Genomic DNA, 44,173 nt, shown 5'->3' with positions numbered 1-44,173 from the left:
TGGGGAATGGGGAATGGGGAATGGGGAATGGGGAATGGGGAATGGGGAATGGGGAATGGGGAATGGGGAATGGGGAATGGGGAATGGGGAATGGGGAATGGGAAAGAATAATAATTTGCTCCCCCTGCTTCCCCTGCTTTCCCTGCTCCCCCACTCAGCACTCAGCACTCCCTACTCCCCACCCCTCCTCATACTTTGCATGACGACAACTAAGATGCCGATAAATCCGAGAATTGGCAGTGCGATCGCCCAAGTTGGTAATTGTTGAGATTGACCCTCTACTAAATCACCATTGACATTTCGCAGGTTTCGTGTATTTTGTGTAGACCCGCCTCCTGCCACAGTCACTTCAAATTTGAACTCAAAGGGTTTGAATCTTGCCCCAGAGACAGGTTTTCCATTTAGTTGCAACTCATAAAGCCCTGGTTTGGGAAAGACAACTTCTGCACCTGGGATGCCTTTATAACGTTCGGCTGACACAGGTTGTAACTGTGGTTCTAACAGCGGTGGCTCTCCGGCTGCATAAGGTTCGGCATAAACAGCCAACTGACAATTACACTGTGACAGAGGAATTACCTTTCCACCTCTGCGGGTAAGTGCAAACCAGGCTTGGCTTGGTTCTCCAGCACGAGGATTATCATTTGGTTCAATGTGGAGAGTACCGCCTACATCTGAGCCTACTTCTACCTTGTGAGCAAAAGCAGGGTAAAGATTAGTTATTGATATAACTAAGCAACTCAAGAATAATAAATACTTTATCGTTCCTTGATTTTTCCAGAAAATACCTTTTTGAGGGTAACGCTTCTGTTTTTGACTCGTTGAAACGGAACCAGAAAATAAAGATGATTTACCGCGATTTGGTTGGGGGAACATAAAACTTTTCTACGGCTAACTTTGACCAGAAAAAGCGCGATGCCTACGGCAAGGGCTTCGCCCTACGCACTAGCAAAACACTGAGAGTAATCATTACCATCAGTACTGCCGCTAATTTATTTCCCCAAGTTGATTGCAAGGAACCCAGATAATGGGAACCAATCAACACAGTATGAATGGCACTCAAGAGCAAGGCTGGCACACCCAATAGATGAATCTGTCGCCAACGCTTGCCCAAAGATTTTTGCAACGATTCCCAACTTGTAAAAGCGGCGGGGGACATTAATACCAATGCTACAGCACCCGCAGCCATCCCCCACTGAAATTCTGGTGGCAGAAACGAAAAGGCGGCAAAATTCCATTGCAATGAGTGTTCTATCATGTGGAAGGTGTGAACCACAGAAAGCACAAAAGATCCCACTCCCAAGCCGCGGCGATAACGCAGTGGTGAAGCCCACAAGCCACTAATCGGACGCGCAATTAACGCCAAAATTAAGCAGATTAAGGCGGCGTGTCCGGTGTAATCTACCATTGTGTCACCAGTCCGCAGCAAGGTGATAACGCCAATGGTGAGTGTTACCCAACCACCTAATCGAAACAACTGACTGCGCTTGTCTTTACTTACCAAAGATGTGGAAACGCCTACACCTAGCATCGTGGGCAGGGTTCCCAAGCCAAAAGCCAGCATAGTAGCTGTACTCATCCATAAATTGCCAGTTTCAGCGGCTTTAATTTGGGCAACATACAGGAAACCACAGGGCATTAAACCCCAAGTCATCCCCAAAAGCATTGGCGTCCACCATTTGGCTTTTAAGGAAAGTTTAACCATTCCGCTGCTGAGGCGATCGTGTAAACTACCTTGCAATAGGGGATGCAACACGGGAATGCGCGGTAGTAAATCGGGTTTTACTTGTCCTAAGCCAAACCAAATCAACATCACACCAGTCAGAATTGCCATCCAGCGCCGGAAGTCGCTGCCAATACCCGCTAGCTGTCCACCTTGCAGCAATACCGAACCTAGCGCCCCAATGCCAGCACCGACTAGAGCATAGCTCAACATCCGCCCCAGGTTTAGCAGGATATGAAATTTTAATTGCTGTTGCCAAGTGTCGGGCTTTTCTAAGGTTAATGTCTGTCCCAAAGAGACTGTTTTTGGACTTTTCGGCTGATGAGACAGAGAAAATGCCACTGTTAGAGGGCCACACATCCCAAAGCAATGTCCAAAACTCCCCAGGAACCCCAGGACTGCAATCAGCAACAAATCTACCATAAAAAAAGTTCCGAGTTCTGAGTCATGAGTCCTGAGTGTAAGAATAAAGATTTTGAAGAAGTAATTAAGAAATTCTTTTCTTCTTTGCTCAGTACTCAGCACTCCTCTAGTGGGGCACTTTACGTGAGGTTGCGATCGCTGTCAAAAGACAAAGCGTCAAACTTGATATTTTCTCTCGGAAATGTAATTTATCTAAACTTTTGCTGACAATTGCCTAAATTCTCTTATCAAGCGCTAAGTAGGTAAGCAAAATAAAATCAAACTATGTTGACAAAAATAAATGAGGCTAAAACCCGTTTATCTCCTGATTTTTGCATTCTGCTTTCTGCCTCATCCCAACAACAAATATTTATGCCCACCTACTGATTAAGCCGTAAAAAAATAATACAAAATAATCTTTTTTGAGATATTTTATGTTTTTCTTTCCTAAGGATTACTACTAGCGATCGCTACATTAATAATGTTGTACCGAAAGCCAATAAACAAGTTGCAAAAATTTATCCAAAAACAAAGTTACCTACATATGGGGGTTTTCCTGGCAACTCTTTTGAGCATTCTATTGTTAAGTTTGGTAGCACTTTCGCAGCAACCAGTTACCCTCAATTTGTTAATGACTGCCCCTGATGCCGAACCTTGGAGGCAGGGTTTAATTAGAGACTTCGAGGCTGAAAACCCTGGTATTCGCATTAACTTAGTTGAAGGGCCGAATGCCACAAATTTGCTCGAAGACCTATATACCTCATCTTTTATTTTGGGTGAATCCCCTTATGACCTGATTAATATGGATGTGATCTGGACATCCAAGTTTGCTGCTGCGGGATGGTTGCTACCTTTAGGCGATCGCATTTCTAAAGAGGAGTTGGCAGAATTTTCACCCCAGGATGTAGAAGGGGGACGTTATCAAAACCAGCTGTACCGCATTCCAGTGCGTTCCGACGTGGGAATGCTCTACTACCGAGAAGATTTAATTAAACAAGCGGGATTGCAACCGCCAGAAACATTTGATGATTTGATCCGAATTTCCCAAGTCTTGCAGAAGAAAAACCAGGTGAAGTGGGGCTATGTTTGGCAGGGTCGCCAATATGAAGGACTTGTGGCGATGTTTGCAGAAATCCTCGATGGCTTTGGTGGCTTCTGGGTCAAACCCGACACCCTCGAAGTTGGACTAGATCGACCAGAAACATTACAAGCCATTGAGTTTCTACGTAGTACCATCAGCGAAGGCGTTTCTCCTCCTGGAGTCACAACCTATCAAGAAGAAGACACCCGCCGTTTGTTTCAAAATGGTCAAGTAGCGTTTTTGCGTAGTTGGCCTTATGCTTGGCCTCTAGCCCAGGCAGAAAATTCGCCAATTCGGGGCAAAATTGCGATTAAACCGATGGTTCATGCTCCTGGTAAGACGGGAGCGGCTTGTCTGGGGGGCTGGGGCTTAGGGATTGCGAAATCTTCTCAACATCCTGAAGAAGCTTGGAAAGCAATAAAGTATTTTACTAGTCGGGAAGCACAGCGCCGATTCATTTTCAGTGCAGGTTATGTACCAAGTCGCCGGGAACTGTTTACAGATCCAGGGATTGTTGCTAAATACCCCCACTATCCGCAGTTATTGCAGGTCGTGGACAATGCAGTTTTACGTCCGCCGATCGCCCAATATGCTCAAACATCAGATATTTTACAGCGTTATCTCAGCGCCGCCTTATCCGGCCGAATGAATTCTGAACGAGCAATGCAAGCTGCTGCTGCGGAAACGCGGCGATTGTTGGGGGCAGGGGGAAAGCAATTAAAAATTAAAAATTAAAAATTAAATAATTTGTGCTTTCTACCTCCTCTTTGCCAATGCCCAATGCCCAATGCCCAATGACAAATGACAAATGACAAATGACAAATGACAAATGACAAATGACAAATGACAAATGACAAATGACAAATGACAAATGACAAATGACAAATTTACATACACTTAGAAATCGAGAACAACAGACAGCCTGGATTTTACTAACACCAGCATTGCTGCTGTTGTTGTTTGTATTTGCCTACCCGATTTTACGAGCATTTTGGTTAAGCGTATTTACTAGAAATTTGGGAACAGAGTTACAACCTGTATTCTCTGGTTTGGAGAATTATGTGCGGATGGCGGGGGATGGTCGTTTCTGGCAGAGTTTGTGGGCGACAACCGTGTTCACAACAGCATCAGTAATCTCAGAACTACTGCTAGGGCTGGGGATTGCTCTAGTTCTCAATCAGGCGTTTGTTGGGCGGGGCATAGTGCGTACAACCGCCATTATCCCTTGGGCTTTGCCTACTGCTTTGATTGGTCTAGCGTGGTCTTGGATTTTTAACGACCAGTTTGGGGTTGTGAACGATATTCTGCTGCGCTTGGGGCTGATTCAGACTGGAATTAATTGGTTAGGAGAGCCAACGCTGGCGATGATCGCACTGGTTTTTGCTGATATTTGGAAAACTACGCCGTTTATCAGTATCCTGTTGCTAGCTGGATTGCAGTCGATATCAAAAGACCTCTATGAAGCTTACTCGGTTGATGGGGCAACTGCTTGGCAAAGTTTCCGTAATATTACCCTGCCATTACTGCTGCCGCAAATATTGATTGCAGTGCTATTTAGGTTTGCTCAAGCTTTCGGGATTTTTGACTTGGTTGCTGTGATGACTGGGGGTGGCCCTGGTGGCGCTACGGAAGTGGTGTCATTGTACATTTACTCCACGGTGATGCGCTACTTAGATTTTGGTTATGGAGCAGCCCTGGTAGTAGTGACATTTTTAATATTAATTGCGGCGGTAGCGATCGCTAGTTTCTTGCTTAACAGATACCGTGCCAAAACATCAGGAGCCATTTAACGTATGAGTGTAACTCCCCAAGCAGTTCCAACGACTCCAAAACGAACAGAGGGAACCAAGTTTTCTCTGAAAAAAATCTTGCTGTTTATCATAGTTGTATTAATAGTGCTATTTAGCCTAGCGCCAGCTCTATGGCAATTGCTGACCTCATTTAAAGTGAATGAGGATATTGCCGCCGTCCCGACTGTCTATTTTCCTACACGATTCACTTTCAATCACTACATTGAGTTATTTACTCGTCGGCCATTTTGGCGCTACATCTTCAATAGTGCCTTTGTGTCGATTACTTCTACCGCTGTAGCTTTAGCGATCGGCGCACCTGCGGCTTATGCTCTCGCACGGTTACGCCCTTGGGGTGAAAAAGTTATCCTCGCCAGCATTTTAATTGTTACCTTATTTCCTGGAATTCTCTTGTTCTTAGGATTGTTAGAAATTATCCAAGCGCTTAAATTGGGCAATAATTATCTGGCGCTGATTATACCCTATACTGCGATCAATTTGCCGCTAACAATTTTAGTACTTAAAAGCTTTTTTGAACAATTACCAAAAGACTTGGAAGATTCTGCTAGGGTAGATGGTTACAACACCTTTCAACTACTATGGCAAATCGTATTGCCTATGACCCTTCCCGCCTTGGTAACTACTGGAATCCTTACCTTTATTTTTGCTTGGAACGAGTTTATTTTTGCTCTCACGTTTATGACGCGTGAAGAGTTGAAGACAATTCCCGTGGCTGCGGCTCAGTTGGGTGGTGCGACAATATATGAAATTCCCTATGGCCCGATCGCTGCTGCAACTGTCATCGGGACATTACCCCTGATTTTACTAGTTCTGTTTTTCCAGCGCCGGATTGTCCAAGGTCTTACCGCTGGTGCTGTCAAGGGATAAGAGGAAGCAGAGGGGAAAATAATAATTTCTGACAAATGACCAATGACCAATGACAAATGAAAAATGGCTAAACTCGAACTTAAAAACTTGAATAAAACCTACAGTCCCAAAGTCGTCCCTGTCAAAGACGTTAGTTTAACTGTAGATAACCATGAATTTCTCACTTTACTTGGCCCTTCCGGCTGTGGTAAATCCACCGTTCTACGCATGATTGCGGGTCTTGAAGAACCGACTCGCGGTCAAATCGAGATTGGGGAGGTGGATGTCACCTATAAACGAGCAGCCGATCGCAATATTGCAATGGTATTCCAAAGCTATGCACTCTATCCCCACATGACGGTGTACGAAAACCTCGCTTCTGGACTCAAGCTGAAAAAAGTACCACCGACAGAAATTAAACAGCGAGTGGCAGAAGTGGCAGAAGTTTTAGGATTAGCAGAGTTAATGAACCGCAAACCTGGCCAAATGTCTGGAGGTCAACGGCAACGGGTTGCTGTTGGTCGTGCTTTGGTGCGTAATGCCGATGTCTACCTGCTGGATGAACCTTTAAGTAACCTGGATGCACTATTGCGGGAAAGAGTCCGAGCCGATATCAAGCAAATTTTTGCCGCCCAAAAAGTGCCAGTGGTTTACGTCACCCACGACCAAACCGAAGCGATGACGCTTTCTACGAAGGTTGCATTGCTCAACGATGGCTATGTCCAGCAACTTGACCCGCCTGACCGCATCTATAACCATCCAGCTAATCTATTTGTGGCTGGATTTGTTGGTAGTCCACAAATGAATTTGCTAACTTTACCTTGTAAGGGACAATATGCGCTGCTGGGTAAATTTCAGGTTCATCTCCCAGATATACCAACTGTACCACCGCAGATTGTTCTGGGAATCCGACCAGAAAATGTCCGCATTGCTCAACCAGGCGATACCCAGACTATTCAAGGGCGAGTATTTTTAGTGGAAAATTTGGGTATGCACTATTTGGTTAGTGTCAAGGTTGAGGGTTCACAAACTGGAGCGATTACAGTACGTGCTTTGTTGCCAACAGACCAAAATTGGAGTGACGAGGATATTACATTAGCATTGCCCCCTGAAGATATTCACTGGTTTGATGTGCAATCTGGCCATGCTCTTGTTAAGAGGCAAATGTTAGGTTAACGCAAGCAAGAGACGCGATGAATCGCCGTCTCTACAATAATCAGATTTATCGCGTCTTTGCGATCTCGAATTTTCATCAAAAAACCTTAACCGAAGCAATCCTGGAAAGTGATGCTTGGGGATTTGCGCTACTCTAAGTCAGGAAGCCAAGGATAAATCAGGATGAGAAAATGGATTTGGCTGATGCTGTTGGTGCTGATGACAGTTGCCGTGTTGGGTAGCAGAGGTAGCACGTTTTTTGAACAGCGTCCCTCACCGACAATTGTTGAGCGGATTCCAGTGAAAACACCCGAACTACAGCCATCAAGGGAAGTTGATATTACTCCCCCAGTGTCTACTGAGAAGCTGTTAAACCATATCCAAAAGTTGAATTTTCAGCGCTACACCACAAAAGAGCGATCGCTAACTCGCACTTATATTACAACTGAACTGAAAAAATTCGGCTGGAAACCTAAATTAGAAAAGTTCTCTGACGGTGTGAATATTTTTGCCGAACGACCAGGAACGAATAAAGCCGCGAAAGCAATTCTCGTAGCAGCGCATTACGACACTGTTGCCTCCTCCCCTGGTGCTGATGATAATGCCAGTGGTGTAGCTGTAGTGCTGGAAGTCGCCCGGTTACTCGGTTCTCGTCCTACGCCACGGACGTTACAGCTAGCTTTTTTTGACCAAGAGGAAGCAGGACTTTTGGGTAGTCAGGCTTTTGTGAGTAAGACAGCACGCTTGCAAAATTTAGGCGGAGCGATCGTTATGGATATGGTAGGTTACGCTTGTTACACTGCTGGCTGTCAGAAATACCCTGCCGGATTGCCTGTTACGCCACCGAGTGACAAAGGCGATTTTTTGGCAGTAGTCGGTGATACAGAACACTTGTCTTTACTTAATGCCTTTCAAAACTCACAGAACGTCCCCTCAACCGCCCTGAATAAACAGGAATCAATCCCAGCAGTTCTAACACTACCAATTCCTTTTAAAGGTTTACTGACACCAGATACCCTACGCAGCGACCATGCACCGTTTTGGTATCAGGGTGTGGGTGCTGTGCTGGTGACAGATACCGCAAATTTACGCACTCCACACTATCATAAACCTAGCGATGTGCCAGCAACTATCGAGCGATCGTTCTTCACAGGAGCAGCACAAATTGTAGTTAATGCGACTAGTGCCTTGTTAGAAAAAGACCAGGTTTTGGAAACTAAACCACCAAGCTAACTGATGAATTATGAATTATCTTGACTAGCTTTTGGTTCCGGGAAAGTCAACGTCCAATTATTTTTATCATTAACCTGAGAATATAAACCTTGGAGAATGAGCCGCAGAGTTTTTCGAGTTCTAATCGGCTTTTTTACCAGATAAGTTCCTGGTTCAGCAAAGATATCATCAAAGTTTTGTTTATAACCAAATTGTTTTGAACAGTAACTACCAGCACCTTGGACTGTTAACACAAAAAATGGAGCTTGTTTGTATTCATCAGGAATCATAAAGATTCCATATACATGGTGACGACCACGCCACGGCTGAACACTAACCTTAGTAGCATGTACTTGGAATTTTGTAGTTTTTGATGCGATAAAAGCCTCGAAATTGCAATCAGAATCATTCACAGGCCACCACAGTGTAATAATACTCAAAGAGAGCAGAAAAATTAAAATATATGGGAGTCTGCGACGCATAAAGCCAAGAAAAATTGTTGATGCGGCTGGGAGAATTTGATAAGTAACGATCGTGCAGCTATAGCAATCAGACTATTTACCTGCAACACCTCTGCAAAACGTTTTAAAGAGCGAAGACAAAACATTAAGCAGTTGGTTAAATTTCCCTGTCAAATAAAATTGCAGATTGTAGATGTGTAGTTTACCGCCGCAGGCATCGCTTCCCCTGTTCTAGTAGCTCCGTTACAGTATTAAACCTAGCTGAGAAACAATCGAGCTTTTGTGGCTGTTAACACTGATTTATGCTCAAATTTTTAACTGTGATGAATTCTACAATTTGTTACTTTTGTTATGCTTGTAATATGGCTTTGTTTGCATTAGCAGGTACTTTGAGGAGATTAGAGCATAGGCGTACCCGCACATCTCTACGAGACGCTGCGCGTAGCTTGCTTCCACGTTCGCGTAGCGTGCCGTAGGCAAGTGGTACGACAAGCTACTTTTCTGCGAGAGGCTGCGCTCAGTACAAGCCAGTGGCCATCGTAGACATCGCCATCAAATTAAGAAAAAATTTACTTTTATTTCTAATCAATTATTAGGGTAGTCAAATACACAAATATCCGTTATATTCCCGTAAGTAACAGTTTGTATAAAAGTTTATGGGAAAAATTTGGAGAAGTCTTAAGACAGTTGCGGGTTTATTTAGCGCCATCGCACTCACACAGTTCGGGGCAAATACTTCGGTCATTGCAGCTGACACAGTTGTTATGCGTTTCGGTTTATTTACAGAATCCATTTCTCTTACTGAGTTGCAAAAGGCTGTAAAAACAGGAAAATTGCCTGGGAGTTTACAGTCTTTATCTGAAGAACAACGCCGCTTCTTCTTGGGGGCGCTGGGCATGAATATACCGATGAATGTTGTCACACTTGATAGGCTAATTAATACCCAGATTGGTACAACTATTCTCAATGACTTTGCTACAGCTTTAGCCCGAAAGGACAAAGCTGGGGTACAAGCATTGAGAGCAGGATTGGTATTAGGTTCTACTGCACCGCAAGGTCTTTCTATACTGAGTTTTATTGCTGCTTATCCCAGTAAACGCTTAGAAATTGATTTGCCAAAGGCTTTCGTTGTTGCAGGGAATTTAAATACCGCTTTTTGGCGTACCCAGCAATTCATGTTAGCGATCGCTCCCCAACTCGACCCCATAACAGCACATCCGCGAACACCGCAGATTGCTTTCCCTTTTGATCCCAGCCAACCAGGAAGCGCCCAAGTAAAAATACTTAACTTAAGTCTGAACGATCAAAAGCGCGATCGCCAAATCCCAGTTGATATTTACTGGTCAACTGCTGCAACTCCCGACAAACCCGTAATTGTCTTTTCTCACGGCTTCGGATCTGTCCGCACTGACTTGCGTTACCTAGCAGAACATTTAGCATCCCACGGTTATGTCGTAGCAGCTTTAGAACATCCCGGTAGTAATCAGGTAAATGCTAACTTAGCATTACAAGGCAAAACCAGAGTCATGAAGCCTCAAGAGTTTTTGTATCGTCCTCAAGATATTAGTTTTGTCCTCGACGAATTAGAAAAACTCAACCAAACGACTAATCATCCCCTGCAAGGGAAACTTGCAGCTACAAACGCGATGGTTGTTGGCTATTCTTTTGGTGGTGGTACAGCTTTAGCACTTGCTGGAGCCGAGTTACAACTAGAACATCTCAAACAACGCTGTAAAAAGAACCTGACTATCTTAAGTTTGGGAGAAAATATGCAGTGCATCGCTCAAGAACTACCAGAAAATAGTTATCAACTACGAGATCCCAGAATCAAACAGGCGATCGCTCTCAATCCGACAACTTCTTTGATTTTTGGCGAAACTGGATTAACTAAGATACAAGTTCCTACTATCGTGTTAGCAGGTTCCGCTGATAAAACCACCCCAGCTTTAACTGAACAAATTGTCGGATTTGAAAAAATCCCATCCCCAAAATCGCTAGTTGGTATAATTGGGGGTACTCATCTCAGTGTAAAAGACCCCAGCACCACATTAGATCAGATGGGACAACCAAATACACCGATTAGTGGCGGTGAAGTTGTCGGCGAACAAGCAGCAGATGTTCGCAAGTACGTTAAAGCTCTAACCTTGGCCTTTGCTGCACAGATGACTCCAGAAGCTAAAAACTATGCTATCTTCCTGACACCAGACTATGCTCAGTTTGCTTCAACTGCCGCATTTCCATTTCGTCTAATTACGCAGATTCCTCCTGAAGCTATGGCAGTGGTGAAAGAATTTGTTGAGAAATAAGAGACTCCCAATTAAACAAATATAGGACTTACGTATCATACATATTAACTATACTAATTTTGGGCTTTGGAGCCATGTCTAACACCCATAACAGTAAATATGCGACAAAATCGGGGTTGCAATTAGCACCTGAAATATAAATTTGACTTAATGCATATTATGGTTAATTGGTATAGTACTGTAAGTCCTAAAATATTTAATTTTGTGAGTAGCTTACTTAAGAATAGGGATATGAACGGTAGAAATCGCCGCTCATTCTGGCTCCCCCTTTGATTTTTATTTTTAGAAATATGCTGTGATTAATATACAGCTTATACAATTGGCCTTATACCAATTCTGTGTAAACTTTTTAATTACTACAAGTGTATTGCCTTGATAGTAGCCCTAAAGTTGCTGTTAAATCTACACCAAATTTTTACAGTAAAAATAACTATTTACACATAAAATTTATAATGTATTCATAAAAATAACAGAATCTTAAAAGTGTAAAAAACTAGGAGTAGATGCCGAATAATGATGATACATACGTATCCTATAGAAATCGTAAATTCTTTTTGAAAAACTCTGTCAATTAATTGTAGGGTGTGTTAGCAACATGTAGCACGCCCTACATGTGTTTCAAAATTCAAATATTAGTTCTGAAGCTAACATATTACAAACTAATTTCAAAACAAATGAAAACAAGTTATTTGATGGGAAATATGTTTGTGTATGTATTGAGGTAAATTACTTTAAGTTCACAAAACCAAATGGGAGATCGTTGTTATCTTCTGCAAGCCACAGATTAACCAAAAATCAACAACAAAGGGCTTGTTTTATTTACTTAAATAATTAGTTTTACAATACACATGTAGGTGAAACTAATTTGGGATTCAGAATTAAACAATTATTCCATTCCACTCAAGCTTATGCAACTCTATACAACTCGTGAAATTGAACAACTCCAGCAACACGAAGACCTTTCTGCCTTAATTGAAATTATGGAGTGGGTGAAAAATTTTTTAGGAAGGTCTCATCCTAACTTAGGTAGACCCGGCGCAGTTTGCCCCTTTGTACCTTACTCTCTCAAATCAAATAGTATTCGTCTAGCAGTTATTCACACAAACGATTTGTATCCAGAACAATTAGAAGAGATTGTTGGACGCTATCGAGATATATTTTTGCAAATAGATGTTAAAGAGCAGGAATTAGCAATTAATAAAGCTTTTTTACTTATTTTTCCTGACATCCATATAGAAGATGCTTCTAAAGTAATAGATAGTGTCCAACAAAAACTTAAACCTTTGTTTGTTGAGTCAGGACTGATGATAGGAGAATTTCATAAACGTAATGAAAGTCCTGGTCTGCACAACCCAAACTTTCGTCCACTTCGTAGCCCTATCCCCTTGTTGGCTATCCGGTTCATGGTTGAAGCTGACCTCCCTTTTCTTCAGAATCCTGCCGATCCACACTTACGTATTCGGTATTTGGAAGCTTATTTAAAGAATTTTGAGCATAAATTTACAGATGAAACAAAGTTTAAAAATGCTCATCAAGCATTAGCTTTAGCAAAAGAACAAATTAAACAAGAAAATTTGGTGAGTTCTTATATATAACAAATGTTTGAATTGAGGGCTGGTGATTGAGCATAGGTATGGAATATTAACAGTCTTTGCAAGTCGCTGCACCTTGAAATAAGTGGGATAAAAATGACGAATTTACTGCTACTTGCAATCGCTTAGTGCAGATAGCATCAAATCGTCATCAGAATGTAAATTATTCTACTACAGTAGAAGCGATCGCTAATTATCAATTAGTCAATATCAATACTTCAACAACTTCAATCTGATTTGTAATAATTGCACACGCATTTTTGTGAATATATTTAGAATTGCCATATTATTTGTGATATAAAAAAGCAAAGAATTTGGTAAATAAAATGGCGAAAGAAATAGAGCGTAAATATTTAGTGAGAGGAGATAGCTGGAGAGGATTAGCTGAAGGTAGTGTATATCGTCAAGGATACATTGCTACAGAAGAAAAAGCAACTGTACGTATACGTATAGTTGGTCACAAAAGTTATTTGACCATTAAAGGCCCCAATATTAAATATTCAAGATTAGAGTTTGAATATCCTATTCCTGTTCAAGATGCTCAAGAAATACTTGAGACATTATGTCAACGTCCCTTTATAGAAAAAACCAGATATAAAATAGAGTCTGGTGGTTTTATTTGGGAAATAGATGAGTTTGATGGTGTTAATAAAGGACTGATATTAGCAGAAGTTGAACTCACTGATGAAAATCAGCAAATTGAATTACCAAACTGGATTGGACAAGAAGTTTCAGATGACTCTAGATATTTCAACAGCAATTTAGTAAAATACCCTTTTTCACAATGGTAATAGCCTGATTCTGACTCCTTCCTTCTTCAACAGATATTGATTTTAACTGCTTCTTGACAACAGGATGCTTATTTCGTTGCGTAATTGATTCCTTGGGAGTCTCATTAGGAAATACCGTATCTACGGACGTGTAATTACTTGGTTAGCAAATCAAGAAAGTATAAAAATTCTAGTATATTTTCGCCTATCAATTCAGCATTAGCCCCAATAGGATGTAGCGGAATACATATCACTCGCCAGATTAACAGGTGCGTTCTTAGCTAAATGACCATTAAGAAACCTTTGCTAATCAAGCAACCGGAAGTTGGAAAGCTCATCCGTGAACTTCGTGGCACAACTAGTCTTACCCAAGAACAGTTTGCAGCATCTTTAGGTATAACTTATTCGACGGTAAACCTTTGGGAGAAAGGACATGCCAAGTCTTCATTTCTACCTATGCAAAAGATTGAGGGGATGTTAAAGGAGATGGACGATCTGGGGCAGAAAGTCTCGGTGAAGTATTTGTCGAATTAGAAAGCAGCCAGAGAGGCAAATTAATTGAAGTTACTTTCCCCCAATTAACAGGTTATCGCTACGACATAACCACAAACAACTCAATTCTAATTTTACCGATGTTTGCAGACATGCATATTTTGCGGATTACTCAACCTTTGAGTTTGAGTTTACCGTAACCGATATTTTATGCACTTTTGAAGACGAGTTTAGGTTAAAAACGCGCAAAAACTCCAAAAAATTTTTTCTTAATTGAGCGCCAATATTTTTCAGTCAACTTTATCTGGACTGTACAATGTTTGATTATTCTACCCCCGCTTTAGCTACATATCTTAATATTTCTTCGCCAAGAGCAGCTTGCACTAACGGCAACAAAGTTGCGGTCATAAATACTGAAGGTGTATGGGAAGTAGAAAGTAATGGGAAGAAAAAACTAATCCCAAACTCTAATTACGATGCTCGTGACATTGTAGCAATTGACGGCAAAACTTATGTCTTAGCTGTTCCAACAGGACTAGTAAAAATAAAAACTGACGGAACTAGACAAAAAATAGTTAGCAATACAGCTAATTCAAAGACACGGGTAAAATTTTTGCAAGATTGGATTATTTACCAGTCTGCAAATACTCTATCAATTTATGACAAAAACCTCAACTTTAAAGCCAAACAGAGTTATGGCGTAACTGAGGTAATGGATTTTGAGTATAAAAACGGGTATCTCTACACTAGTGGCTACCAGCAACAAAAGAGGTTAGGTATTCCCGTCCAGGTAGCTTTTCTTTACCGAATGGTTTTCGACGGAGCAAAAATATTTGCTTTGGCAAATTTAGCAGGAAATAACCAAGGTAAGCTTTGGGGCTACAATTCTGCCGATCTTGCTCACGACATGGCAGACACAAGACTTAACCGATTACATGTTGTTGAAGACAAGCTTTATGTCCTTGGTTCAGTTTATGGGGGTAACTCAATCTACAGGTGGAATGGCAAAGACTTATTAACAAAGACTTTGATCGCCACAGACACCTATACCAATGCCGCACAAACCCGTGACGAAACAAAGGTTTATATAGGAACTGTTAATCTGACTAATTTTACTGTCGAGCGTGGACAGCTAAGTATTCCAAGAAGACCTACAACTGCGGGGATGGGAGACGGCGCTAGCAATTTCCCTAAAACTATTTACTCAGATGGCAGTAAAATTTTTGTGGGTTCCTCTGCTGCTTATGCGATCGCCAATAGGGATAATCAAACCTTCATGGGTAAACCCATCTCTCCTTACCGTGGAGATGCATCTCTTTTAGTTGTCTCCAAAAACCTAATGACTCGCCACGCTTGGGTAACACCGGGAAATGGTGAAGTATTGCTATTTACTGATAAGTTTGCAGTAATCAAAACAGATAATAAAATCAATGACTTGGCTACAAATGTAGGAACTGCCCAACAATTACCAACAAATACTTATTTCGTTAAGTTTTAATTGAGCAACTAGATTGTAGAGAATCTCGTTTATCAATTCTTTTTTGCAGAAAACTGGCAGCCAATACAGTTTAGATAAACCCAAAACCCGGATGTAGAGGCGCGATTTATCGCGTCTGGAAAGACCAATTATCTACACCAATAACCCTTAACCCAGGCTTCTTGAACTATAAACAAGATTAATTATTAGTTTTGTTCGCGTATATTTTACGCGAACAAGTTACTTTTTTATCCAAAGTATAATACGTACTTTACATAACTATAATATGCATAGCAAGCTTGTTAAGCTAAAAGTTTTGCCCTGTCTCATCTAACTCTTATTCGATGCAGGATATATTATTTTAACCATTGAGGACAAGTATAGTTCTTGTCCTTTATTTTTTTGAGAAAGCTTTCGCCACAGACTGCATTTTATTCAAGGTAATATCAATAAATTTTAATACCCTCTTGTTTTTTTGCACAATCTATGCAAACCTCATAAATATATAATACGGTAATTTGATGTACTTATCGTATTTTACCAAAAAATTAGGTGGGTTAGCCAATAAACTCAAAATTTAGTGTCAAGTAAACTTTTTAGGAGATGTAATCGTGAGTACATATCAATCTGAGTCAGGCAATAGTTCGACTTCGCAAATGAATTTAGAGACTGATGTTCTAGTCATAAACGGTGGTGCATCAGCAACTTGGAATGCTGCTGCTCAAGGGGTAAGAGTGATACTCGTAGATAAAGGTTACTGCGGTACGAGTGCAGCAACAGCACTTTCTGGTACGGTTGCCTCGTAGATGACGAAGGGCGTCCTAATCGTCGCGCTATAAGAAGCTTATGATTATATGCGCTTGATGCGGAAAAAGATTACCAGAGCAGGCGTGAAAATACTTGACCATAGTCCAGCCTTAGAACTGCTGGTAGACACAGAAGGTTTAATAGCAGGTTGATTCCTGACCCTGAATTTGCATTTAATTTTGAGTAGAGAAATTGGTGATGATGATGCTCATGCGATCGCCTTCTTTTAACGAAGCATTGACCTTACAGGAAGCGATCCCATCGACAATATCTGTAATTAAAAGTTACTTAACGATGCACAAGTTAGAGATTTTATTAACAAGCAGTATTAAGGGCGAATACTACCTGTATTTTAAAGATAGCGAAAGAATGAAGAATGACAAATTTGTTACTTCGTCTTTCCTAAATTAGGAGTTACTAAACTTAAAATTGAACATTCGTGGAGGTCAAATCATGTTTTCTGGAAAAATTGAAAAAGAATTATTTGATGGAGAAATTTGGTCAATTTGGCAAACAACTAAATTACCAGATCATCTACAGTTATTAGTGGATCAAGAACTAGGAAAACGCGATATCTGGGAATTGCAGTCTCAAAAGCCTGACAATCAGCCTATTTATCCAAAGCTCTATGATGACTCTAGTCATTCAACAAATATTTAACAAAATAGGCAGTTCTTGCGTAGGGCAGGATAGCGTAGCGGTAGCGAGTCCGCGAGCGTCGGCTAGAGGAATACTACCCTACTCAAGAACTACTGTAGTAAATTACGGGCTGAAAGTAAGGGTTTAAGTCCCCTATCAAAGTCTTCTCTTAATTCCCACTCTTAACCAAACTGGCTATGCAGTAAGACTATTATTATTAGTTCCTTTGGGCGATAGGATGGCACTCCGTTGCTTAATTTTCACTATGCTAAATTGAGTTCTGTGCGACTGGTAGAGGGATAAACGGGTTTAATCCCACCAAATTTTGAATTTGCTGAGAGACTATAAAGTAAAGTGGTGGGTCTAAATTATCTAATGATTGCATTCTGAATTTTGACTTCTCTATTTAATTAATGCAAAATCGAATTCATGCTGTAAATCCCTCCCTAATTTATTTTACTTAGCAAGAGAAGGAATCAATATTAATGGCACATCTATTTGAACCATTCAAAATTCGTGAAGTTACCTTTCGCAACCGCATCGCCGTTTCACCGATGTGTCAATATTCCAGTACAAATGGATATGCTAATGATTGGCACGTTATTCATCTAGCTTCTCGCGCAGTTGGCGGTGCAGGTATAGTGTTCACAGAGGCGGCAGCTGTAGAGCCGCGTGGACGCATTAGCCCGCAAGATTTGGGAATTTGGTCAGATTCACACATCGAAACTTTAGCCAAGACTGTGGCATTAATTCATAACTTTGGTGCTGTTGCAGGTATTCAACTAGCTCATGCAGGTAGAAAAGCCAGCACTGCCAAACCGAGTAAAGGAGGGAAAACACTAGATGAATCTCAGGAAGGTTGGCGTCCCTTAGTTTCGAGTAGTGCGATCGCTTTTAGCAAAGATAGCCCAGTTCCAGAAGCCCTAAATCTTGAGGGAATTCAAGAAATTATTAACGCCTTTGCTCAAGCTGCCAAACGTTCTCTCCAAGCTGGTTTCAAGGTAGTAGAAATCCATGCTGCCCACGGTTATCTACTGCACCAATTTCTTTCACCTCTTTCTAACCACCGTCAAGATGATTATGGTGGCAGCTTTGAAAATCGGACTCGTCTGCTTAGAGAAATAGTTCAAGCAGTCCGAGAGGTTTGGCCTCAGACACATCCACTTTGGGTACGCATCTCCGCCACCGATTGGGTAGACAATGGCTGGGACATTGAGCAAAGTATTGCTTTAAGCGACAAACTCAAGTCTTTAGGAGTTGATCTCATCGACAATTCATCAGGCGGTATCATACCGGGCGTTCATATCCCAATTAAACCTGGTTATCAGACTCAGTTTGCCGAACGCATCCGCCGCGAAGCTAATATTCATACAGGAGCCGTGGGCTTAATTACATCCCCTGAACAAGCTGACGAGATTATTCGTACAGAAGTCGCTGATATAGTCCTGTTAGGACGCGAACTACTCCGCAATCCTTACTGGCCACATCTGGCAGCCAAACAACTTGGACACGATAAACTCTGGCCTGTTCAATACGATCGCGCTTGGCTGTAAGAGGATGTTTTAAAAGTAGGGGGCTATTGTAAGAAAACTCACCAGGCTTTTCTAATAGTTAGAGAAAGGACACCTGCGCCGCCTTCCGTAGCCTCTCAGAACAGCAAATATTTTCCGTCTCCCAGGCGTTCGGAGTCGAGTTCATCGGCTTCTAATTTATACACTGCTTGGATGGCAGTTTCCAAGACATATTTCAGGGTGGTTTCATACAAAGAAAGAAAAAACCTTTTTTCTCCACCCTCTACAAACCATTATTATTTTTCTCTGGTTGTATGAAACCACCCTGCCTCTCACGGATGGGAGAGGGGCTGGGAGTGAGGGCAAAACTTTGTCACCAAGCGGGTTTAGCGTTAAGTTGACACCTATGCACAACAGTGATGTCTTACCAAGTCACGCGATCGCTCCATTTTTCTAAAGTTCTAGCATTCACTCCTGGAACTCGTTCTAAGTCTTGTAAAGATGTAAATTTTTGCTGTTGACGACTAATAATTATTCGCTGTGCTAACTTCTTACCCACGCCTGGGAGAGTTACTAATTCTTCTAAACTAGCGGTATTGATATTTACTTTTTGAGTTGCTTGTAACTCAGTTGATGAAGAAGTTTTTATTTGAGGACACCGTGTTTGTTCTAATTTGATTTTTTCTTGAATTGCTGGTGGTAAACCGGGTTTGAATTTGGTATAAAGACGATCAAATTCTCGCACATAATGGGCAGCAACTATCGGATTTTCAATCACTACAAGCGTCTCGTCGTTACCATTATTGGCAGCATCTGACCAATTATGAGAACCTGTAATTACTGTTTGACTATCAATAACACCAAATTTGTGATGCAATAAATCGCCTTTGGGTAACACAGGTACGCCTACAGTAGTAATTGGATTTGACCAAGGATGATTGTCAATTTCATATTTACATTTGTTACTAAGAGCAAAACCCATCATATCTAAGGCTTCGCTATAAGGACGGTAGGCGAATTGTGGTTCAATTAAAGCGCGAATTTGCACACTTTGTTGATGGCGTTTTTCTAAAATATTGGCGAGAGGCTGTTCGGAAAAGACAAATAACGCCATATCAATAGACTTGGTTGCTGAATCTAAAGTTTTACCAATTAAACCGTTACTAGTGTTATTCCAAGGTTGAGTTGGAGAAGTAGGCGAAAATTGCACAGTAATTTTGGTATTACCCAAAGTTATTTGTTTAGGTAAACGTGTCGGTTTTTGCAAACCAAATCGACTATCTGGCTGACCTCCCGGCCCGTCTCCCCACATAATATTAAACTCTTCTGTAAATAAAGCAGCTAATTCTGGGCTGTCAATCTGCAAGAAATTATTGGCATTACCTAAACTGCTGGAATTTGTAAAATCACCTGAAGTATCACTTAATGTAAAATTAGCTGAAGTGATAATTACGAGGCGATTGTCCACAATCACAAATTTATGATGCATCAAGCTGCTACCCGCTGAACCATCTGCTCGATCGTCTAGCCAGGGAATTTTGGCATTCTGCAAAATTATCAAAGCATCTCTTTGATTGATTTCGGTTGGACTAAGCTGATTATCTTGATTAATATCGATAAATTTGCGAAATTCGTTGTAGCGTTCTTGTTCTCTTTTATCTAACTTACCTACTTCAGTAGATGTTAAGTTACTCCAAGGTCGGCTATAGATATTTTCTAAAATTATCCTGACTTTTACCCCAGCTTTTTGTCTATCAACCAATGCTTGGGCAACTTTGGGTAAACGTAATTCTTGCACCGCTATATCTACTGTGGATTTAGCATTTGTAATCGCATCCACAATCTGTTTTTCTAAATCATCCCCCAGGCGAGTTTGCTGACGGTAAGCTTCTTGGTATTCTGAAGACTCAGAATGGTTAAAGTAAGCCTGAATTAACGGGTCTTGTGGTAAGGGTGCTGGACGCTGATTGTAGGACTGGACTCGTTGACAACCAGCGAGGGAGAATATCAGTAAAAAGATATATAAAAAATATCTTTGTCTAGAGATAAGTTGCACTGTAATCTGTTAAAAGTGGATTGGGAGTGGATATATTTATCATTCCCAAAATTTTGTGGTCTGAATTAAGTAGAGAAATAAGTTTCCAAGTAAGGGGAAAAATCCACTATTAGATGTAAAATTACAGATATTTTTTTCAGGATTTGTCCACTCAAACTGTATATACTGAAAAATCCGCAGTCTATCACCAACGTGTGTTCTCACCATTATCGGTTATATGCAAATTTATCTAGATTACAGCGCCACTACTCCGACTCGAAAAGAAGCGATCGCAGTTATGCAAACAATCCTCACTCAACAGTGGGGCAATCCTTCCAGTTTACATGAGTGGGGACAACGGGCGGCAACGGTTGTAGAACAAGCCAGAGTCCAAGTAGCTGGTTTAATTAACGCCGCCAGTCCTGAATCGATCGTTTTTACCTCTGGTGGCACTGAGGCAGATAATCTAGCAATTATGGGTGTAGCTCGGTTGTATGCTGTTCCTCAACATCTAATTATTTCCAGCGTCGAGCATTCGGCAATTTCTGAAACAGCAAGGTTGCTAGAAATGTGGGGTTGGGAAGTTACGCGCTTGTCTGTAGATATTAAAGGTAGAGTCAATCCCCTAGATTTAAAGGCGGCGTTGCGACATAACACAGTTTTAGTTTCTATAATTTACGGACAAAGTGAAGTTGGAACTGTGCAACCGATCGCAGAACTGGGTAAGATAGTGCGACCGCATGCTGCTTTGTTCCATACAGATGCAGTGCAAGCTGCGGGACGCTTACCCATAGATGTGCAACAACTTCCTGTAGACTTACTTAGCCTTTCTAGTCATAAAATATATGGGCCGCAAGGTGCAGGGGCGCTGTATGTGCGTCCTGGGGTAGATTTGATGTCTTTGCTGAGTGGTGGTGGACAAGAAATGGGGCTGCGTTCTGGTACGCAAGCAGTACCGATAATTGCCGGATTTGGTGTAGCAGCAGAATTAGCAGCCGAAGAATTAGCTACAGAAACACCACGATTAATTGAGTTACGCGATCGCGCCTTTGCCCAATTAGCTGAGATTCCTGGTTTAATCCCTACAGGGGATACTTGCGATCGTTTACCTCACCATATCAGTATGTGCTTAGAAAACGCCGATGGGAAAAAACTTAGCGGTAAAGCCTTGGTACGACAGTTAAATCTTGCTGGCATCGGCATCAGTGCTGGTGCTGCCTGTCACAGTGGTAAACTTAGCCCTAGCCCGATATTGTTAGCGATGGGCTATTCCGAAAAAGCCGCTTTGGGCGGAATTCGCATCACATTGGGGCGTGAGACGACTGAAGCTGATATAGATTGGACAGTGATGGTGTTGAAGCAAGTTTTGCAAAGGCTAACACCGGATTTATCTTTAGTTAAGCGTTGATAGCTCATACTAAAATTTAGATACAGCATTTGTCGGAGTGTTTTCTATGTCCCTGCAAGAGCTTAAAGAGCAAGCCCGTCAACTGCCAGCAAGCGATCGCCTTGAACTCGTCCGTGCGATTATTGAATCCTTGCAAGATGTTCCAAGCCAACCACCTGAGCGATCGCACATCATCAAGCAGATGAAAGGTTTATTGAAGACTGACAAGCCAGCGCCGACTGATGAACAAGTGGAGTTCATACTAGAACAGCATCGGGTGGAGAAATATCTTTAGTGAGAGTTTTGATTGATACCAACATCATTCTAGATTATTTGCTAGACCGAGAGCCATTTTTGCAAGATGCGGAAGCCCTATTTAATTTGATCGATTCTGGACAAGTAGTTGGATACGTGACTGCAACAACACTCACTGATATTTTCTACATCGCCCGCAGACAAACTCAAAGTATTGAACTCGCTAGACAGGCAGTTTCAACCATACTGGCAGTTTTGGTTATTTGCTCTGTAAATCGGGCTATTTTAGAAGCAGCTTTTGCGTCTGGTTTAGCTGATTTTGAGGATGCGGTACAAATTTATTGTGCAGTTGCTCAGAGGTTAGACGCGATCGTTACTCGCGATTCGCAGGGGTTTTCCAATTCAGCTATACCCGTTTTATCAGTGCGTCAGCTATTAGAGCAGCTTGGATCAGTTGAGGAGACGCAGGATTGATCGTTTCAGCATAACGAAGAAGTGCGATCGGCGATTGCTCTTGCCTCAATCTACGTTGTCTTCTCTCTACATATCCTGACCTACTTTGCTAAGGCTTGGAAATACCAGAATACCATCTCTTCCACCAAGGAGTATTTGCCCAATGAAATTCGCGCTCAATTTTGACTAAAAGTTCTGCAATTTTTGAAGCTTCCCACTGCTTTAATTCATCGATTTTTCCTGGCTGAGATAATTCTTCACTTAAATATTCTGACATAACCTTGTCAATCCATTCGTTGCTAACTTTATTATTTATTATCACAAGAAAATCTACTATTTCGTTTGGTAGATTTTTCTGCCTTAATTCATCTATTGCTCCTGGCTGAGAAAGTCTTTTTTCAAGTGCATTAAGAATTTTTTTCTCTTTTTGCTTGAAATCTACATTTTTCAATTCTCTTTCATACCAAAAAGCAAAAAGTACTATTAACAGTAGACTGCCAGTGTATATATAAAAATTGCTTGTCCACAAGTATAACCAATCTTTTTGGTATAGAGCTTTATAGTTCAAGAGATTATCATACGATAGTTTTCGTTCCGATATACCTTTTGCTAGTATACTAGGTACTACCTGCACTTCATCTGATTTATTGCCTATAATTGTGTATGTAATTTTGAATACAGGTTGAGGAATATCTAAGTCACTTTTTTCAGATATCTTCTCTATTTTAGAACGATTAATGTTTTTTATTCTATAACCAAATCTTTGTCCTTTCGGATTGTCTGGAGGCTTGATGCTAGTCTTATTTTCTACAGCATCTTTAATACTTCCTCCAATTTCATCAGCTATTATTATTAAAGGTTTAATCAGATTTGGTTTGGGACTTATATCAATATATAAATCTACATTCTCATAATCTTGATCGGATAAGTTATAGAGTAAAAACTGAACTTGACTAACTTCTTGTACTGGATTTTTATTATCATTATTAAAAATAACTTTTATTTTATCCTTTGGAATATTTCTTTCTGAACCTATAATATTTGTTTCGTTAACCGCATAGTCCAAATATCTAGTTTTATTTTGTTCTTGAGTAACTAAAATAGTAGCTATAGAACTTAATAAAGCACCAATTAAAGCAGGAAAAACCCAGTTAGCTAAGTTTTCTAATACTCTTTGCATATTCTGCCCATAAAATCTTCTTGAGTAGATAATTAGATACATTCAGATGGTTCTTTAATACCATCAGTAAATGTAGCTAATGATACCTTGGTAAAAGCAAAGATAACTTAGCAATAATAATTTAGTCAAGTGATATTTTAGCTGGTGTAATGACATTGTGTTCTAGGGGTTTGCCGATTGTTGGCGCAGCGTCTACGAACAGGAAAAGGCAGCACTCTATGTCACTGCTGCCGAAAGCATCACCCCAGTTTTTTACAAATAGGTAAAATTTTGAGCGTGTCTCCGATGCGATCGCAATTCTCATGCAAGTTCCTGGTAAGAGCGATATTTATGCAGTTTGCGATCACTTTCGGCAAGAAATAACTGGCCATAGGCGATCGTCTTTACCATATTGATCCTTGCGTCACCATCATATTCCTCGGCAGGACTGCTAGGATTTCCATAGATTCGGTTTAACAATGAGCTACTCAAGCAAGTTTCAGAGTTGCATTTATCAAATTTCGTGCTAACCAGACCAGAAATATTAGCTAATTTCAGGACAATAACACCATGAACACTGCTAAACTCACCACTGATGGCACTCACCAAATCGTTATTTTACCCGAAGACTTTCAACTTACTGGGACTGAAGTTTATATCAAAAAAATTGGTAACGCCATTGTTCTGATTGCCAAAGATAACCCTTGGGAATCCCTCATTGATAGTCTAGACAATTTTTCTGATGACTTCATGACTACCAGAGATCAGTTACTCCTCGACACCAGAGAGAGCTTTTAAATGCGATACCTGCTTGATATGGACATCTGCATTTACCTAATAAAGCAAAAACCGCAAAAAGTACTGGATAAATTTCAAACCCTTAGCATTTCTGATGTTGGTATCTCCTCTATCACAATTGCCGAACTAGAATATGGAGTTGCCAAAAGCCAACAGCAAGAGAAAAACCGCATCGCCCTGCTACAATTTCTGCTACCTCTATAAATTGTCGAATTCAATCAAGCATCTGCAACGATTTACGGCAGCATCAGAAGCGATCTCGAAAGTAGAGGACTTATTATTGGTGCAATGGATATGCTCATTGCTTCTCATGCGCTGAGTTTAGGAGTTACCCTAGTTACCAATAATGTGCGAGAGTTTTCTCGTATTCCTACGCTCCTATTAGAAAACTGGGTTGAGTAATTGTCAATATGCTAGATGTGATGATATTGCGTTACTGGCATCCTGTAATATCAATCCAAATAACTTTAAGATCGGTATCATGAGTATTATCGTCTTCGGCAGCATAAATATAGATTTGGTAGCAACAACACCCAGGTTGCCAGTTGCAGGAGAAACGTTGCTAGGAGAAGAATTTTTTAAAGTTTCGGGAGGGAAAGGAGCCAATCAAGCCGTAGCATTAGCAAAATTGGGCATTCCTACCCAGATAGTAGGGCGTGTAGGTGCAGACGATTTTGGTAAGGAACTTGTTAACAATTTGCAAACATCTGGTGTGCAGACTGATAACATTTTTGTGGATAAAACTGTTAGTTCTGGAGTCGCGATTATCACCGTGAGTCAGACTGGTGAAAATCAAATCGTCGTTATTCCTGGTGCAAATGGGCGCGTCAATCAAGAAGATGTAGAGCGATTATCCCACTTTTTACCAGAAGCTACAGCACTACTTTTACAACTAGAAATTCCTATTCCTGCCGTGGTTGCTGCTGCTAAAGCCGCAAAAGGTGCAAATATAAAAGTAATTTTTGACCCCGCACCCGCACAATCTAATTTACCAGATGAATTGTATCCATTGGTGGACATTATTACACCGAATGAAGTTGAAGCAGCGCAATTGGTTGGTTTTCCTGTGAATGGAGAGGAACAAGCAGCCAAAGCAGCTGCGGTTTTGTTGGAAAGGGGTGTGAAATGTGCGATCGTCAAACTTGGTGCTAAGGGTGTTTTTTGTGCCACTGCTGAAGAAAAGTTTTTTGTACCCGCGTTTTCAGTTCATGCAGTTGACACAGTAGCCGCAGGCGATGCTTTTAATGGTGGTTTAGCGGCGGCACTTTTTGAAAGACTTTCCTTACATCAAGCAGTTATTTGGGGTGCAGCAGCAGGTGCTTTGACAGCGACAAAACCAGGCGCACAAACTTCGCTACCGGATAGGTTTACATTTGATGCATTTCTTCAGGAAAGGGGAATGGATAGTAGTTTTCAAGGGTAGGTATTTAAAAAAGTATAGAATAAACAGGTAAAATGCTTATCTCATAGGGATTGGCAGAAATATCAGTGAAAAGCTTCTGGACGATGTAGGGTGTATAGCAGGAGAAATGCAGGTGGGAAAAGTGAGGAATTAAGTATGGCACTATATCTAGACTCTGCGATCGCATCGGAAGCTGAAGTTGTTAAGCTTTGGGGATGGGTAAAAGGTATTACAACAAATCCCACGTTGTTATCTCAAAGCGATACTCCACCAGAAACCACGCTTAAAAAGTTGGTTGCCTTGACAAATGGCCCGTTATACTATCAACTTGTGGCATCTGATAAAGCTGGGATGCTAGCTGAAGGTAGAAAAGCTTTCCAGATTATTGGTTCACAAACAATTTTGAAGATTCCTGCAACACCGTTAGGGTTTGAAGTGGTGGCGAGTCTATCGCCAGAAATTACCTGTTCGGTGACAGCAATTTATAGTCCAGCTCAGGCAGCAGTAGCACGAGAAGCAGGAGCTAAAATTGCCATAGCTTATGTAAATCGAGCTACCCGATTGTTAGGTGATGGTATTGCCTTGGTGCGGGATATGGCTAGCGTACTCAAAGGCAGTGATACGGAAATCTTAGCAGCTAGTATCAAATCTCCTGAAGAAGCAGCCGCATCGTTGCAAGCTGGGGCGGATCATTTAACTTTACCACTGGCAATGTTGCAGGCGATCGCAACTCATGAATTCTCACAAAAGACTGTTGAAGAATTCGCTAAAGGAGGCATTGGTTTAAGTAATTCGTAATTCGTAATTGCTATTTGTTCAATAAGTGAATTTAGCTAAACTATAAAAATCAAATTTACTCAACATCTCCAAAAATGTGAATACCGCAGGTACTTGCAGAGCATTAGATAAAGTTGCAGTTGCAATTACTCTTTCGAGGGGTGCAGGTAAACTGTATACTTGCACCTTTGGGGGAATGGGTACAGCTGCTAAACGAGGCATAATAGCTGCTCTTAATCCTTGATTCACCATGCTAACGACTGTGGAATCTTCTTGAATGTCGCTAGCAGTATGGATTGGAATTGCGAAAGTCTTCAGGTGGTTGTGAAGAATACGTCCGCAAGGTGTACAAGGAAGCAAAACAGGCGGATAGGCTGCTATATCTTCCCAAGTAATTTGCGAACTGCTAACTTTGCTATCTGGTGGTAGTAAAGCTACATACTCATCCCGAAAAATTTCCCAGGTTTCAAATTCTTCACCAGTTGGTAGGCAGGTAATACCAATATCGGCACGTCCATCATGCAAACACTGCTCTACATCCGTGAAAGCAGCACACTCTATGATTGTGACAGCAATTTCTGGGAATTGATTGTGAAATTGTGCGATCGCTTTTGGTAATAGATGAGTAGCGACGCTCCGAAAAGCCGCAATTCGCACATGGCCGCCGTGTAAACCTTTATGCAAGTTTGCTTCGTGTTGCATCATCTGTAGATGCTGCATTGCTTGACGCGCATGATACAAAATGCGCTCTCCAGCAGGTGTCAGCACAGCACCGTGACGACCTCTAGCAAATAAGGGCACACCTAATTCTTCTTCTAGGGTGGCGATCGCATGACTAATTGCAGGTTGGGAAAGCTGCAATTCTAAGGCTGCTTCACTAAAGTTACCACGATCTGCGACTGCAACTATGGCTCGGAGTTGGGAGAGTTTCATAGGCAATTGATGAGAACAAGGGTATACACATCCTGACTTTATTGTGGCAAAAAGGTTGTATTAGTGATTTTTCATATCTATAAATCCCATTTATAGAACCTATACAAGCCATGATTTGATTCCTAACTGAGATGTTGTTACTGTTTTATTTACTGAGCAACTTTCAGGAATAATTTTATGAACAATAACATTAGGTGTTTACAAAAAGAAGATATAGAAATAAATTGTAGTCCGTCATTCCAGAAAAAAAACAACTCAAACTTCTGGAAATCTCTGCATCTGATTTGGGAAAATTTTGTCAAAAAACTCCTAGCAGATCCGAATGAATTACAAGTTTGGCAAAAGGTCGATCGCCACGGTAATATCTATTGGCAAGCTTACGACCCTGTAACCGGAAAATCTTTTTCATCAGGTTCGGAAACTGATGTGTCTATGTGGATTGAACAACTTTATCGGTATTAAAAACATGACACAACTTACTTTAGTAATTGGCAACAAAAATTATTCATCTTGGTCGCTTCGTCCTTGGTTAGCGATGATGGAATTTGGTTTAGAATTCAATGAGATTCGGATTTCTCTCTACAACAACCCAGATTTTTCATCGAAAATTCGGCAATACTCGTCATCAGGAAAAGTACCTGTGTTATTGCACGATAAACAAACAGTGTGGGATTCTCTCGCTATTTGTGAATATCTAGCGGAAACATTTCCGAATCTGCACTGGTGGCCAGAGAATAAAGCTGCAAGAGCATTAGCTCGTTCTATCAGTGCAGAAATGCACTCAGGATTTCAAAACTTGCGTCAGAATATGCCGATGAACTGCCGTACTAAATATCCTGGTAAAGGTTTAGAAACCGGCGTACAACAAGACATCGACCGCATTACTACTATTTGGCAAGAATCACGTCAAAAGTTTGGGACTACTGGCAATTTTTTATTTGGCAATTTTACGATTGCGGATGCGTTTTTTGCTCCAGTTGTCCTGCGTTTTATAGCCTATGATGTGCAGTTAGATACTGTTTCTAGAAATTATGTTGATTCAGTTTTAGAACTTCCAGCAATGCAAGAGTGGATAAATGCAGCAAAGAATGAGACAGAAGTTATTCCCCAATATGAGTTTTAGGAAAATATTAGATAGCGAGAATAAGAAGGGTAGGAATATTTTAATTCGATATGCAAATAAAAAAGATATTCCTGCCATTATGGAATTGATTCATTTGAAAGCTGAATTTGATGGTTGTCCTGAATCTGTAGAAGCAACTCCTCAAAAGCTAGAAACTGATTTATTTGGAGAAACACCTCTTGCTTTTGTTCTTTTGGCTGAGGTTAATGGCGATACTATTGGGTTGGCAACCTATCACTTTATCTATTCAACTTTTTTAGCAAAACCTGGAATTTGGCTTGATGATTTATATATCAAAGCTGAATATCGAAGCCACCGAGTTGGCCAGGCACTCATGCTACGCTTGCGCCAGATTGCCAAAGAAAAAGGTTGTGGCAGAATCGATTGGACTGTAGCTGTGTCTAACGAGCGTGGAATCAATTTTTATGAAAAAATAGGTGCAAAGATCATTAATAAAGTAAAATTATGCCGCTTAGACGGTCAAATGTTATAGTAGCGTGGGTATTACAATACTCACGCTTACAAATAAGATTGATGAATAAGATTGAGTCAGTTTTGGCACTTCTGAACCTAAAAATATTAATTGCATCATCTCTATTACTCATTTTCCTTTCTGGTTGTACAGATTGTGAGGCGAAAAAAACTTCAAATCCCAATCATATAAAGCAGTTATTAACAACTAAAAAATGTCCCAAGTGTGACTTAGGTGGTGCAGATTTAATAAATGCTGATTTAGCTGGAGCAGATTTAAGAGAAGCTGAACTGACAGATGCTAAATTAGATGGTGCAAATTTACAAGGATCTGATCTACGCCAAGCAGAGATGCGATGGACTGATAAATCTGAAGATGATCGTGGAGAATCTGGATTCTCAGAAATGGGTGATATTGATTTTAGTTGTAATGCAGACTATAAAGTTTCGTTAGAAAAAGTGAACTTACAATCAGCTAATTTTTCTGATACTAATCTCTCTGGCTTATTTATTTCTGATAGTAATCTCCGTGCTGCGAATTTAAGTGGTGCTAACTTCAAAGGTACGTATTTTAGCAAAGTAGATTTATCACAAACAAATCTAAATCACGCTAATTTATCTTACGCCAGCTTCGGCAATGCTAACCTTCACTCGGCAAACTTACAAAATGCTGATTTAAGCCACAGCGAATCAATCGTCAATGTAGACTTAAGAAATGTAGATATGAGTGGTGCTAGATTAAATGTCGCAAAATTAGATGGAAATGATTTAAGAGGTGCAAACCTCCGTGATGTTGATTTTACTCAAAGTAGCGTAGATAGAACAGACTTTCGTCATACTAAAAATCTGACAACCGAGCAAATTAAATTGGCACAAAATTGGGAAGAAGCGGTATATGACGAAGAATTTCGTGCCAAATTAGGACTACCTGCTTGCAAAACTAGGTTAGGAGAGTATTTAAGGCGACCTTTTACTTTTAGTAAAATTAAGAAAGGATGTTTTCAAAGATAATCAGGTTATTTTTTGTTCTCTCGCTTCTCGTTCCCAGTCAGAGACTGGGAATGGCTTATTAGAGGCTCTGCCTCCAGCCAGATATTGAGTCAGAGACTCAATGAATGCATTCCCAGTCTCAGACTGGGAACGAGGAAAGTCTTATTAAGGCTAGGTTTTTAAGACTTGTGTATACACCGTAGCCGTGTTGGAGAGGGGAGCCAAAACCCTCATTTTTCGTTGCTCCTCCCTTTCCCCGTGGGAGAGGGAGGTTGGGAGGGAGAGGTTCATCGAACTCACGTTAAGCTAGAATAAATCCATTTTAATATTAGTAATGCCTAATATTCAAGAACACGTAAACACTCTCTTTACAAAATTTATTCCTGGTTATAGATTTTTCCGTTTACAAGAACTCACAATTGATAAAAATAATTCAATTCAAACAGAAATTAATAGTCAATCAATTAAAGTTCTCAGTTGGAATATTGCTAAACAAAACTATAATAAGACTTGGTTAGAAGATTTTTCAACAATAATTGCCACTTATCAGCCAAACCTCATATTTTTACAAGAGTTTTCTCTAAAGTTAGAGGCAAATGAATGGGGAAAATGGTTGAAAATGAATTGGAGTTTTGCTCCTAACTTCGTAGATATTCATCACCAAACTTATTCAGGAATATTTACAGCCTCGACAATCAGCCCAATTACCAAAAAAGTTATAGCTACTAAACATTATGAACCGATTGTTAAAACTCCTAAAATTTCTTTAATAACTGAGTATCTGCTACCTGAGCAAAGCATAACTCTCCTGACAATTAATACTCATCTGATCAATTTTGTAGATATAAATAAATTTAAAATCCAACTAAATGAATTAGAGCAAGCCTTATCTATACATCGGGGGCCACTAATATTTTCAGGAGATTTCAATACTTGGAGTCGAAAAAGAGCAGTTATTCTCAATCAAGTAACCACTCAATTAGGATTAACGCCTGTAATTTTCGCACCTGATGAGAAAGAGAAAATTAAACGCTTTTTGTTATCACCTCCTTTAGACCATATCTTTTATCGAGATATCAGTGTGAAAAAAGCCAGTGCTAAAGTGCTAGACCAAATTTGTTCATCAGATCATAAGCCATTGCTGGCAGAATTTACTTATACCAATACTCAAAAAAATTAAGATGCTTGTAGATGCTGGTGTTCTAGCTATTTTTAGTACAGCTACAGTTGTTGTTCATTGCGTGGGAGTTATACATGCAGCTCATGCAGTGATGAATGTGCGTTCTTCTCAAGGGGCAATTGCCTGGAGCATTTCTCTAATTACCTTTCCCTGGCTAACGATTCCGTTGTATTGGATTTTAGGAAGAACTAAATTTCATGGATATGCTGAAACACTGCGCTCAGTCTATGCACAACACTATAAACTTTTTTATTCTACCTATAGCGAACTGATTAAATTTCAGGTTGCACCACCAGATAATCTAGCCCCGTTGCAACCATTAGCGGAGGCTTTTACAGACATTTCTTTCACATCAGGGAATGCTGCCGAATTACTGATTAATGGTCAGCAAACCTATGAAGCGATGTTGAAAAAGATTGCATCGGCGACAAATTATATTTTGTTTCAATTCTATACTGTTAACGATGACGAATCAGGTAATGAGTTTAAAGAAGCGTTGATTGCTAAAGCCAAGCAAGGAATAAGCATCTATTTTCTGTACGATGAAATTGGTTCTAAGAAACTATCTCGCCCTTATATCCAATCTCTACAACAGCATGGAATTGCAGTGAGTGCATTTAACACCACTAAAGGTCAAGGTAATCGGTTCCAATTTAATTTTCGCAATCATCGAAAAATTTTGGTGGTGGATGGAGAAATCGCATTTGTCGGCGGACTAAATATTGGTGATGAATATTTGGGAAAAAATCCTCGCTTGAGTCCTTGGCGCGATACTCATATTATGCTTGAAGGGCCAAGTGTACAAAGCCTACAAAGCTCTTTTGTGCGAGATTGGTATTGGGCAGCTCGAAAACTTATCGAAGTTAACTGGCAGGTAAAAATTAATCGGGATAATCAAACTGTATTGATACTTCCTACAGGCCCCGCAGATCATCTGCCAGCTTGTAAACTTTTTTTCGTCGAATTAATTAATCAAGCTCAAACTCACCTCTGGATTGCTAGTCCATACTTTGTGCCGGATGAGGCAACATTGTCAGCCTTAAAACTGGCAGCAATGCGAGGTGTCGATGTGCGAATTCTCTTACCAAATCGACCCGATCATTTATTTGTTTATTTATGTTCCTTCTCTTACTACACCGAAATGGAAAAAATCGGTATCAAGTTGTATCGTTACAAAAATGGGTTTATGCACCAAAAAATTATAGTTATTGATGAGAATCTAGCAGGGGTAGGAACTGTTAACTTAGATAATCGCTCTTTTTCCCTAAATTTTGAAGTTATGGGTTTTGTTACCGAGTGTGGATTTGTCCAAAGTGTGAAAAAGATGTTAGAGGATGATTTAGCTGTCTGTGTTGCTGTCGATCTTAATGAGTACGATAAAAAACCTTTTTGGTTCAAGTTAGCTGTGAGAGTATCTCGATTGCTGACTCCTTTACTTTAAGCACTAATAATTGCTCCTACCTCTAATATCATTTCCGCTTGATTACTTATAGTGCAATACGCTTGGCTTTGTGAAAAATTGTAGGTTGGGTTAAGCAAAGCGCAACCCAACAAATCCCTGGAAATGTTGGGTTTCACTTCGTTCAACCCAACCTACAATTATCCTGTATTGTACTTTAATCACTAATATATGGATGAATAGAATAATCTATCAGGCAAAGTTAGAGTAATTTACTCAGTGGTGTCGCTAAACCGTCAATGCTGACAAGATTTTTCTTCTGTTGATATTCTCGAACTCCCTCTTCGCCTTTTTTAGTAGCCCAGTTTACTAGAGTCTGGCGCTGACCTTGATATTCATAGAGTGGTACGCCAAAACCACAGGAAGTCTGGATTTTTTCAATGTCAGCGACGATAATTTGACGAGTTCCAGGTATCGGCAAAAATAGAGAATACAAGGAGTCCCACTCTGGAGAACTCGGTAAAATCGTGGTTCCTTGACCGTAAAGACGCAAGATACACGCAGGTTCTTGAAAGGCACAAAACATGAAGGTTATCCGCCCATTTTCTTGCAAATGGGCTGATGTTTCGTTACCACTACCTGTAAGGTCTACATAACCTACTCGGTTGGGAGACAAGATACGAAAGCAGTCTTGACCTTTAGGAGACAGGTTAACATGACCTGTAGGACTCAAAGGTGCAGAGCCAACAAAGAAAAGGTGTTGGGCAGCAATAAAGTCTTGTAGTTCTTCAGTAATACAGTCAAACAATTTAGACATAGACTGTCTGATTTATATTCGCAAATTGATCGTGTTCTCAGCCTATGTCTTAGCTAAAAATCTAGCAAGGTATAATTACCGATGTTTGGTTTATCGCAAGGGAGTGGGGAGTTGGGCAAAACTATTACTGTCTCATGTATCGACTAGCCATTTGGATGGCATCAGCGATATCGACATCACCATCACCATCAGCATCCAAGAAGGAATTTAGGACAGGATTTCCGCCAGCTTGGGGATTTTGAGCATTGGCTCCTGATTGCAAAAACTTTAGCACCAAAGGTACTGCCAAAGGCAGCAATTGTTGAACAATACCAGCATCTAACCCAGTGCGTTGGGCAGCAACTTCAGCTACTTGCTGTTGTATCTCAGGAGAAAACAACGAATTGACGGCTTGGGGGTTGGGAGAAGTACCAGCATATTGACTGACTAAATTTTGTGTGGCTTCATTACCATCTGTAGCTTGTTTGTCTTGTAAAGCAGAACGGACTTGACCACCCACAATTGACAAAACTGATTGGATGGTAGAAGGATCTGCGCCTGTGCGATCGCTCAACTGCTGTACAGTATTAACAATGCTTCCTATTTGACCTAAGCTGCCCTGTTGATTGGGATTAGCAACGGCACCAAGAATTTGATCGAACAGTCCCATAAGTTTGTTTCTCTCTTTGTTCTCAAAAACTTGCCAAAACTGGCTGGAAGTTTTTTGTGTACACGGACTTTTGTAAGTCTACTAAAAGATTAGAACACGTGAGCTTATAATTAACGAATAAAATTTTAACAGCTACTAGCTCAAGGATGAGAAATCAATCGAGGGATTACAAATTTTGCGCTTCGATTTGACTCACATTGGCAAGTAATTTTACCCTGATGTTTTTCTACCACAATCTTAGATGCGTAGGCGTAGACCACCGCAGGCATGGTTCGACTTCGCTCACCAGCCGCGCTAGCCTTGAACCCTTAATGCCTCGTGGTTTGGTTGTCAAAAATACTTCAATGTTCCCACTCAAAAAAATAAATCGCTGTCTGTTGAAGAATGTTCGTCTATCTTGCAGACAGCGATCGCAAAACGCTCAACTTATTTGCTCTACGCTAATGCCGCTACTTTCTCTAGTAAGCCTTGAAACAACCTCAAGCCGTCACTACCCCCTAGCATTGCGTCTGATGCCCTTTCTGGGTGCGGCATCATTCCCAACACATTGCCCCGGCGATCGCAAATCCCGGCGATGTTGTTCAGTGAACCGTTGGGATTCTCCCCTTCATAGCGAAATATGACTTGCCCGTTATCTTCAATTTCTGCGAGAGTGGCTGCATCAGCGTAGAATCGCCCCTCTCCGTGGGCAATAGGCAAAGCGATAACTTCACCAGTTGTATAAGCTTGCGTCCATAGATTAGTACGTTCAACTTTCAAGGGAACGCGATCGCAAATAAAATGCAAATCCCGGTTTCTGGTTAACACCCCTGGCAAAAGTCCAGCTTCAGTTAATACCTGAAAGCCGTTGCAAATACCGAGGACAAACTTACCCTTTTGAGCGTGTTCTACAACCTGCTGCATCACGGGTGAAAAACGCGCGATCGCACCACAACGCAGATAATCCCCGTAACTAAAGCCACCAGGAATAATCACGACATCCAAATCAGCAATATCTGTTTCTTGATGCCAAACCATGCGCGTTGGTTGCCCCAGTAAATCTCTGGTTACATAAGCAACATCGCGATCGCAATTAGAACCGGGAAAAACAACAACACCGAATTTCATGATTAGTTAAGGGAGTGGGGGGGGCAGGGGAGCAGGGGAGCAGGGGAGCAGAGGAGCATGGGGGCAGGGGAGAAGTTGCCAGTAAGTTTTTCCTCTCTGCCCCTCTGCCTCTTCTCCATGCTTAGTCTCTAAAATACCCCAGTTTGAGTTTCGACCTCAATTAATTCAAAGCGGTAATTTTCAATTACGGGATTTGATAGCATTTGGTCACAAATGGTATCAAGGTCTTTACGCGCTTTCTTTTCATCAGTTGAGGTGATGGTGAGTTCAATGTACTTGCCGATCCGCACCTGGTCAACGTTATCGTATCCCAGTTGCTTAAGACCGGATTGTACTGCCACACCAGCGGGGTCTAAAACTGAAGGACGAAGGGTCACGAAAATTTTGGCTAGATACTTGGTTTGCACGGGCTTTTGCTGAATGCTGCAATCGCTATACTATAACTTTCTGTTCCAACTGAGTGAAAATAAGATTACGAAGCGGTTAAAGTTAATCGATCTATTAGCTCATCTAACAGCTTCAAACTACAGTGGCATACTTAAATAATTATCTATGAGAGCTATACGCACCCGCAGTCAAGAGCGTATTTTCAACCTACTGAAAACTATCAAAAAAGGCATTTCCGCCCAAGATATTTACGTAGAACTACGTAATACAAATCAGAGTATGGGTTTAGCAACAGTTTACCGTTCTCTAGAAGCCTTAAAACTAGAAGGCATGGTACAAGTTCGGAATTTGGCTAACGGTGAAGCCCTCTATAGCCTAGCACAACAAGATAAACACCACCTTACTTGCTTGCAATGTGGTGTCTCAATTCCGATTAATCAATGCCCAGTTCATGACTTAGAAAACCAGCTAGAATCAAGCCATAAGTTTAAAGTTTTTTATCACACCCTAGAGTTTTTTGGGTTGTGCAGTCAATGCCAAGTAAATCAACCTACTGAGATTAGTCAATAGTCATATAAATTTTATATGGTGTTGCACTTTATTCTCCTACAAACTAAAGCCCGTGGCTACAGAATATAGAAGCAAATCGGCTTTTTGCAGGGTAGCCTACTTAGACGGCTAATGATATGAATTTTCATAAATAAATGGTGTGAGCAGGAAATTTTCTTTACTCTTCAAGCTTAACTACAGGAGTAATGCAGTGTTGAGGATTAGCGTTGAAGAAGCAGCTATGAATTTAAAATCTCTTTTGGAACGAGTAGCTAGGGGAGAAGAAGTAATTTTGCTAGAGCAAGATAAAGCTGTCGCTCGTTTAGTTCCTCCGCTACCAAAAGAAGAACAATTAGCAAGTATGAAGCAATTTCGTGATTCCCTTGCGATTAAGGGTGAATCATTGAGTGCAACTGTCATAAATGCACGTACAGAAGAACGTCGTTGATTTATTTAGATACAAGCGTCATTGCTCCTTTGTATTGGAGAGAAGCTTTAAGCGATGCAGTTGAACAATTACTACTCAATGAAGCTTAAGATTGCTTTATTCTAGGACTTACGCAAAAGCTCTCTGAAACTTCTATTCCTTTGTGTCCTTTGCGTCCTTTGCGGTTCGTTGTTTCATGATTTTGCGTAAGTCCTGTATTCAAAGAAAACTCAACCAACTAAATACATCTGCAACTGTTAATTGCCAATTTTCCAAAACACTCAAAACGGGTAAAATATCTTGCTGTTCTTTTAATTCTGGTAATTTATTCGGTTCAAAAATCATGATTGACTCATCAGCAGAATCGAGCAACCATCCTAATTTTGCTCCATTTTGAATAGAAAAAGTAATTTTGCTGATAACTCGGTTAGGTGATTGTTCCGGTGAAAGAATTTCGATTATCCAATCTGGAGGAATCTCAAATTTATTTGTAATTTTTCCATTAGGAAGCAATGGAATTCTTTGCCATTCAAACACAGCAATATCTGGTACTATCGAACGACCTTCAAATGTACAGCGTAATTCAGGAAAGGCATAAGCTAATTTTTGTAGTTTTGCAACTTTATTTATGGCAGAAGCTAATTCAATTTGTAAAGTACTGTGTTCTCCTTGTGGCATAGGTTTTTGGTGTATTTGTCCGTTAAAATACTCGCTTGCTGGCTTTGTCTCTGGTAGTTTTAAGAACTCTTCTACACTTATTGCTGTGGTTGGCTGAATAGATAATGTCATAATTTACAACTTATCAAAACTTGATTATTTCATCATGAGAAGAATCAGACAAGTAGTGCATAGGCGTAGCACATCATAGACATCAAATTTTTTTCACTAGCCATTGTAATTTTATCAAATAGGTCAGATTAAATATTAGGCGATCGCATAAAAATTATCGCATTGTATAAGAAAATCGATTAACGCGAATAACTTCTTCTTCCATAGCACCTAATGCTTTGAGAGTTGCTTTTTTAGATTCGGTTAAACCTGTAACACCTGTAATGTTCATCTCTTCGTAAGGTCTTTTTGATCTAATGGTTCTTATACAATTACCTGTGCTAGTCTCCCAAAGCATTATTGTGCCATCACAACTACAACTAGCAAGCATTTTACTATCCAGACTAAAAGCAACTGAACGAATCCAAAGAGAATGACCTTGTAAAATTTTTAGGCATTTACCACTGTTTATATCCCAAAGTATTACAGTTTGGTCGTCTGCACCACTCGCTAGAGTTTTACCATCTGGACTAAAAGCAACTGCGGATACTGATTTGGTGTGACCTTGCAAAGTTTTCCGGCATTCACCCGTGAAGGTACACCATAACCCAACGCTTTCATTAAGAGTACCACTAGCTAAAAGTTTACCATCCGAACTGAAAGCAATTGAGCGTGTCCAAGGGCCTCTTCCAATTTCTAATGTTTTAAGACATTGGCTTGTATAGATATTCCATAGCTTTATCTCTCCGCCATAATTACTAATAGCTAATGTTTCAGCATTGGGACTGAATGCAACTGAGCGTATTGAATGATTGTCTTCAAAAATTTTCCAGCATTCTCCCAGTTTTACATCCCATAATCTTACACTTCCATCACCACTAACACTGGCAAGTCTCTGACCATTTGGGGAGAAAACGATTGATTGTACCCAATCACTGTGTCCCCGCAAAACGTTCAAGCATTCTCCTGTGCGGAAATTCCATAATCTGACTGTTGTATCAGCACTACCGCTAGCAAGTATTTCACCATCTCTATCAAGAGCAACTGATTGCACCCAATTGGTGTGACCTTGTAGAATTTTTACAGATTTACCAGTACCAACATTCCATAATTTGACTGTTGTTTCATCATCTGCACTAACAATCATTTCACCATTTACACTAAAAACGACAGAGTTTACCCAAATGCTGTGTCCTTGTAAAACTTTTTGGCATTCACCTGTAGCAACACTCCAAAATCTCACTGTCTTGTCGTAGCTACCGCTAACAAGAGTATCTCCATCTGGACTAAAAGCAATTGAACGTACTGAATTGAAGTGTCCCTTTAATGTTTTTAAACATTCACCTGTTTTTACATCCCAAAATCTGATATTTTGGTCGCCGCTACTAGCAATTGTTTTACTATCAGGGCTAAAAGCAACTACCAATGATGAGATATTATGTACTAATGATGAGATATTATCCCCTTGCAAGGTTAACTTACATTGACCTGTGTTTACGTTCCATAATCTTACAGTCTCATCATAACCACCACTTGCAAGCATCTTACCGTCTGGACTAAAAGTAACTGATTTTACAGAATTTATATGTCCTTCTAAAGTTTTTAAGCATTGGCTAGTTTGAAGATCCCATAATTTTATCGTGTAATCAGAACTACTACTAGCAAGCATCTCACCATCTGGACTAAATACAATTGAGTTTACTGAATTAGTATGGCCATGCAAAATCTCCAAGCATTTACCAGTTTGAATATCCCATAATCTCACTGTATTATCAGAACTGCCGCTAGCAAGAATCTTACCTTTAGGACAGAAAGCAACTGAATTTACAGAATTATTGTGTCCTTGTAAAATTGTTGAGCATTTACCAGTGCGGGTATCCCATAGCCTGATAGTCCTATCGTGACTACTGCTAGCAACTTTATTACTATCGTGACTAAAGTCAACCGAAAGTATTGCGTTAGTATGTCCATTACAATTCAAAATTTCTTCGCCAGTAGCAACTTTCCATACACGAACAATGCCTTCACCATCACCGGTAGCTACAAATTGACTATCAAAACTATACGCAACTGAGAAAATTGCACCAAATAGTTTAGTAAAAATGCTGTCAACCAAATTTGCTTGTGCAAGATTAACATGATGCAAGCTAGCCTCAGTAAAATCAGCACCTTTAAGCACAGCACCGCTTAAATCTCTTCCATCCAAAGCAAATTTATCAACTTTTACTAAAACTGTCGCTGCATTCCCCCCGACATAACCCACTTCATCTTCACTTTTTCCTCGCGTCCCCTCGATAATCTTGATAACTGACTCCTTAGCCTCAATATCAACCATCCCCATCAACAAATCCATCACCGCTTTCGTTAAAGGTGCTTTACCAAAAGTCACCCTCAATTTTTCTAACGATTCACTTATAAATCCCTTTAATGCTGGAGTTGGCAAAATCTCCCCAGCCGTATTTACCTGACGACTGAAATAAGCAGACCAATTATAATCAACGGGTGCAACATCATGATTTATATGAAATCGTACCCGTGCTAAATCCGTAAAATCATCTGCCAATGCTCCTAATTCTGCTGCAAATTTATACGCTACAAAAAACTCTAACAAAGACCGATGTGCTGGAGTATAATCACCATCAGCGTTGCGGATGAGCATGGTTTGCCCCATCATGTCGTAATGCCAGTGGTCTAAATCCTTCTCTTCTTGCACCACCGAACCAAATAACCGCCGAATTCTGTCAGGGAAAAGCCGATAATTGAGGCTCATTTCATCTGTAGACAGCATTTCCCAAGAAAGTTCGCACAAAAAGTATAGCTTTTCTGCCAAAGAAGTAAAAGTGCGATCGCTCTTAATATCCCGTTCCATTTTCCGCCGCACTGCATACAAGTAAACCCGCGACATATCCACAGGTTTACCCGCTTCAATATCTGGCAAAGCTTCCAAAATTAACTCTGTCATCACCGGACGACGGGCTAAATCCAATAATTGCGGATTTCCCATCACTTGTTCAACTGTTGCAACTTCCGTTTGGTGCGACAACACCAGTCGAATTTGCTCGTCGTTAAATTTCTCCAGTTCCAGCACTTCAAACTGCGGTGTTTCTCCTGTCAGTTGCTTAGTAGAAGCTTGCAACTCAGCATTGAGTAGAGCGCGTCCTTCCTTGGCGTCGGGAAAATGTTCGGTGCGACAAGTCAAGACAACTTTGGCACCGGGAACTACAACTTTTGCCAGTTCCCAAAAGTTATTAATCATCTGCTGACGGTCAACTTTTGCTGCCATTTCGTCAAAACCATCGAAAATTAGCAGCAATTTACCCATGCGGTTCAGTTGGTCAAATACTTCGCTAGTTAAACGAATATTATGTTGTGTAAAAAAGAACCCTGCTAAAACGTTCTCGACATTTATTGCTTTGGCAAAATCTCGCAATGTAATTACCAAAGGCAAACGAGGACGCTCAATACCACGTTTTTGGGCATCTCGGTAACGTTGCAATGCCACCCAAGCATAATGGAAGGAAAACCAAGTTTTCCCCGTACCAAATTCTCCTAGTATAGAAATATGCTCTTTAGCGGGATCGTCCAACCACATATCAATATAACCATCAATCCAACCATCGCGATCGCTATAGTGACTGATGCCGATACGCTGTTTAGTATCGGGGTCAATTTCCTCTTTTGTGCAAGCTAAGGGAACGTATTTTGTATCTATTTGCCGCCGGATAATTTCCGCTTCTAGCCAATCGAGATAATCGCTAAAATCAGCATCTTGGTCAATGAGTTCGTCAAAAGTATAACAACCTAAATGGCGATTTTCCTCCTTTTCCACCTCATTCCGCGCCGCTCGTGCAATCCGTCTGGCTGTTACTAACCAACCTTCATCAGTTCTCTGCTGCTCCACAGAAGAACGCAAAACAGCTACATCTTTGAGTCCAACTTCCCCCTCAATTCCTCTGATTAGGATGCGGTCATATCGGTTACGCCGGGTTGGCACATGAATAATCCACTCAAAATATGAATCACCCCAAACTTCATATTTTTCAAAGCGGTAGCCCAAGGTTTCAAACCAGCCGCGCATTTGTTGAGCTAAAGCTATAGCTCGACATTTATTTTCAATAGATGTTTCGGCCTCTAGCAGTGCAGGGGAATTTTGTGCAGCCAACCGCGCTATTTCTGTCCGAATACCTTCTAAAGTCGGCAACCTGTCAAGTATTTCTTGGATATTTACAATACGTTTTTGCAAAGAGCCAATTTGTTGACTCATTAGTGTATCTGCTGGGTTGCGAGTGCGTTTAGCAACTTCGGCAAAAACAATATAAAACGCGGCAATTTCCCGTCTAATGTCAATTCCCAAACTTTTAATGTCATCACCCAGCGAGTATGCATTAAGCCAAGCATCAACCTCAGAAAGCAAAATTGAGGGGTTGTTATGGTCAAATGCTTTACGGAAAGCCTGTTTTATTGCTTCTTGGCGAAAAAGTTCTAAAAAAGACTTAGGTTTTCCAACACCATACTCTACCAGTGTGTATGCATAAACGCCACTAAAATCTGCTGGTGGATGCTCTGGATCGAGGTGAAACTGCTGAAGTAATTTAATTACAGTCTCATTGCGCTGAATTTTTTCCTTAATTAAAGGATTTGCGATCGCAATAATAGCGTTGATAACCTGTTCTGGGTTAATTATCATTAGTCATTGGGCATTGGGCATTGGGCATTGGGCATTGGGCATTGGAAAAAGACAAAGAGACAAGTTTCTTCCTTGTCTCTTTGTCCCCACTCTCTATTTCTACTTCTAACTAGGGCGGTTATTTTCTAATCCTGGGATTTGCTTGGAAAACAACTCGTTAGAGTCAATCTGACCATTTGAGATAACGGAACGCATACCCTCGAAAGCAGCAGGAATAGTACGCGGATCTATAAATAATACCTTGCTGCTATCGCTTCTACCAATTGTCGCGCCCATATCCAAATAGCCCAAGGCAAACAGTACTTCCACTGCTTTATTGGCATTGGAGTTAGTGTGGAGCTTTTGGGCAATAATTTCTGCTGATTCTGCGATCGCTTGGGCTTTTAAAACCTGCTGCTGACGTTCCGCTTGAGCTTTCAGAACGAGCGACTTTTGTTCAGCTTCTGCTTGCAGAATTGTCGATTTTTGACGAGCTTCCGCATCTAATATTTGCGCCTCAGCTTTACCTCTAGCACTATTAACAGCAGCTTCGCGTTCGCCCTCAGAAGTTAAAATTGCTGCCCGTTTGCGTCGTTCTGCCGACATTTGCAATTCCATCGATTCTCGCACTGCCTGAGACGGAATAATATCTCGCAGTTCTACTCGTGTCACTTTCACACCCCAAGGATCGGTAGCAACATCCAAATCCTGTAATAAAAGCTCACTGATGTGGGAACGAGCAGTAAAGGTTTGATCCAACTCTAATTGTCCCATTTCGGCGCGAATTTGAGTCAGCACCATATTTACCATTGCGGACTGGAGATTTTCTACCCTGTACCAGGCTTTTTCCATATCCACGATGCGCCAGTAAAACACCGCATCTACTTCAATGCCAACGTTGTCACGGGTGATGCACTGTTGAGGAGGAATATCTAAGACTTTTTCTTTGATAGTTTCTCGGTAAACAACTTTATCTAGGAAAGGAACGACAAAATTTAGTCCTGGTTCCAGTTTTTTGTTATAACTACCCAATCTTTCAACCAAAGCTTGATTGCCCTGATTGATGACTTTCACCGAACCTGCCACAGCAGAACCACCAAGAGCTAAAAATACTAGTAAAAAAAACTGTTCCATTGTGAATCTCCTAATTTTTAAGTATTAAATGTCACCCAAAAGAGTAAGGAAAAAGTTAGCAAAAGAAGACAAGCAACTACTGCCCCTGCCTCTTGCCTCACTTCTCTACGAGAGGCTGCGCCAACGACTACGCTCAGTGACCACCTGCCCCCTGCCTCCTTCCTAAGAATTCAACAGATTTTCCGGTACAACAATCAAAGTAGTACCTTCCCTCCTAACCACATAAACTCTTTGATGCGGTGGTATAGTAAATTTGTCATCGTCACATCTTGCTTGCCAAGAATTTCCCTCATACCGCACCCGCCCTGTCTTTCCAGGCAGAATCTCTGTTAATGTTTCGGCTATAACTGCATCCCGAATTTTTGATTTGCGTTGTCTTGGTTGCAAAAACCGACGAGAAAGCACGATTAGTACTGTGGAAAGCAAGAGCCAAACCACAATTTGCAACCATACACTTCCCATACCCACTCCAGACAGCAGCGCCACCACAAAAGCGCTAACTCCCATCATGAAGGCGACAAACGCCGATGGTAAAAACAGTTCAGTTAAACACAGAACTGCTCCTGCCAGAAGCCAGATTAAGGTAAAACTTGGCATAGCGCCATCCTAGTCTCTACATTATTGACGTAAATGCATTTCTACGATTAGATACAGCCAGACGCAAGTTATTTACAGAAAACAAAACTGGGTATTTCTACCAATAATTTTGATTAATTTCAGTAACAAGGTGTAGCTAGCGGTACACAAATCCAGTTTATTCTAGCCTTCAATTCATTGCCAGCTAAAGTTAATCGAAGTTTATGTATAAAGAAGAATGCAGAACTCAGGAGTCAGGAGCCAGTATAAATTCTGTAGACTTTTTGATAGCGCAAAATAAGTACTAGATATTACAATTCTCAAACTCTATCCCTTTTTGGGTAGAGTATTCTAAATTCTGACTCCTGAATTCTGACTCCTGAATTCTGACTCCTGAATTCTGACTCCTGAATTCTGACTCCTGAATTCTGACTCCTGAATTCTGACTC

General features: G+C 40.8%; 45 protein-coding genes and 1 pseudogene. 30 read left to right on the top strand and 16 right to left on the bottom strand.

Annotated elements, in window-relative coordinates; genetic code table 11:
- Positions 1-171 precede the first annotated feature (171 nt).
- The gene (locus V7K53_RS30020; protein WP_335201131.1) at positions 172-873 is read right to left on the bottom strand and encodes a hypothetical protein; all 702 of its coding nucleotides are present in this window, start codon (positions 871-873) and stop codon (positions 172-174) included.
- Positions 848-2,143 (bottom strand): annotated as a pseudogene (locus V7K53_RS30015) (urease accessory protein UreH domain-containing protein). Before V7K53_RS30015 ends, V7K53_RS30020 begins: the two are co-directional and overlap by 26 nt.
- A 460-nt stretch (positions 2,144-2,603) precedes the next feature.
- On the opposite strand from V7K53_RS30015, the gene V7K53_RS30010 reads away from it, so the two are divergent.
- The 5 genes from V7K53_RS30010 (at position 2,604) to V7K53_RS29990 (ending at position 8,248) form a co-directional block, all read left to right on the top strand.
- Positions 2,604-3,938: an ABC transporter substrate-binding protein gene (locus V7K53_RS30010; protein ID WP_335201129.1), complete on the top strand. Its 1,335-nt coding sequence runs from the start codon at positions 2,604-2,606 to the stop codon at positions 3,936-3,938.
- Between the two features lie 143 nt (positions 3,939-4,081).
- Positions 4,082-4,993, top strand: coding sequence for a carbohydrate ABC transporter permease (locus V7K53_RS30005; protein WP_335201128.1), 912 nt, complete (start codon positions 4,082-4,084; stop codon positions 4,991-4,993).
- Positions 4,994-4,996: 3 nt separating this feature from the next.
- Positions 4,997-5,881, top strand: coding sequence for a carbohydrate ABC transporter permease (locus V7K53_RS30000; protein WP_335201126.1), 885 nt, complete (start codon positions 4,997-4,999; stop codon positions 5,879-5,881).
- A gap of 63 nt (positions 5,882-5,944) precedes the next feature.
- A complete protein-coding gene (locus tag V7K53_RS29995; protein ID WP_335201125.1) occupies positions 5,945-7,036 on the top strand; it encodes an ABC transporter ATP-binding protein in 1,092 nt (363 codons plus the stop codon).
- A gap of 162 nt (positions 7,037-7,198) precedes the next feature.
- On the top strand, positions 7,199-8,248 hold the full coding sequence (locus V7K53_RS29990) for a M28 family peptidase (protein WP_335201123.1): 1,050 nt from the start codon (positions 7,199-7,201) through the stop codon (positions 8,246-8,248).
- Between the two features lie 8 nt (positions 8,249-8,256).
- Here V7K53_RS29990 and V7K53_RS29985 read toward each other — a convergent pair whose 3' ends face one another.
- Positions 8,257-8,709, bottom strand: a complete 453-nt coding sequence (locus V7K53_RS29985) for a hypothetical protein (RefSeq protein ID WP_335201122.1) — start codon at positions 8,707-8,709, stop codon at positions 8,257-8,259.
- A 635-nt stretch (positions 8,710-9,344) separates the two neighbouring features.
- Here V7K53_RS29985 and V7K53_RS29980 point away from each other — a divergent pair.
- The 9 genes from V7K53_RS29980 (at position 9,345) to namA (ending at position 18,324) form a co-directional block, all read left to right on the top strand.
- A complete protein-coding gene (locus tag V7K53_RS29980) occupies positions 9,345-10,994 on the top strand; it encodes an alpha/beta hydrolase (RefSeq protein ID WP_335201120.1) in 1,650 nt (549 codons plus the stop codon).
- A 908-nt stretch (positions 10,995-11,902) separates the two neighbouring features.
- The gene (locus tag V7K53_RS29975; protein ID WP_335201119.1) at positions 11,903-12,589 is read left to right on the top strand and encodes a DUF6875 domain-containing protein; all 687 of its coding nucleotides are present in this window, start codon (positions 11,903-11,905) and stop codon (positions 12,587-12,589) included.
- A 323-nt stretch (positions 12,590-12,912) separates the two neighbouring features.
- Complete coding sequence (locus V7K53_RS29970) at positions 12,913-13,377, top strand: CYTH domain-containing protein (protein WP_335201118.1); 465 nt, start codon at positions 12,913-12,915, stop codon at positions 13,375-13,377.
- Between the two features lie 264 nt (positions 13,378-13,641).
- On the top strand, positions 13,642-13,890 hold the full coding sequence (locus V7K53_RS29965; RefSeq protein ID WP_335201117.1) for a helix-turn-helix domain-containing protein: 249 nt from the start codon (positions 13,642-13,644) through the stop codon (positions 13,888-13,890).
- A gap of 274 nt (positions 13,891-14,164) precedes the next feature.
- Positions 14,165-15,346, top strand: a complete 1,182-nt coding sequence (locus tag V7K53_RS29960; RefSeq protein ID WP_335201116.1) for a hypothetical protein — start codon at positions 14,165-14,167, stop codon at positions 15,344-15,346.
- Positions 15,347-15,936: 590 nt separating this feature from the next.
- A complete protein-coding gene (locus V7K53_RS29955) occupies positions 15,937-16,131 on the top strand; it encodes a hypothetical protein (RefSeq protein ID WP_335201115.1) in 195 nt (64 codons plus the stop codon).
- 199 nt (positions 16,132-16,330) lie between these two features.
- Positions 16,331-16,543 carry a hypothetical protein gene (locus tag V7K53_RS29950; protein WP_335201114.1) on the top strand — a complete coding sequence of 71 codons (213 nt, stop codon included), beginning with the start codon at positions 16,331-16,333 and terminating at the stop codon, positions 16,541-16,543.
- 42 nt (positions 16,544-16,585) lie between these two features.
- A complete protein-coding gene (locus tag V7K53_RS29945) occupies positions 16,586-16,792 on the top strand; it encodes a hypothetical protein (protein WP_335005277.1) in 207 nt (68 codons plus the stop codon).
- Between the two features lie 464 nt (positions 16,793-17,256).
- Positions 17,257-18,324, top strand: a complete 1,068-nt coding sequence (gene namA, locus V7K53_RS29940; protein WP_335201113.1) for an NADPH dehydrogenase NamA — start codon at positions 17,257-17,259, stop codon at positions 18,322-18,324.
- A gap of 382 nt (positions 18,325-18,706) precedes the next feature.
- Here namA and V7K53_RS29935 read toward each other — a convergent pair whose 3' ends face one another.
- Positions 18,707-20,338 carry a DUF655 domain-containing protein gene (locus V7K53_RS29935; RefSeq protein WP_335201112.1) on the bottom strand — a complete coding sequence of 544 codons (1,632 nt, stop codon included), beginning with the start codon at positions 20,336-20,338 and terminating at the stop codon, positions 18,707-18,709.
- A gap of 217 nt (positions 20,339-20,555) precedes the next feature.
- Here V7K53_RS29935 and V7K53_RS29930 point away from each other — a divergent pair, with 217 nt between their 5' ends.
- Genes V7K53_RS29930 through V7K53_RS29920 form a run of 3 tightly spaced genes read left to right on the top strand, consistent with a single transcriptional unit; the run spans position 20,556 to position 22,433 of the window.
- Entirely contained in the window at positions 20,556-21,725 is a 1,170-nt protein-coding gene (locus tag V7K53_RS29930; RefSeq protein ID WP_335201111.1) for a cysteine desulfurase family protein, read from the top strand.
- A gap of 46 nt (positions 21,726-21,771) precedes the next feature.
- Positions 21,772-21,999 carry a hypothetical protein gene (locus V7K53_RS29925; protein ID WP_335201110.1) on the top strand — a complete coding sequence of 76 codons (228 nt, stop codon included), beginning with the start codon at positions 21,772-21,774 and terminating at the stop codon, positions 21,997-21,999.
- The gene (locus tag V7K53_RS29920; protein WP_335201109.1) at positions 21,999-22,433 is read left to right on the top strand and encodes a PIN domain-containing protein; all 435 of its coding nucleotides are present in this window, start codon (positions 21,999-22,001) and stop codon (positions 22,431-22,433) included. The genes V7K53_RS29925 and V7K53_RS29920 overlap by 1 nt, the downstream gene beginning before the upstream one ends.
- 88 nt (positions 22,434-22,521) lie before the next feature.
- Here the strand turns inward: V7K53_RS29920 and V7K53_RS29915 are convergent, their stop codons facing one another.
- The 3 genes from V7K53_RS29915 to V7K53_RS29905 form a co-directional block, all read right to left on the bottom strand.
- A complete protein-coding gene (locus V7K53_RS29915) occupies positions 22,522-23,592 on the bottom strand; it encodes a hypothetical protein (RefSeq protein WP_335201108.1) in 1,071 nt (356 codons plus the stop codon).
- Between the two features lie 121 nt (positions 23,593-23,713).
- Complete coding sequence (locus V7K53_RS29910; RefSeq protein ID WP_335201107.1) at positions 23,714-23,896, bottom strand: hypothetical protein; 183 nt, start codon at positions 23,894-23,896, stop codon at positions 23,714-23,716.
- Entirely contained in the window at positions 23,893-24,051 is a 159-nt protein-coding gene (locus V7K53_RS29905) for a hypothetical protein (protein WP_335201106.1), read from the bottom strand. Before V7K53_RS29905 ends, V7K53_RS29910 begins: the two co-directional genes overlap by 4 nt.
- Positions 24,052-24,141: 90 nt before the next feature.
- On the opposite strand from V7K53_RS29905, the gene V7K53_RS29900 reads away from it, so the two are divergent.
- From V7K53_RS29900 to V7K53_RS29880, 5 genes are all read left to right on the top strand, one after another.
- Positions 24,142-24,369: an antitoxin gene (locus V7K53_RS29900; RefSeq protein WP_335201105.1), complete on the top strand. Its 228-nt coding sequence runs from the start codon at positions 24,142-24,144 to the stop codon at positions 24,367-24,369.
- Positions 24,370-24,573 (top strand): type II toxin-antitoxin system VapC family toxin, encoded by a 204-nt coding sequence (locus V7K53_RS29895; protein WP_335201104.1) that lies wholly within the window; start codon positions 24,370-24,372, stop codon positions 24,571-24,573.
- Entirely contained in the window at positions 24,574-24,771 is a 198-nt protein-coding gene (locus V7K53_RS29890) for a PIN domain-containing protein (protein ID WP_335201132.1), read from the top strand. It begins immediately after the preceding gene.
- 79 nt (positions 24,772-24,850) lie between these two features.
- The gene (rbsK, locus tag V7K53_RS29885; RefSeq protein ID WP_335201103.1) at positions 24,851-25,792 is read left to right on the top strand and encodes a ribokinase; all 942 of its coding nucleotides are present in this window, start codon (positions 24,851-24,853) and stop codon (positions 25,790-25,792) included.
- Between the two features lie 135 nt (positions 25,793-25,927).
- A complete protein-coding gene (locus V7K53_RS29880) occupies positions 25,928-26,569 on the top strand; it encodes a transaldolase family protein (protein ID WP_335201102.1) in 642 nt (213 codons plus the stop codon).
- Between the two features lie 18 nt (positions 26,570-26,587).
- Here V7K53_RS29880 and V7K53_RS29875 read toward each other — a convergent pair whose 3' ends face one another.
- Complete coding sequence (locus tag V7K53_RS29875; protein WP_335201101.1) at positions 26,588-27,481, bottom strand: LysR family transcriptional regulator; 894 nt, start codon at positions 27,479-27,481, stop codon at positions 26,588-26,590.
- A gap of 177 nt (positions 27,482-27,658) precedes the next feature.
- Here V7K53_RS29875 and V7K53_RS29870 point away from each other — a divergent pair, with 177 nt between their 5' ends.
- The 6 genes from V7K53_RS29870 (at position 27,659) to cls (ending at position 32,686) form a co-directional block, all read left to right on the top strand.
- Positions 27,659-27,943 (top strand): hypothetical protein, encoded by a 285-nt coding sequence (locus V7K53_RS29870; RefSeq protein ID WP_335201100.1) that lies wholly within the window; start codon positions 27,659-27,661, stop codon positions 27,941-27,943.
- 4 nt (positions 27,944-27,947) lie between these two features.
- Positions 27,948-28,604: a glutathione S-transferase family protein gene (locus V7K53_RS29865; protein WP_335201098.1), complete on the top strand. Its 657-nt coding sequence runs from the start codon at positions 27,948-27,950 to the stop codon at positions 28,602-28,604.
- A complete protein-coding gene (locus tag V7K53_RS29860; protein ID WP_335201096.1) occupies positions 28,594-29,097 on the top strand; it encodes a GNAT family N-acetyltransferase in 504 nt (167 codons plus the stop codon). Before V7K53_RS29865 ends, V7K53_RS29860 begins: the two co-directional genes overlap by 11 nt.
- Before the next feature lie 41 nt (positions 29,098-29,138).
- Complete coding sequence (locus V7K53_RS29855) at positions 29,139-30,086, top strand: pentapeptide repeat-containing protein (RefSeq protein ID WP_335201095.1); 948 nt, start codon at positions 29,139-29,141, stop codon at positions 30,084-30,086.
- Between the two features lie 313 nt (positions 30,087-30,399).
- Positions 30,400-31,245, top strand: coding sequence for an endonuclease/exonuclease/phosphatase family protein (locus V7K53_RS29850; protein WP_335201094.1), 846 nt, complete (start codon positions 30,400-30,402; stop codon positions 31,243-31,245).
- A gap of 1 nt (position 31,246) precedes the next feature.
- Positions 31,247-32,686 (top strand): cardiolipin synthase, encoded by a 1,440-nt coding sequence (cls, locus tag V7K53_RS29845; RefSeq protein ID WP_335201093.1) that lies wholly within the window; start codon positions 31,247-31,249, stop codon positions 32,684-32,686.
- 220 nt (positions 32,687-32,906) lie between these two features.
- On the opposite strand, the gene V7K53_RS29840 is transcribed toward cls, so the two are convergent.
- The 4 genes from V7K53_RS29840 to purS all read right to left on the bottom strand — a co-directional run bounded on the left by V7K53_RS29840 (position 32,907) and on the right by purS (position 35,624).
- Positions 32,907-33,461, bottom strand: coding sequence for a pyridoxamine 5'-phosphate oxidase family protein (locus tag V7K53_RS29840; RefSeq protein WP_335201092.1), 555 nt, complete (start codon positions 33,459-33,461; stop codon positions 32,907-32,909).
- Between the two features lie 124 nt (positions 33,462-33,585).
- Positions 33,586-34,110 (bottom strand): DUF937 domain-containing protein, encoded by a 525-nt coding sequence (locus tag V7K53_RS29835; protein WP_335201091.1) that lies wholly within the window; start codon positions 34,108-34,110, stop codon positions 33,586-33,588.
- Positions 34,111-34,545: 435 nt separating this feature from the next.
- Positions 34,546-35,217, bottom strand: coding sequence for a phosphoribosylformylglycinamidine synthase subunit PurQ (gene purQ, locus V7K53_RS29830; RefSeq protein WP_335189259.1), 672 nt, complete (start codon positions 35,215-35,217; stop codon positions 34,546-34,548).
- A gap of 128 nt (positions 35,218-35,345) precedes the next feature.
- Positions 35,346-35,624 carry a phosphoribosylformylglycinamidine synthase subunit PurS gene (purS, locus tag V7K53_RS29825; RefSeq protein ID WP_322667807.1) on the bottom strand — a complete coding sequence of 93 codons (279 nt, stop codon included), beginning with the start codon at positions 35,622-35,624 and terminating at the stop codon, positions 35,346-35,348.
- 145 nt (positions 35,625-35,769) lie between these two features.
- On the opposite strand from purS, the gene V7K53_RS29820 reads away from it, so the two are divergent.
- A complete protein-coding gene (locus tag V7K53_RS29820) occupies positions 35,770-36,174 on the top strand; it encodes a Fur family transcriptional regulator (protein WP_292785010.1) in 405 nt (134 codons plus the stop codon).
- Between the two features lie 190 nt (positions 36,175-36,364).
- The gene (locus tag V7K53_RS29815) at positions 36,365-36,601 is read left to right on the top strand and encodes a type II toxin-antitoxin system Phd/YefM family antitoxin (RefSeq protein ID WP_335201090.1); all 237 of its coding nucleotides are present in this window, start codon (positions 36,365-36,367) and stop codon (positions 36,599-36,601) included.
- Positions 36,602-36,799: 198 nt separating this feature from the next.
- Here the strand turns inward: V7K53_RS29815 and V7K53_RS29810 are convergent, their stop codons facing one another.
- The 4 genes from V7K53_RS29810 to V7K53_RS29795 form a co-directional block, all read right to left on the bottom strand.
- Entirely contained in the window at positions 36,800-37,369 is a 570-nt protein-coding gene (locus tag V7K53_RS29810; RefSeq protein WP_335201089.1) for a Uma2 family endonuclease, read from the bottom strand.
- 154 nt (positions 37,370-37,523) lie between these two features.
- Positions 37,524-42,035, bottom strand: coding sequence for an NACHT domain-containing protein (locus tag V7K53_RS29805; RefSeq protein ID WP_335201088.1), 4,512 nt, complete (start codon positions 42,033-42,035; stop codon positions 37,524-37,526).
- Between the two features lie 105 nt (positions 42,036-42,140).
- Entirely contained in the window at positions 42,141-43,148 is a 1,008-nt protein-coding gene (locus tag V7K53_RS29800) for an SPFH domain-containing protein (RefSeq protein ID WP_335201087.1), read from the bottom strand.
- Positions 43,149-43,310: 162 nt separating this feature from the next.
- The gene (locus V7K53_RS29795; RefSeq protein WP_289796130.1) at positions 43,311-43,745 is read right to left on the bottom strand and encodes an NfeD family protein; all 435 of its coding nucleotides are present in this window, start codon (positions 43,743-43,745) and stop codon (positions 43,311-43,313) included.
- Positions 43,746-44,173 lie beyond the last annotated feature (428 nt).

It is taken from the genome of Nostoc sp. (genome assembly GCF_036917355.1).
GTDB lineage: Bacteria > Cyanobacteriota > Cyanobacteriia > Cyanobacteriales > Nostocaceae > Nostoc.
This window is presented reverse-complemented; position numbering and strand designations above follow the sequence as displayed.

What these genes read in the sequence shown, in the direction of transcription:
- V7K53_RS29795 (WP_289796130.1), bottom strand. Translation starts at nt 43,745, where the DNA reads ATGCCAAGTTTTACCTTAATCTGGCTTCTGGCAGGAGCAGTTCTGTGT.
- V7K53_RS30000 (WP_335201126.1), top strand. Translation starts at nt 4,997, where the DNA reads ATGAGTGTAACTCCCCAAGCAGTTCCAACGACTCCAAAACGAACAGAG.
- V7K53_RS29995 (WP_335201125.1), top strand. Translation starts at nt 5,945, where the DNA reads ATGGCTAAACTCGAACTTAAAAACTTGAATAAAACCTACAGTCCCAAA.
- V7K53_RS29910 (WP_335201107.1), bottom strand. Translation starts at nt 23,896, where the DNA reads ATGAGAATTGCGATCGCATCGGAGACACGCTCAAAATTTTACCTATTT.
- V7K53_RS29945 (WP_335005277.1), top strand. Translation starts at nt 16,586, where the DNA reads ATGTTTTCTGGAAAAATTGAAAAAGAATTATTTGATGGAGAAATTTGG.
- purQ (WP_335189259.1), bottom strand. Translation starts at nt 35,217, where the DNA reads ATGAAATTCGGTGTTGTTGTTTTTCCCGGTTCTAATTGCGATCGCGAT.
- V7K53_RS29965 (WP_335201117.1), top strand. Translation starts at nt 13,642, where the DNA reads ATGACCATTAAGAAACCTTTGCTAATCAAGCAACCGGAAGTTGGAAAG.
- V7K53_RS29835 (WP_335201091.1), bottom strand. Translation starts at nt 34,110, where the DNA reads ATGGGACTGTTCGATCAAATTCTTGGTGCCGTTGCTAATCCCAATCAA.
- V7K53_RS29925 (WP_335201110.1), top strand. Translation starts at nt 21,772, where the DNA reads ATGTCCCTGCAAGAGCTTAAAGAGCAAGCCCGTCAACTGCCAGCAAGC.
- V7K53_RS29850 (WP_335201094.1), top strand. Translation starts at nt 30,400, where the DNA reads ATGCCTAATATTCAAGAACACGTAAACACTCTCTTTACAAAATTTATT.
- V7K53_RS29870 (WP_335201100.1), top strand. Translation starts at nt 27,659, where the DNA reads ATGAACAATAACATTAGGTGTTTACAAAAAGAAGATATAGAAATAAAT.
- V7K53_RS29900 (WP_335201105.1), top strand. Translation starts at nt 24,142, where the DNA reads ATGAACACTGCTAAACTCACCACTGATGGCACTCACCAAATCGTTATT.
- rbsK (WP_335201103.1), top strand. Translation starts at nt 24,851, where the DNA reads ATGAGTATTATCGTCTTCGGCAGCATAAATATAGATTTGGTAGCAACA.
- V7K53_RS29840 (WP_335201092.1), bottom strand. Translation starts at nt 33,461, where the DNA reads ATGTCTAAATTGTTTGACTGTATTACTGAAGAACTACAAGACTTTATT.
- V7K53_RS29895 (WP_335201104.1), top strand. Translation starts at nt 24,370, where the DNA reads ATGCGATACCTGCTTGATATGGACATCTGCATTTACCTAATAAAGCAA.
- V7K53_RS29950 (WP_335201114.1), top strand. Translation starts at nt 16,331, where the DNA reads ATGATGATGCTCATGCGATCGCCTTCTTTTAACGAAGCATTGACCTTA.
- V7K53_RS29810 (WP_335201089.1), bottom strand. Translation starts at nt 37,369, where the DNA reads ATGACATTATCTATTCAGCCAACCACAGCAATAAGTGTAGAAGAGTTC.
- V7K53_RS30005 (WP_335201128.1), top strand. Translation starts at nt 4,082, where the DNA reads ATGACAAATTTACATACACTTAGAAATCGAGAACAACAGACAGCCTGG.
- V7K53_RS29975 (WP_335201119.1), top strand. Translation starts at nt 11,903, where the DNA reads ATGCAACTCTATACAACTCGTGAAATTGAACAACTCCAGCAACACGAA.
- V7K53_RS29980 (WP_335201120.1), top strand. Translation starts at nt 9,345, where the DNA reads ATGGGAAAAATTTGGAGAAGTCTTAAGACAGTTGCGGGTTTATTTAGC.
- cls (WP_335201093.1), top strand. Translation starts at nt 31,247, where the DNA reads ATGCTTGTAGATGCTGGTGTTCTAGCTATTTTTAGTACAGCTACAGTT.
- V7K53_RS29915 (WP_335201108.1), bottom strand. Translation starts at nt 23,592, where the DNA reads ATGCAAAGAGTATTAGAAAACTTAGCTAACTGGGTTTTTCCTGCTTTA.
- V7K53_RS29855 (WP_335201095.1), top strand. Translation starts at nt 29,139, where the DNA reads ATGAATAAGATTGAGTCAGTTTTGGCACTTCTGAACCTAAAAATATTA.
- V7K53_RS30010 (WP_335201129.1), top strand. Translation starts at nt 2,604, where the DNA reads ATGTTGTACCGAAAGCCAATAAACAAGTTGCAAAAATTTATCCAAAAA.
- V7K53_RS30020 (WP_335201131.1), bottom strand. Translation starts at nt 873, where the DNA reads ATGTTCCCCCAACCAAATCGCGGTAAATCATCTTTATTTTCTGGTTCC.
- V7K53_RS29990 (WP_335201123.1), top strand. Translation starts at nt 7,199, where the DNA reads ATGAGAAAATGGATTTGGCTGATGCTGTTGGTGCTGATGACAGTTGCC.
- V7K53_RS29960 (WP_335201116.1), top strand. Translation starts at nt 14,165, where the DNA reads ATGTTTGATTATTCTACCCCCGCTTTAGCTACATATCTTAATATTTCT.
- V7K53_RS29880 (WP_335201102.1), top strand. Translation starts at nt 25,928, where the DNA reads ATGGCACTATATCTAGACTCTGCGATCGCATCGGAAGCTGAAGTTGTT.
- V7K53_RS29820 (WP_292785010.1), top strand. Translation starts at nt 35,770, where the DNA reads ATGAGAGCTATACGCACCCGCAGTCAAGAGCGTATTTTCAACCTACTG.
- V7K53_RS29800 (WP_335201087.1), bottom strand. Translation starts at nt 43,148, where the DNA reads ATGGAACAGTTTTTTTTACTAGTATTTTTAGCTCTTGGTGGTTCTGCT.
- V7K53_RS29865 (WP_335201098.1), top strand. Translation starts at nt 27,948, where the DNA reads ATGACACAACTTACTTTAGTAATTGGCAACAAAAATTATTCATCTTGG.
- V7K53_RS29930 (WP_335201111.1), top strand. Translation starts at nt 20,556, where the DNA reads ATGCAAATTTATCTAGATTACAGCGCCACTACTCCGACTCGAAAAGAA.
- V7K53_RS29860 (WP_335201096.1), top strand. Translation starts at nt 28,594, where the DNA reads ATGAGTTTTAGGAAAATATTAGATAGCGAGAATAAGAAGGGTAGGAAT.
- V7K53_RS29805 (WP_335201088.1), bottom strand. Translation starts at nt 42,035, where the DNA reads ATGATAATTAACCCAGAACAGGTTATCAACGCTATTATTGCGATCGCA.
- V7K53_RS29875 (WP_335201101.1), bottom strand. Translation starts at nt 27,481, where the DNA reads ATGAAACTCTCCCAACTCCGAGCCATAGTTGCAGTCGCAGATCGTGGT.
- V7K53_RS29970 (WP_335201118.1), top strand. Translation starts at nt 12,913, where the DNA reads ATGGCGAAAGAAATAGAGCGTAAATATTTAGTGAGAGGAGATAGCTGG.
- namA (WP_335201113.1), top strand. Translation starts at nt 17,257, where the DNA reads ATGGCACATCTATTTGAACCATTCAAAATTCGTGAAGTTACCTTTCGC.
- V7K53_RS29985 (WP_335201122.1), bottom strand. Translation starts at nt 8,709, where the DNA reads ATGCGTCGCAGACTCCCATATATTTTAATTTTTCTGCTCTCTTTGAGT.